This window comes from Glutamicibacter nicotianae (assembly GCF_002797775.1).
Lineage (GTDB): Bacteria > Actinomycetota > Actinomycetes > Actinomycetales > Micrococcaceae > Glutamicibacter > Glutamicibacter nicotianae.
The window spans coordinates 1,555,767-1,613,437 of the sequence record NZ_PGEY01000001.1 but is presented as its reverse complement, the minus strand read 5'-3'; the positions used below and the strand labels follow the sequence as shown (position 1 = coordinate 1,613,437).

Sequence of the window (57,671 nt, the reverse complement as noted above, 5' to 3'; positions counted from 1 at the left end):
CCAGGCTTCTTCGAGCAAGAAGAAGACCAAGAACAAGAAGGCGAAGCGCAGCTAGATCAGCTCCATATCCGTCACCTGCCACCGTCCGTGCCAAGGCTCAATTTTCAGGGCCACGGCACGGACGCGGTATTTAAATCCCAGGATAACTGTGCATTCCCAAGAGCCCGACAAGCAGCGATCCAGGTGCAAGGAGATGATCTGGCCGTGCGCTGTGCCCGGCAGCGGTTCGAGCGTGTAGCTCGCTGTTTCCAGCAGGGCACGTCGCCGGAGCTTGGCGATGCACGAAGGCTCCATCACGAATGCCAGCTGATTGACGGTACGATAACCGGCCACGATTTCGAACACTGCACGGGCTACGGCGTGGGAAATTTCTATGATCGCCCGGTGCTCGGTACGGTAAACGGCCGAGCGGTGGAAGATATTGTCCAAGGCTCGACGCAGGTGCGCCGGCGCTTGGCATGGGTCGGTTTCCGGAACGGTTTGCGCCGGGATCGGCTCGGTGTAATTGGCAGCGTAGGCGTCTGGATTGTAGTAGCTGGTGTTGGCGCTACGCGGGCTGATGGCTATGGTGCTCATGATGACTCCTCAGTGGGTTCGGGTGATGGTCGTGATGGCGGCTAGCTCGCTGGCGGCAGTTCAAGCACCGTGCCGATGCGCAGCAGGTCAGGGTCGGCGCCGATGGTCTTTTTGTTGTGCTGGTAGATCTTGGGCCAATAAGCGGAAATCTCTTCCACGGTGGCCTGCGCCCCCAGATGCTCAGCGGCAATGCTCCACAGGTTCTGCCCTTCGGCGACCACCACTTCGTTGCGCTGCACCGCGCGTTGGCGAGGATGGTTCGTGCCTGGGGATACGAGCGGGCTCAGCGGAACGCTCATGGCATCGGGGAACCACTGCGGGCTGGGTACCGAGGTCTGCTGGCGGACCGGATAGCTGGCCGGCTCGTGGTTGGCTCTGTCGCTCGCCGGGGACTGTGCCAGCGAAGCTGGCAGGGGCTCGCCCGCATAGGCAACGGCAACCGAGGAGAAAGCAATTGAGGTTCCAAGCACTGAGCCGAGGATCCTCTTGCTCAGTCTGGGTGCGAATCGCTGGAAGAACCGCGTCAATTTCAGTTTCTTGTGGGTGAACGCCCAGCGGATCAGCTGGGCCAAGGCCATCCGCAGCAGGTACAGCGCGAGCAGGGTGAGGAACGAAAAGCTGACGAGAAGCCTGATGTAGTCAGCTGTGGTGCGCTGGTCGCCCACGGATTGGACGTAGCCGGTGATCCACTGGATTCCCACGTAGATAATGACCATTGATGCTGCCGAGAAGAGCAGCAGCATGAATTTTCGTCGCTGGCGAGACACCTAAACCATCTCCTTGAATGAGATTTGATGTCATTTGATGATGTTTGATATTTATAGTTGCACTTAGAGATAGTTTTGTGAATAGGGTTACGCAAAAATGTTTAGTCTCGTACAGTTGGCGCATGCGGTGGGATTCGCTGTTCGATGACTTGGAGGCTCAGCTAGCTGAACAGAGCCGAGCGCAGTTGCGCGACGAAATTGCCGAAAACGTCAGGGCCGAACGGGCGACTGCAGAACTTTTGCCCACACTGATGCGGTTCCATGGACGTGAATTGTGCCTCAGGCTGACCGGGGGAACGGAGCTTCGCGCACAGCTCGGTCCATGCGCCGCAGACTATATCTGCCTTGAAACAGAGCAGGCGCAGTGGGTCGTCCGCAGTGCCGCAGTAGAATCCTTCTCGCTTCCGCAGGGGCGCGTCACTGCTGCGGGACAACGCGCACCTGGCAGCGCGGTGAAGTTTTCCACCGTTCTGCGTGGGATGCTTCGGGATCGAGCTCGATGCCACGTTTTTAGCCGCGCGGGAGGCTCATTGGCTGAAGGAACGCTGACGCAGGTAGCCAGGGATTTCCTGGTAATTCTGGTGCATCCTCGCGATGAATTCGCCAGAGCTAAGCAAGCCTCATCGCAATTGCTGATACCACTCGATGCCATCGGTTGGGTCGAAGCGGTCAACCTCTCGTAATCCACAAGTGCGCTAGAGGTCTTTCCAGCAGGCCCAACTTGTCGTAGGCTCACCATCCATAAGCACCAATGCTGGCGGAAGGTCAATGCCTTGATCACAGAACAGATCGCCCAGGACGCGCGGACAAACACTGCATCACGTGTGCGACGGCCCAGCTGGAAGGACCCGCGCTTAGCACTAGGTGCCGTGCTCGTGGTCGCGTCGGTTGCAGGAACCGTGTACTTGGTCGGTGAATTGCATCAGACCTCGACGGTGTATGTGGCCAGCACGAATATCACCCTTGGCGAGAAGCTGACAAACGAGAACATGAAAACTCAAGAAGTCCAGCTTGGCGGAACGCTTGAAAACTATCTGCACACAAATGCGGAGCTCGGCGAGGAAGCCCGCGCGAATACCTTTATCAGCGCTGGGCAATTGATACCTGTCACCTCAATTACGCACAGCGACCTTGGATCGCGCAGGCCGGTCAATGTCGAACTCCCGGCAGACCTCTCTTCTTCGATCACGCCAGGCAGCTTCGTCGACGTCTGGATTGCCAAGCGTGAAAGCAGCGGCAACACCTACGGAATCCCGGAAAAGCTTTCGTCCATGGTCGAAGTCGCTGCACGCGTTGAGAGCGGCGGGGGACTGGTGGGAACCCATGGCACCAACCTGGAACTGCTGGTCGAACCTAACCAACTCGAACCGCTGCTCCAGGCGCTGGCCAACGAGTCGAGAATCATCGTCGTCTACAACCCGGCAGGAACCGCGCAATGAGCATCTCGGTCGTGGTGCTCGGCGACCAGGAGAAAATCGTCCGGCAAATAGAAGGCTACCGTGGCGAACTGATGGTCACCCGGGCTTGCGCCGATATCGCTGAAGCCATCGCTGCCTGCGATACCGGAATGGCTGACGCGCTGATCATCGCGGACGCCCAGCTGGTGCCACCCATGGAACAACTCGATGCGCTCTTGCTGCAGCAGACAGCAGTGGTCCTGCTCTTTGACCGGCCTGAAAACTGGCAGCCTTTGCCAGACGTTCTGCATTTGCCGGCCGCTTCAGCCATGGCCGAGCTCGAAGGACGCATCAGAACCGCCGTTCAGTCCCTGACTCATGCCGGAGCCGACGCCGCGCTCGGCGGATTCGAGCCGGAGGACGATGGCAACGGGCGAAGCGGCCGAATCGTCAGCTTCTGGAGCGCCCCAGGGTCTCCCGGGCGCAGCACCGTAGCACTGAACTACGCAGTGGAAGTTGCAGCAGCAGGAAAAACCGTGGTGCTTCTTGACGCCGACACCTATGCCGCCAGCATCGCCATTCAATTCGGGCTCATGGACGAGTCGGCTTCAATCGCGCAGTTGTGCCGCGCCATCGACGCCGGTACTTCGGATGTGGCCCGGCTCGACGCCGCATGTTCCCTGGTCCAGGTCGGGGAGGCGACCATGCGCGTGGCTACCGGAATTCCACGTGCCAGCCGGTGGCCCGAAGTCCGTGCCTCGGCGCTGCGTCGAGCTGCGATGCTGCTCAAGGTCCACTACGACTATGTCGTACTGGATTTGGCTCCGTATATTGAACTCGACGAGCAGCTCAGTTTCGATACTCAAGCACCACAGCGCAACGCTGTCACGGTGGAGATGCTGCAGTGCTCCGATGAGCTGTTCATGATCGTGCGCGCCGACAGCCTGGGAATTCCGCGTGCGCTTCGGGCCATCGACGAACTTGACGAAGGGCTGCCCGGACTGAAGCCGAGAATAGTCTTCAATCGGGTGGGTTCCAGCAGCACCGGACGCAACCCGAAACGCAGGTTGATCGAAGCGTGGGACAGGTTCGGTCCGACCCACGACGTCGCCGGGTACCTGCCCGAGGACCATGCCGTGTGCAACGCGTCTGTGCTCGGTGGAAGTCCGTTGCTTGAAATCGCCCCAAAGTGTTTATTGCGTACGGAAATACGGGCTTTGGCGGGCATAAAATCCACGGATTCAGCCAAGAAACGGAATAGTCGTCGAATTCGCGCCGAAGCTTGAACCGCAGCGTTGAAAACCGAGTAATGTGGGTAAAACTAGATACCCGCAAAGGCGCGGGTTAATCGAACTTTGTTCTTGGAGGCGTTCTTTTGAACTCGTCGGAATCCAGCATGTCAGAATCATTCATGGATGAGACACTCACCTCGAAACTGGTGAGCGAGTACTACGGCCAAATTGCGACCGAAGACGTGGCGGCCTATCGGCCAGACGAACTCGAAGCTCGCGTGGCAGCACATCTGGAAATCGGGTATCAGCGTGATGCGGAAAATGCTAACGTCGCCATTACCCGCAACAACGGAATTTCAGTGGTCCACATCGTCACCGATGACATGCCGTTCCTTGTTGACTCCGTAACGGCCGCACTGGTGCAGCTGAAGTCACCGATTCAGCTAGTCGTGCATCCGACATTCGTTGTATCACGAAAAACTGAGACCGGTGAAATTACCAAGATCAGCCACGCGGGCCTGCAGCACGTTGCCAGCGGCGACACCGCTGCGCTCTCGGATTTGAGTACGCTGATTTCGGCCGGTGCGGAAACCCGCATCGAGTCATGGATTTCAGTCGAGCTGGCTCGCGAACTCACCGATGCGCAGGCCAAGGAATTCGTTGAACGGCTTTACAGCGTTCTGGCTGATGTACGTGTCGCCGTGAAGGACTGGCCAGCCATGCTGGATCGTGCCAAGGAGATTGCGCAGAGCCTTCCACAGACCCCCAAGGCCGAGGAAATTGCCGAGGTGCACCAGGCCGCGGAACTGCTGAACTGGCTGGCCGACGGAAAATTCACCTTCCTTGGCTACCGCGACTATTCGCTGGAAACCATCAACGGCGAAGACGTGCTGGTAGCCCGCCCGGGCAGCGGCCTGGGCCTGATGCGCGACCTGGCGGACCAAGGCCCGCAGCACCTGACCAAGCGCGGCCGGATCACCGCCCGTGACAAGCGCGCGCTGATCGTCACCAAAGCCAATTCCCGTTCCACTGTGCACCGTGGCGTGTACCTCGACTATGTCGGCGTCAAGAGCTTCGATGCCAACGGCGAGGTCAACGGCGAACGCCGCTTCATCGGACTTTTCTCCTCCAGCGTTTACACCTCCAGCGTGAAGACCGTTCCGCTGGTGCGCGAAAAGGTGGAAGCCGTCCTGAAGCGCACCGGCTTCGCTCCCGATTCGCACTCGGGCAAGGACATCACGACCATCCTTGAAAGCTACCCTCGTGACGAGATGTTCCAAATCTCCGTCGATGAGCTGACCAAGATTGCCCTCGGAATCCTGCGCCTGCAGGAACGCCGGCGCACCTCGGTCTTCCTGCGCAAGGACGATTACGGCCGCTTCGTCACGGCCATGGTCTTCCTGCCGCGCGACCGATTCTCCACGGCAGTGCGCCTGCGAGTGGAGCAGGAGCTGCAGCGCAGCTTCAACGCAGAATCCGTTGAATACGAAGCGCAGCTGGGTGCCGGCGCATTGGTTCGCCTGTTCTACCGCCTGCGCTTGCAGCGCCACGGCCTGGCACCGGTGGTCGACCGCAAGGCACTGGAAGATCGAATCGCCAAGGCGGTGCGATCCTGGTCCGATGCTATTGTCGACACCGCACGTGCGCGCCTGGAACTGGGCGATGCGAACACACTGTCCAACGCCTGGGCCGAAGCTTTCCCGGCGTCCTACAAAGTGCAGTTCGAAATCGAAGATGCGCTGAAGGACATCGATCTGCTCGCCGAGCTGAGCGAGCAGGACGCCGATGGTCCGGTGGTCTCGTTCTACGATGACGAGAAGCAGGACGAGGATTCTGCTGTTTCCAAGCGCATGAAGATCTACGTGACCAAGCCGCTGCTGCTTTCGCGCATACTGCCAGTTCTGCAGCATCTTGGCCTCGACGTCGTCGATGAACGGCCATATGAGCTGAATCCCGAAGGAATCGGCGAACGCTACATCTACGACATGGGCTTGAAGATCGATGAGGAGATCAACTTCGAGGCCGTGGAAGCCAAGTTGGCTGACGCCTATTGCGCAGTGGTGAGCAACCTCGCCGAATCGGACAGCCTCAACGCCTTGGTCCTGCACGAAGGGCTTACGTGGGAGGAAGTCGCGATGCTTCGTGCCTACGCCCACTACCTGCTGCAGCTTGGTGTTCCGAATTCCACCGGGTTCATTGCCAACGCCCTGGTCGGCAACCCGTCGGTGACCCACGCCATCGTGGAACTGTTCCAAGCGACCTTCGACCCGAAGCTGAGCTCCGAGGAATCCGAAGCTGCTCGGGAGGAAACGCACGCCAAGATCACCGAAGCACTGGAATCAGTGCCGACGCTGGATGCAGACACGCTGCTGCGCCGTTTCGTGAAGGTGATCGAAGCGACCAAGCGCACCAACTACTTCACCACTCACCAGGCGTTGGCATTCAAGCTCGCGCCGGAAGAGATCGACTTCGCGCCGTTCCCGCGTCCCAAGCACGAACTGTGGGTCTACTCGCCGCGTGTGGAAGGTACCCACTTCCGCTTCGGTGCGGTGGCCCGTGGCGGCCTGCGCTGGTCGGATCGCCGAGAAGACTTCCGCACTGAAGTGCTGGGCCTTGTCAAGGCGCAGATGGTCAAGAACTCCGTCATCGTGCCAACGGGCGCCAAGGGCGGTTTCTACGCCAAGCAGCTTCCTAGTCCAGCCTTCGACCGAGGCGCTTGGATGGAAGAGGGCAAGGGCGCGTACAAGGTCTTCATCCGCACCCTGCTGGACCTGACCGACAATCTGGTGGCCGATGAAAACGGGGAGCACATCGAGGCGCCGGCCAACGTGGTCCGCCGCGATGGCGATGATTCCTACTTGGTGGTTGCTGCCGACAAGGGCACTGCGAGCTTCTCCGATATCGCGAACTCGATCTCGGCCGACAAGGGACATTGGCTGGGCGATGCCTTCGCATCGGGCGGCTCGGTGGGCTATGACCACAAGGGCATGGGCATCACCGCACGCGGTGCCTGGGAGTCGGTCAAGCGCCACTTCTTCGAGCTGGGCATCGACACGCAGAAGGACGAGTTCACCGCCGTTGGCGTGGGCGACATGTCCGGAGACGTGTTTGGCAACGGCTTGCGCCGTACCCCAACCGTGAAGCTGGTGGCCGCCTTTGACCACCGCGACATCTTCCTGGATCCGAACCCGGATCCCCAGGTCGCTTTCGACGAGCGCCAGCGCCTGTACGACCTGCCGCGCTCTAGCTGGGCAGACTACAACAAGGAACTGCTATCGGCCGGCGGCGGCGTGTACTCGCGCAGCCTCAAGTCCGTGCCGGTCAGCCCCGAGGTCCGCGAGGTCTTGGGCCTGGACGCCGGCATCACCCAGCTGAGCCCCAACGAACTGCTCAAGGCCATCCTCTCTGCGCCAGTGGACCTGCTGTACAACGGCGGTATCGGCACCTACGTGAAGTCGGCGGCCGAAACCCATGGCCAGGTCGGCGACCGTGCGAACGACGCCATCCGCGTCAACGGCGCAGATCTGCGCGTGAAGGTAGTTGGCGAAGGCGGCAACTTGGGCATGACCCAGCTGGGCCGTATCGAGGCAGCACGCAAGGGCGTCCTGCTGAATACCGATGCGATCGACAACTCTGCGGGTGTCGACACCTCCGACCGCGAAGTTAACATCAAGATTTTCGTGGACCGCCAGATCAAGGCCGGAAACCTCTCCGAGGCCGAGCGCACCGAGTTCCTGCTGTCGATGACCGATAACATCGGTGACCTGGTGCTGAAGACCAACTTCGAGCAGAACGTGTTGCTGTTGAATGAAAAGCACGCGGCATTGACCTGGACTCCTGCCTATGAGCGCTTGATGCAGTGGTTGGAAGCCCATGCTGACTTGAACCGCGGCTTGGAGTTCCTGCCGAACGCGGAAGAGCTGGAAGAACGCCGTGCCGCTGGCGACGCGATGACCACTCCAGAGCTGTCGGTGCTTGCCGCCTACGCGAAGATCCAGCTGGCGAACGCGCTGGCCGAATCCGATCTGGCCGATGATCCGTACTTCAACCAGACGCTGCGTCGCTACTTCCCAACAAAGCTGGTGGAGCGTTTCGGGGATCAGCTCGAAAGCCACCCATTGCGCCGCGAGATCATTGCGACGGTGATTGCCAACGATATCGTGAACATGGGCGGCATCACTTACGTCTTCAGGGCCATGGAAGAAACCAGTGCCAGCGAAGTCCAGATTGCCAAGGTCTTCTGCGCCCTGCGTGAGATCTATGGCTTCGACCGCCAGTTCGATGCCATCAATGCACAGCCGGCCGGAACCGATCTGGAACATTGGGGACGCCAGCACCACGACATGCGTCGACTGCTGGATCGCGCCACGCGCTGGTTCATCAACCGCGTCGACCAGCAGCTGCTGGTCACCGAAGCGGTCAATCGCTACGAAGCGACCGTGACCGAACTGCGCGAGGCACTGCCAACCCTGGTCCGCGGCAACGACCTGCAGCGTTTCCAGGAATGGCGGGAAGAAGCCATGGCCCAGGGCATCCCGGAGCGTCGTGCCAGCATGTGGGCGACCCAGTTCGAATCCTACGCGCTGCTGGATGTGGCAGAGTACGTCCACCGCACCGGAACCGCTCCGGTCAAGGTCGCAGAAACCTACTACGTGCTCTACGACCTGTTCCGCGTGGACAGCCTGCTGAACCGCATCACCAACCTTCCTCGTTCGGATCGTTGGCAGGCGTTGGCCCGTGCAGCAATGCGCGATGATCTGTACACCACGATCATCGACCTGACCGCCAACATCCTGGATGCCCACGGCGATATTGCGGACCCGGCAGAGCGTGTTGCTGCGTGGGAAGAAGCAAACGCGGCTAACCTTGATCGTGCGAAGACTATGTTCGCGGAAGTGAACAGCCTGGAACGAGACGACATGGCCTCGCTTTCCGTGGCGCTTCGCCTCTTGCGTTCCATCGTCCGAAGGTAAACACCGCTAATGGCCCTCATCACCGAAGAACTACGTCAACGTGCCGCACTTGCACCGGGTGATGAGGATTGGCTCCATCTTCTGGTGGGGGACTGGCAGCTGGTCTCGGATCTCGCATTCGCAGACCTTGTGCTCTGGTTCCCCACCGGGGACGGCTCCTACACGGCCCTGGCACACGTGCGTCCTTCTACCTCGCATACCGCGTTCCATAGCGACTTCGTGGGCGAACGCATCCGCAAGGACCTGCGCATCATGGTTGACCACGCCTGGGAAACCAAAGAAGTGCAACGCTCTGCGGAACAGGCCGGCAAAGACATCATCATGGGCTTGACTACTGTGCAGGCGATTCCGCTGGTGCGCCAGAACCGCCCGGTTGCGGTGATCACCTCCCACTTCGACCCCAACCAGTCCCGCACGCCCAGCAACCTGGAATTGGTCTACCGGCAAAGCGCGGATGACCTGTTGCAGATGGGCACCCAAGGACTGTGGCCTGACTTCGCCAGCCCCACGGGATCGCGCCGAGGAGCGCCACGCGTCGGCGATGGCTTCATCCGTCTCGGTGTTGATGGCGCCGTCGAATTCGCCAGCCCCAACGCTGTTTCAGCTTTCCGCCGTCTAGGCGCAGCCGACGTACTGCAAGGCCAGCCGCTGGCTGACCTGACGATGGCGCTGGTCAGCGACCGACGCGTCGTCGATGAAACTCTTCCACTGGTTCTCCAGGGCAAGATGCCATGGCGTACCGAGGTGGAACACCGCGGAGTCACGCTTTCGCTGCGTGCCATCCCGCTTCGCAACGAATCAAAGCGCTGGGGTGCTCTAGTGCTCTGCCGCGATGTGTCTGAACTGCGCCGCCGCGAAAAGGAACTGGTTACAAAAGACGCGACAATCCGTGAAATCCACCATCGTGTGAAGAACAACTTGCAGACTGTCGCGGCGCTGTTGCGCATGCAATCTCGCCGGATGAGCTCGGAGGACGGCAAGCAGGGGCTGGAGCAGGCCATGCGCCGGGTCTCCACTATCGCTTCGGTCCATGACTTCCTGTCCAAGGGCCTGAACGAAACCGTGAAATTCGATGATCTGATGGATCGCCAGTTCCGATTGATCGTGGAAATTGCTTCTCCGGAACAAAGGGTCTCTACCCGCCGTGAAGGCGATTTTGGCATGCTTGACGCTGATTTGGCAACACCGTTATCGCTGGTGATCAACGAGTTGGTGACCAACGCGGTGGAACATGGATTGGCGCATCGTGATGGCGAGGTTGCCCTGGTCGCAGAACGATACAAGGGTGCCGATAGCAAAGATTGGCTGCGTGTTGTCATTGAGGATGACGGCCATGGCTTGCCGGAGGAACCGCGCCGCGAGGGTCTAGGGCTGCAAATTGTGCGAACCCTGGTGACTAGCGAGCTATCGGGTGAAATCCGTTGGCTGCCGGGCGAGAAAGGCGGCACCAAAGTGGTGATCGACATGCCGCTGGATCTTGACCGGCGTATAGCCTAAAGACCGGATCTAGCCGCAATACGAAGAGGCGAACCAAGCACTCTACGTGTTTGGTCCGCCTCTTCTGTGTCTTTTTAGCGGTAGTTCTTCATGTGAGCCTTGATGCTGGCTACATAATGCTTGGTGTCTTCGTACATGCCGTTGTTGCGAACGCCAGCCAACCCCTGGTAGTAGGATGCGATTGCATCGTCCAGGTTGTCGGTGTTGTCCAAGTTGTAGGCAATAACTGCGACGCCAGCAACGACGTTGTCGCGAGGGTTCAGGACATTCAGGTCCTGGCCAATGACCGATGCGATCCAGTCACCAGTGCTTGGCAGCACCTGCATGGCGCCAACGGCGTTTGCAGGGGATACCGCGCGCATGTTGAAGCCAGACTCCTGGTATGCGTGTGCCAATGCCAGTGCAGGGTCAACGCCCATGCTCTGTGCAGTGGAACGGATCAGGGCCTGCATCTCGCCGCGACTCGGCACATCGATCGAGTCAAGGTAATCCTTGTTCGAGTTCGCGTTGCTGACAACGTGGTCTGGATAGGTGCGACCAGCAAAGGTATTGCCGATCTTCTGCTTCTTGACCTCGCCAGACGGCGCAACCGACGAGCCCGATACCTTCAGCTTGGCGCCGATCTTCAGAGGCGAGTTCGCGCTGAACTCCGGGTTCAGATCAAGCAGCGCAGCCAGCTTCATACCGTGGCTGGTCGCGATGCCACTGAGGGTATCGCCGGACTTGACCGTGTAGGTCGAGCTCTTTGCTTTAGGCGCAGCGTTGCTCTTCGGTGTGGAGCTTGACGATGAACCGCCGGATACCTTGATCTTGGCGCCTGGGAAGATCGGCTTGCTGGCTGAAATGTCATTGATCTTCAGCAGATCGGACAGACTCATGCCGTGCTTAGCGGCGATGCCGCTGAGGGTATCGCCGGACTTGACGGTGTAGCTCGAAGAAGCAGACGAGGAGGACTTCTTCTGGGACGACTTCGGAGACGAGCCGGAGGAGGACGAACCCTTGACCTTGATCTTGTCGCCGGGGAAGATCACCTTGCTTGCCGAGATGTCGTTCTTGCTCAGGAGCGACGACAAGCTCATGTTGTGCTTGATGGCGATGCTTCCGAGGGTGTCACCGCTCTTCACGGTGTAAGTCGAAGAACCAGAGGACGAAGACTTTTTCGCATGGGTTGCACCGCTGGAGCTCGAAGCCGAACCCTTGACCTTCAGCTTGTCGCCGGGGAAGATCACCTTGCTTGCCGAGATGTCGTTCTTGTCTAGCAGGTCCGACAAGCTCATATTGTGCTGGCTAGCAATGGCGCTGAGCGTATCGCCATTTTTAACCGTGTAGGTGGACGCAGATGACGAAGAGCTTGAAGACTTGCCCTTGGAGCTGCTCTTTGAAGCGTGACCGGAGACCTTGAGCGTCTTGCCGGCAATGATCGAATCGTTCTTGAGGTTATTGAGCTTCTTCAGCTCGGATACCGTGGTGTCGTATTCCCGAGCGATACTCCACAGGGATGCGCCTGCTGGAATCTTGATCTCGGAAACATCTCGTTTCGCTGGCAAGCCCAACGTAGATACGCGAGAAGCGATCAGGTGGGCTTTTATCTGGTCCTCAGCAACCTTGATGGTCTCTGGAGTTACCGCCTTGGCAAAGCTTCCTGAGGTGTTAGGAATAATCGTCGGTGCTGCCTGCGCTGCTGGAGCCAAGGCGAGACTACCGATGACCGCAGCGGGAATGGCCGCGCCTGCTACAACGCCTAACGCATGCTTGGAAGCATGTTTGGATTCGTGGGCCATGAAGTCAATCCTCATTTATACGGTGAAAATAACGGGCTTTGCTCCGCAGGTAACAAAGGGAAATCGTTCCTCATGTTGTCTGTGATGCAATTGTTATCAAAGTGATACAAGAAAATTTACACTACTACTGTGACTGATGGGAACTGCTGAGGTGGGTTTCATCCAAATTTCTGCGCGGATCAGGAATTTGTGGGAACCTTGAGAGGTGAAGGAAACCGTAGAACTCGTCGGCCAGTGGCTGACCCTGCCCGATGTGGCTGAAGAATTAGAAGTAGACATTCGCCGTGTGCACCGCCTGCTTGATGAGCGTGCCATTGTTTCGTTGAGAATTGGCGAACGCAATGTCCGTTCGATCCCTGCAGATTTTCTCCAAGACGGCATCGTGGTTGAAAGCCTGAAAGGCACCCTCTCGGTACTGTCGGATTCCGGCTTCTCGGATGAAGAAGCCATTGTATGGCTGTTCACCGAGGATGAGTCGCTGCCTGGCACGCCAATGAATGCTTTGCGTACGGGGCGAAAAACCGAGATCCGCCGCAGGGCGCAGGCTCTGGGCTGGTAGGTCCGAAAGAAGTTGCCCCAGCATAAACAAAAGGTCTCAACCATCATCCTGACGGATCCATGGTTGAGACCTTTTGTTTAGTTTTAGTAACGTTTCGCTATTTACTTCTCTTTGTCACGGCGTCGCTAAGCTGTTGCATTCCCGCCAGGGCCAAGGGGGAGACCTGCAATGCTTCGAGCGCGAGATCTGATTGGGTAGTCAATTCGCTAATGCTCTGCTCCGTTGCCGCCAAAGCACCGCTATCACGCAGAATATTGCTGAGCCGTGCAACTTCCTCTTGAGAGAGATCCGCTGCGCCGAGACGCCCCTGAATGAAGTCCTGTTCGTCAGGAGTTGAAAGCAGCAGTGCATGGGCAATCAACTCAGTCCGCTTGCCTTCCAGCAGATCGCCGCCTGTCGGTTTGCCGGTGATTTCTGGATCGCCAAACACGCCCAGGACATCGTCACGCAGCTGAAACGCCTCGCCCAGTGGAAGCGCGAATTCAGAGTAGTGATTCAAAAGCACTTCACTGGCCCCTGCCAACGCGCCGCCAAGTAAGAACGGGTTTTCGGTGGAGTATTTCGCTGACTTGAAGCGCACGATGGTGCGAGCGCGCTTGACCGCTTCCTTCGGATCGTAGGCAGGACCTGCAGACTCTTCGAGAACATCGAGATATTGACCGGCCATCACTTGGGTGCGCATTTGATTGAAGATGGTTCGCGCCCGAGGGGTGAGGGACGTAATGCCCGAGAAAACTTCCTCGCTTAGTGACAGGCATAGGTCACCGGCAAGGATTGCGCTGGCCGTGCCGTAGCTCGAAGCGCTCCCTGACAGTCCAAGCTGCAGGTGCTGGGCCTCGAATCGCTTATGGACGCTCGGCTGGCCGCGTCGGGTATCCGAGTTGTCAATGATGTCATCGTGGATAAGCGCTGCACCCTGGAAGAGCTCCAAGGCGGCACCGAGGCGAACAATGTCGCTATCTTCAGGTTGTCCGCCGGCGCCAAGGTAGCCCCAGAAAGCGAACAGCGCACGGAGACGCTTGCCGCCACGGGTCAGCGAGGTGATTGCATTGACGATTTCGATGGCGCTGCTGGTGATTTGACCAACTTCATCGCTTTTCGCAGCCAGAAACTCCTCCAGTAGTTGAGCAACATCAGAGGTGTAGCTGCGGCTCAAGCCCTGGGCTTCACTGCTGAGGGCCGGCACGGAATCAGGCATCGACATGCAAAATCATTTCTACGGGTAAGCAACTGGTGGTTAGCAACAACTCTACCGGTGATTCTCGTCTGGCAAAGAAGGCACTGCTGGATTCAGCTCGTGGGCTAAACTCGAATATACATTCGAGCGCGCTGATGGCGCGGCCATAAGAAGGGGAGAGGGTTGGAATGACGGAGCGAGCGATCCTGCATGTCGATATGGATGCCTTTTTCGTTTCCGTGGAACTGCGCGACCGCCCTGACCTGGTGGGCAAGCCAGTCATTGTGGGGCACCCTCCAGGACGCAGTGTCGTGCTCTCTGCCTCTTATGACTGCCGAGCCCGAGGGATCCATTCGGCGATGCCGATGAGCCAGGCCATCCCGCTGATGCCGGAAGCTACTGTGATCGAGCCAAGCCATCACAAGTACTCGGAAGCCTCAGCGCAGATCATGGCCTACTTCCACACGTTGACTCCTCTCGTTGAGCAGGTCAGTGTTGACGAAGCATTCCTGGACGTTACGGGAAGCATGCGCATGCTTGGCGGTCCGGTGCAAATTGCCCAGAAAATCCGCGAATACATACGCGCGGAAATGGGCCTGACAGCAAGCGTGGGCATCGCAAGGAACAAATTCGTTGCGAAACTGGCCTCGACCTACGCCAAGCCAGACGGATTGGCTGTAATTGCCCCCGAGAGAACCGAGGAATTCCTGCACGAATTGCCGGTGTCAAAAATGTGGGGCGTGGGAAAACGTACCGCCGACCAGCTCCATGCCTTGGGAATTGAGACCGTTGGGCAGCTTGCTACCGAGCCGGAAGCGCGATTGATCAGCCGGCTGGGGGAGCATGGCCGGGCCCTGCGCCTGCTCTCTCGGGGGATAGACAACCGTCCGGTGGAAGTTAGCAGGGATGAAAAAAGCATCTCCTCTGAACACACGTTCGCGGTTGACATCACCGAGCCGCAGGTGCTTGAGGGTGAGCTATTGCGGCTTAGCCATAAGGTCGGTCAGCGACTGCGGCAGCACGGCAAATCAGCCAACGGTGTTGGGATCAAGATCAAGTTCAAGGACTTCTCTGGAATTACGCGTTCGAAGGCTCTTGCTGCCGCTACAGATTCATCTACGAAAATTAGCGAGTCCGCTCTGGCACTGTTGCGGAAATTGACCCCGTTGGCCCAACCAGTCCGGTTGATCGGAGTGAGAGCTGAAAGATTGCAAGATTACGAGTTGGGTCTGCAATTCAGCTTGGACCCGCGTGAAGAGAAAGCGCGAGAAGCAGAACGGATCGCTGACCAGATCGGACAGAAATTTCCGCAGTCCATTGTGACCCCGGCTCGTTTTCTGCGACCCAAGGAATAAACGCATTCTGTGTAGAACGTATGGATATCTGGACAGTGGTGAAGATCAACTAGCAGGGCGAGTGCAAAAGAGTCTATCCTTGAAATAAGTTCAATCGAATCCGGGGAACTTTTCCCATTGGCGCGACGTTGAACTTGGAGACGGTGGACGACCGTCAGGTTTGCCTTTGGAAGGAGAAGACGATGCCGCTATCGGAGCACGAGCAGCGTTTGTTGGAGCAGTTGGAAAAGCAGCTGCATGAAGACCGTCGCTTCGCTTCCAGCATGAAGGGCCCATCGGGCACGGGGCGGCTGTCGACCCGCAATATTGTTTTGGGCATCTTGCTGGTAATCGCCGGCCTTGCGGGGCTCATTCTTGGAATATCCCAGCACATCATCATCGTTGGCGTCCTCGGGTTCGCCGTGATGTTCGCAGGTGTACTGCTCGCCTTGACAAAAACGGCTACCGGAAAAATCGGTCCTTCCAAGGGAGCGGGCGCAAAATCGGCCAGCAAGAATAACTCGCAGTTCCTTTCCGGCCTGGAGGAAAAATGGAACCAGCGGAAACGTGATCAGTCCGATAGCTGATCAGCAATAGATATTGAGGTGTGACCCTAAGGGTTGCACCTCTTTTTCGTTTAAGCTGTGCTCCTTGCGCCGCGGCAGCCCCTGTGCGCCAGATGCCGCGATGCGAGAGATTTGGCTTAGTGCCGCGAATGGTTGCCCTGGATACTCGGCATGCCAGCGTCGGGGGGAACGCACCAAATTCTAGTGATCTTGGATTCTCCGCAGATTCCAAGGTTCGGTTCCACCTGGTTGGCCGAGCCGGCCTCCACTTACCTCCCCGGGGTCCTCCACTTTCCACCACAGCGCCTGAAATTAGCTATATTCCGGGGATTTCGCGCGTCAAATTTCTGAATGATGCTCGACCGGGCCGACTGCTGATCCAATTCCCTCCACCTGAGCATAGGCTGAGCACCCGCTAGATTCAGCTGTTTTTTAAGTCCATACCCTCGCGAAACCACTGAAATTGCATTGACAGTGGAGGGTTGTGGAGTAAAGTGGAGGCAAGTAGAGAAGAATGGGGCTTCCGGCCACTTCACGCGGAAGGTGGTGTGCATGTTCTTAGGAACCTACACACCGCGTCTCGATGAAAAAGGCCGGTTGATTCTTCCAGCTAAATATCGGGATGAGCTGTCCTACGGGCTGGTTCTCACCCGTGGCCAAGAGCGTTGCATTTACGTTTTCAGCCAGCGGGAGTTTGAGAAGCAGCACGAGCAACTGGCGCAGGCTTCCTTGACTTCTCGGCGAGCACGCGACTACGCACGTGTGTTTCTCTCAGGGGCCTCGGATGAAGTTCCGGATAAGCAGGGACGCGTAACGATTCCGCAAGTGCTGCGCACTTACGGAGGCCTGGATCGGGAGGTCACAGTTATCGGTGCGGGTAACCGTATTGAAATCTGGGATTCAACTGCATGGCAGCAGTACTTGGACGAACAAGAAGACGTGTTCTCCGATACCGACGAAGACTAGGCCCTCGGGCGCTAGGCCGACAAGACACACCGTTTGTTGGGATGAGATCTCCAGCCACCATGGGGTAGAAAATCGTCTGGCTTCACTTCCCCGGAGCCAGAAGATTGGATCGCCACTTGGTTGGAGGGGGATCTGATCTCAACAGCAGATCGAAAGCGAAAGGGGGCGCAGTGCCAAATCAGGATTCCCAACGACCAGCATCCGAACGCCACGTTCCAGTACTTCTGGACCGATGCGTTAATTTGCTAGCTCCAGGTATTGAGCGAGCCAATGCTGAAGGCCGTCGGGCAATTGTGGTTGACTGCACCCTCGGCATGGGCGGGCATTCCGAAGCCATTTTGCGACGGTTCGATAATTTGCACCTGATCGGTCTAGACCGTGACGAGCAGGCGCACGAACTTGCGGGTGCTCGACTCGCTCCGTTCCAAGACCGGATCGACCTCGTGCACGCCGTGTACGACGAAATTGCGGATGTCGTGGAAGACCTTGGATTCCCTGGCGTTGACGGCGTCTTGTTTGACCTCGGCGTATCTTCGCTACAGCTCGACGAACGCGAACGCGGTTTCGCCTATTCCTATGATGCTCCGCTGGATATGCGCATGGACACTTCGGTCGGTCCAACTGCCGAGGACCTCGTCAACGACTTGGAACGCGACGAACTGCTTCGAATTATCCGGCAGTGGGGTGAAGAGAAGTTTGCCGGCCGCATCTCAACGGCAATCGTCGAGGCGCGTGCCAAGAACCGCATCACCAGCACCGCTGAACTCGTTGACGTGATCCGCAGCGTCGTGCCGGCAGCGGCCGCCCGAAACCATGGCCACCCTGCCAAGCGAACGTTCCAAGCCCTGCGTATTGCGGTGAATGAGGAACTTGACGTTCTGGAACGCGCCATCCCGGCTGCAATGGGGGCCTTGAACGTCGGCGGACGCGTTGTCGTCATGAGTTATCACTCTTTGGAAGACAAGATCACCAAACGGCACTTCGTCCAAGGATCAACCTCGTCGGCTCCTCCGGGGTTCCCGGTGGAACTGGATGAACATAAAGCTGAATACAAGGTGCTCACCAAGGGCACCGAGAAGCCAAGCGATCACGAAATAGCAGAAAATTCACGTGCAGCCTCAGCCCGCCTGCGTGCTGTGGAACGAGTGTTGAAGAGGAGCTAGCATGAGCCAACGAGCCCAGCGCCGCGTGCAGAAGACCGCAGCCGTGAACAGCCAGCCGGTTGTCGACGGTAACACTGCGCGTGTAATGCGACCCGAGCCCGTCCCAGCTAGCAACCTGCCTAAAAGGGATTCGCGCCAGCGCGTAACGCTTTCGCTGGTTCCCAAAATGAACGAGACCAACAAGCGCTCCATGTTCACCATGTCTGCGGTGCTGATCTTCTTGGCCTTCAGCGTGATCGTCACGCTGGTGCTGCTCAATACTTCGGTAGCTCAGCGCCAGTACGACATTGTGAACTTGCGATCGCAGGAACGAGCACTCTCCCAAGAGAATCAGGCGCTGCTGAAGGAAGCACAGTCTTTGGCAGCACCGCAGGCGCTGGCCGCAAAGGCAAAGGACCTCGGCTTGGTTTCACCAGGCGCTCCAGGGTTGATCAGCCTCTCCGAGGGCAAGGTTACCCAGGACGCTGAGAAGGCCGTCAAGGCCAAGAACAGCAAGCAGGAATATGGAACTATTCCGCTGCCAGGCGACAGCATCCGCAAGGGCGAAAGCAAAACCGATGCCAACGCATCAAACACGCCGAAGACCACTGTGGGTAAAGCCTCAGCAGATTCACAGAAGGAATCAGGAGCGACTGATGGTTCCAAGGAACCTGAGGTGAAGGCCGAGAAAACCGAACGTGAAATCGACAAGGACGGCCGCCCAGTGTTCCAGGACACTGAGCTAAATGGGGGCACGATCCCTGCACCAAGCATCAAATCCCCAGCAGAGTAGCCAGCTCTTTCTAAGCTAGATACAGGTGGCCGCCGCTGCTGGAAAACCGCGCTGAGGGAAAGTTAGGTTCTTTTGTGAGCTCGACCGCAATCGACACTGCAAAAAAGCGAATGCGCTTAGTGCTGATCCTCTCCGTGGTTTTGCTGCTGGTGATCCTCGGGCGGCTTGTCTGGGTTCAGGGCATCAACTCGGCAACCATTGCCAACGCCGCGCAAGAGAATCGCGAACGCGTAGAAACCATTGCGCCCAATCGCGGATCCATTGAAGACCGTAATGGCACCACGCTCGCTGTCTCCGTGGACCGCTACGATCTGGTCATCGACCAGCGCAAGCAGGGCGAGACCATTCGCCGCGCAAAGCGGGACGGCACCAACGGTCAAGAACGCATTACATGGGACCAGGCCATTGATGAACTAGCCGAAACCCTGGACCAAGACCGCGAGGAACTGGCCAACAAGGTGCGTCCGCAGGGGGACGCCGAGCCGAAAGGCTACGTCGTACTGGCCAAGAGCGTGACCCCGGAAGTGCGCAACGAAGTCCTTGAAATTGGCATCCCGCGCCTTGCCTCTTTGCTGCGCAGCGAACGCCAATACCCGCAAGGCGTGATCGCCGGACCATTGCTGGGGTTCGTGCGCAACTCCGAAGACCAGACATCGGTGGTTGGTGCCGAAGGCCTGGAATTGAGCCAGGAAGAACACCTCGCCGGTAAGGCAGGCAGCCGCAAATACGAGATCAGCGCCGATGGCGTGCGCATTCCTGTCACCGAGGTCGAAGAAACCCCGGCCGTCGATGGGCAGGATGTCATCCTCACCATCGACTCGGACATCAACTACGTCGCCCAGCGCGCAGCGGAAAAGAAGCAGGCCGAATTCAATGCCGAATGGGTTTCCGTGGTGGTCATGGAAGTCGACACCGGCAAGATTCTGGCCATCGGCGACTCCGCGGAACTGGATCCGAACGATCCAGGCGCCACCAAGCCCGAATTCCGCCGGTCCACCTCCATCACCCGTGCCTTTGAACCGGGTTCCACCGGCAAGGCCCCGATCTTCGCTGCCGCTATCGACCAGGGCGGCGTGGATCCGCTAACCGAGATGCGCGTGCCGCACAAGAAGACGTTCACCAAGGAAACCATCAACGACTCCTTGGAACACCCGACGTACGACATGACCGTTTCGGGCATCTTTGCCCGCTCCTACAACACCGGTACCGTGATGGTCGGCAACACGATGAGCAAGCAGACCCGCTACGACTACATGCGTGCTTTCGGATTGGGTTCGCCCATCCGCGTAGGGCTCAACGGCGCCAGCGCTGGTCAGCTCGCCCATCACGAGAACTGGGACCGGCGCCAGCAGTACACCACCATGTTCGGCCAGGGCTATTCGCAGACCGTGCTGCACACCGCCTCGATTTTCCAGACCTTGGCCAACGAAGGCGTTCGGCTTTCACCGAGCCTGATTGAGGGCTACCGGAACGAAGATGGTTCGATCACCAAGATTCCGGCGCCTGAAAAGAAGCGCGTGGTCAAGAAGAGCACAGCTGAGGAAATGCTCAAGCTCATGGAATCGGTGGTGGACCACGGCACCGGCTACAAAGAGCGCATTCCCGGGTACCGAGTGGGCGGCAAGACCGGTACCGGCCAGGCGGCAAGCGCCAAGGGCTATGACGGATATACTTATTCCTTTGCGGGTGTTGCCCCGTTAGAGGATCCGCAGTTCGTGGTCGTGGCAACAATGTACCGTCCAAAGGGCAACTGGAAAGACTTCTCGGTAGCGGACACGTTTACCGATGTCATGAGCCATACTCTCAATACATTCAATGTGCCGCCGAGCACGACTAAATCAGAGGCGTACGACGTCTTTGTAGGTGAGGATCAGAAGAAATCTTGGTAGTCCAGAACCCCGACACTCCGCGTGAGCTAGAACGGTACCTACGCCCGGACAGCACCGCCGGCATTGGCTTCGACCAGCTCTGCGGAACAGCAGGTGCGGTGCGAATTGGAGCATTGCTCAACGCCGCTCCGCAAATTCTCGGTGTCAGCCTCAACCCGCAGATCGTCCAGCCAGGAGACGTCTTCCTCGGCATCTCCGGCGCCAAGCGCCACGGAGCCGAATTCGTCGACACCGCAATCGGCAACGGCGCAGTGGCGATGATCACCGATACCGCCGGGCTCGAATTCCTCGGCGATGATCTCGCAATCCCGGTGGCTGTCGTGGCCGACGTCCGCAAATCCGCCGCAGTGATCGCGCAGGCCGTCTACGGAACGGACCAGCACAGTCCGAAGCTGTTCGCCGTGACCGGCACCAACGGCAAGACGACCACCACCTTCATGATCCGCGCAATCCTGGATGCCCTGGGCGAAGAAACCGGCTTGATCGGCACCATCGAGATGTCTGCCCGCGGGCAGATCATCCCCAGCGTGCTGACTACCCCGGAATCCACCCAGCTGCACGGGGTGCTTTCGCGCATGGCCCAGCAGGAAGTGGCTTCGGTGGCCATGGAGGTCTCCAGCCACTCGTTGAGCTACGGACGGGTCGATGCCCTGCGCTTCGCCGTGTCCGGATACACTAACTTGACGCAGGACCACTTGGACCTGCACGGCACGATGGACGAGTACTTCGAAACCAAGGCCGAACTGTTCACCGCCGAACGCTCCGATCGCGCCGTGGTCATGGTCGATGACGAATACGGCCAGCGTCTGGCCGATCGAGCCCTGGTGCCCACCGAAACACTGAGCCTTGATGGCGATCATGCCACGGCGCACTGGCGGGTCACCGAGCTGGAGCACTGCGGCCTGGGCCACAGCTTCACCCTGGTCCACCGCGACGGGCGCCAGCTGCGGACCCGTACGCTGCTGCCAGGCATGTTCAACGTCGCCAACGGTGCCCTAGCGGCCCTGATGGTGCTCGCTGGCGGCGCAGACCTCGACGCCTTGCAGCGTGCCCTGGATTCCAAGGACCCGCTGTCGGTCGCCGTTCCAGGACGCATGCAGGTCGTAGGCGAGTCACCGGTCGCCGTTGTCGACTTTGCCCACAATTCAGATGCCCTGGCCAAGGCCTTGGATTCCATCCGCCCGGGGGAGCAGGGCCGTCGCATCGTTGTCTTCGGCGCCACCGGAGAACGCGATAAGACCAAGCGCCCGGATATGGGAGCGGTAGCGGCCCGTCATGCCGATATCGTGATTGTCACCGACGACGATCCCCATGGCGAAGACCCGGCGCCGATCCGCGACCAGGTTGCCTCTGGCGCACAGCACGTGCTCGAATCCGAGCGTCCGCAGGTGCAGCTGTTCAACATCGCGCCACGCGCCAAAGCCGTAGAGTTCGCTGTGAGTTTGGCCGGTGCCAACGATGCGATTCTGGTGGCCGGGCGCGGACATGAAGTCAGCCAAGACGTCGCGGGAATTGACGTGGACCTGGATGATCGGGTGGAACTGGCGAACGCACTGAATCTTCATGGATTTGTGACCAAATCCTAGAACGTACAAGACCACTATCGCCACCGCTCAAGTGTAAAGTCCTTATTGCCATGATTGAACTGTCTCTGACCGACCTGCTGGACATCACCGGAGGAAAGGCGACTGCCACAGCCGCCTCCGACACGGTGATCACTTCCGTGACCACTGACTCGCGCGAAGTCGTCCCGGGTGCCTTATTTGTTGCCAAGCCCGGAAAATTCTCCGACGGGCACGCCTTTATCGACCGTGCACGCGCCGCCGGCGCCGTGCTGGCCCTAGCCGAACGCTTGACCTATGACGAAGACCGCAGGGAGCACCCGGCGGTCATCGTTGACGATGCGGTGGAAGCGATGGGCAAAATCGCCGCCCGCATCGTTGCGCATCTCAAGGAAAAGAACGACGCCAAGGTCGTGGGAATCACCGGCTCGGCCGGCAAGACCACCACCAAGGACCTGCTCGCAGGCATCTTGTCGCAGGTGGCGCCGACCGTGTCGCCCATTGGCTCCTACAACGGCGAAGTCGGCGTACCGCTGACGGTTTTCAACGCCACCGAAGAGACCAAGTATTTGGTAATCGAGATGGGTGCTACCGGCATCGGCCACCTGACCTACCTCACCGATATGGTGCATCCCCAGGTCGGCGTCGTATTGTGCGTCGGCACCGCGCACGCCGGCGAATTCGGCGGGGTGGAGAACATCGAGAAGGCCAAGGGCGAGCTGGTAGAGGCGCTGGACGTCGACGGCATCGCCATCCTGAATGCCGAAGACCCTCGCGTGGCCCGCATGGACTCGCGTTCCGGGGGAGCAGTGCGCTTCTTCGGCACCGGAAGCAGCAAGCCGGTGAACGCTGGAGTCTGGGCCACCGACGTTGCCGTGAACAAGCACGGGCAGCCAGAACTCACCCTTGAGTTCCCCGGCGGCTTCAGCAAGCGGATCACCTCGGGCCTCTTGGGCCGCCATCATGTCACCAACATCCTCGCCGCGGCCAACGCAGCACTGGCGCTGGATGTTGCCCCGGAGCTGATCTGCGCCGGCCTCGAAGGCCGAGCCGCTGGCAGCCGCTGGCGGATGGAACGCATCGAGCGCCCTGACGGCGTGAGCATCATCAACGACGCCTACAACGCGAACCCCGAATCAATGCGTGCCGCGCTGGTGACCCTGGCCGAATTGGGCCTGGGCGCCGACGGAGCACCAGGCCGGCGCACCTGGGCGGTGCTGGGCGAAATGCTGGAACTGGGAGATGACAGCATCCACCAGCACGACCTGCTGGGCCGCATGGCAGTTCGCATGAACATCAAGAAACTTGTAGTGGTAGGCCGCGGGGCCAAGCCCGCCTACAACTCCGCTGTGCTCGAAGGCAGCTGGGGCGACGAGGCCTACTACGTGGAAGACGTGGATGAAGCCCGCGCATTGCTGCAGGAACAGCTGCAGCCGGGTGATATCGCGTTGTTCAAATCGTCCAATGGGGCAGGCCTGCGTTTCCTCGGCGACGAGATCGCGGCATTCGCGAAGGAAGGCGATAACGCATGATCGCATTGATCCTGGGGGCAGGCATTGCCCTCGTGCTGACCATGGTGGCCATGCCGCTGTACATCCGCCTGCTCACCAAGAAGCAGTACGGCCAGGTCGTCCGCGATGACGGGCCGAACTCGCACGCCATCAAGTCCGGCACCCCCACCATGGGCGGGGTGGTCTTCGTGCTGGCCGTGTTCGTGGCGTACTTCGCCACCCATGGCATCCTTTCGCTGATGGGGCGCACCTCGTCGGGAATCACCGCCAGCGGCCTGCTGGTGCTGATGCTCTTCGGCGGCATGGGCCTGGTCGGCTTCCTCGATGACTTCATCAAGATCTTCAAGAAGCGGTCATTGGGCCTGCGCGCTTGGCAGAAGATCGTCCTGCAGGCTTTCTTCGGCATCAGCTTCGCCGTGCTGGCCTTGCAGTTCCCGAACGAGCAGGGCCTGACCCCCGGCTCCACCGCGATTTCCTTCCTGCGCGACACCAACATCGACCTGGCATTTGCCGGGCCGCTGCTGGGCATGGTGCTGTTCGTGCTCTGGGCAAACTTCATTGTTACCGGCGCCACCAATGGCGTGAACCTCACCGACGGCCTGGACGGGCTGGCTACCGGTGCCTCGATCATGGTCTTCGGTGCGTACACCCTGATGGGCATCTGGCAGCAGAACCAGGCCTGCAGCAACATCGACTCGCTGGATGTCTGCTACTCGGTGCGCGACCCGCAGGATCTCGCGCTGCTGGGAGCCACGCTCTCCGGTGCGCTGATCGCCTTCCTCTGGTTCAATGCCAAGCCGGCAAAGATCTTCATGGGCGACACCGGCTCGCTGGCCATTGGCGGCGCCGTGGCGGCCTTCGCGATCCTCTCGCGCACCCAGCTGCTGCTGGTGGTCATCGCCGGCCTGTTCGTGATCATCTCCCTGTCGGTCATCATCCAGGTGGGCTACTTCAAGATTTCGGGCGGCAAGCGCGTGTTCAAGATGGCACCGCTGCAGCACCACTTCGAGCTCTCGGGCTGGTCCGAGGAAAACGTCGTTATCCGATTCTGGATCCTTGCCGGCCTGTTCGTGGCCGCGGGCCTGGGTCTCTTCTACTCTGAATGGGTTGTCGCACTGTGAGCGCAAACGCTGGCAAATCACTGGACTCGCTGAACAGCTGGGATGCTGATTGGAAAGGCCTGCGTGTTGTCGTCGCAGGATTGGGGCTCTCCGGATTCTCGTCAGCCGATACCCTCATCGAACTCGGCGCCATTGTCACCGTGATCGATGGCCGTGACGACCAAATGAACCAGCAGCGCGCCGAGACCCTGAAGATCGTCGGCGCCCACGAGGTGCTGCTCGGCACCGCCAACGTCCAGTCCCTGCCGCTGGTCGATGGCCAGCAGGCCCAGCTGGTGATGGTTTCCCCGGGCTGGAACCCCCGCAACCCGGTCATCGCGGAAGCAGAGTCCAAAGGCATCGAGATCTGGAGCGATATCGAGTTGGCATGGCGCGTGCAGAACCGTGCCGGCCACACAGCGCCGCGGTGGCTGGCCATCACCGGCACCAACGGCAAGACCACCACCGTGGGCATGACCGAAGCGATCCTGCGTGCCGAGGGGCTGAAAGCCGTCGCCGTCGGCAATGTCGGCACCCCGATCCTCGATGCGGTGCGCGAACCGGTGGACTACGACGTGTTCGCCGTCGAGCTCTCCAGCTTCCAGCTGCATTACACGCACAGCATCTCGCCGGTCGCCTCGGTGGTCCTGAATCTGGCCGAAGACCACGTGGACTGGCATGGCGGTTTCGAGAACTACAAGGCCGCCAAGGCGAAGATCTACGAACGCACCCAGGTGGCGGCGATCTTCAACGCGGCTGACGAGGTCACCATCACCATGGTGGAAAATGCTGACGTCATCGAAGGCTGCCGTGCCATCGGCTTCACGACAGATACCCCCGCGGTGTCGATGGTGGGCGTTGTCGAGGGCCTGCTGGTGGACCGCGCCTTCATCGAAGAGCGCAAGACCAGTGCGGTGGAACTCATCGCGCTGAAGGACATCGGCGAGATTGTTCCGCGCCATACCGCCGCCAACGCCGCCGCCGCCGCGGCGCTGACCCGCGCCTACGGCGTGAGCCCGGAAGCAGTAGCTGAGGGCTTGAAGAACTTCGACTCCGGAGACCACCGGATCCAGGCCGTGGCCCGCAAGGACGACATCCTGTGGATCAATGACTCCAAGGCCACTAACCCGCACGCGGCCGACGCTTCGCTGGCGGCCTTCACCCGTGTTGTGTGGATCGCCGGCGGAGTGTCCAAGGGCGTGGAATACGGGGAGCTGATCGCCAAGCATGCCCAGCGCCTGGCCAAGGTGCTGCTCATCGGCACCGACACCGCGGGCCTGCGCGAAGCGCTGGCCACTCACGCACCAAAGGTCGAAGTCATCGACATCACCGGCGAGACACAGGGCAACGACGGATCAGCCCCTAGCGGTGCGCAGGTCATGACCCGTGCGGTGTCCAAGGCCGCCGAAGTTGCCGAGGCAGGGGACACGGTGCTCATGGCACCGGCCGCGGCCTCGATGGACCAATTCAGTTCCTACGCCCAGCGTGGCAACGCATTTATCGCTGCCGTCAGTGATCTGATGGATAAAGCTGGCGAAGAGAAGTAGTCGAGAGCTGACCGAACAAACGAAACCAAGGCAGGAGGCACCGATGGCGATGAAATCGAGCAAGAAGCCAGCGGGATCCAAAGCCAAGATTCCTTGGTACGCGCGAATCGGCAAAATACTCAGCACCGTGGAGAACTCCAGCGGGCGCATGGCCTCCACCGACTACTGGCTGGTGCTCGTGGGTTCCATCGCGCTGGCAGTCTTCGGCGTGATCATGGTCCAGTCATCGGCATCGGTGGAAGCGATCGCCAAAGGCCGGGACGGCTTCACCGTGGCACTGGCCCAGGGCGGCTTCGCCGCGCTGGGCATTGTCTGCATGCTGATCATGCAGCGCATCAAGCCGGAAGTGCTGAAACGGCTGGCGTGGCCCTCCGTGATCGCGGCGTTCATCCTGCTATTCCTCGTCGCATTCACGCCACTTGGCCACACGGTACTCGGCAACCGGAACTGGATCCGCATCGGCGGCTTCGGCTTGCAGCCCAGCGAGTTCGCCAAACTCGCCTTGGCAGTATTCGCTGCATTCATGCTGGAAAAGAAGCAGCACATGCTTCACGACATCAAGCACCTGATCGTCCCCGTCGTGGCTCCGGTTGGCGTCCTCATCGTTGGCCTCGTAGTGGTCGGCAAGGATGTGGGTACCGCCCTGGTCCTGTTGATGATCATTGCCGCGGCGATGTTCCTTGGCGGCATCAGGATGAAGTGGCTCGCGGCGTTCTCCGCGGTTGGCGTCGCGGGCTTGTCCATAGCGATCCTGGCTTCGTCCAACCGCCGGCAGCGCATCCTCGCCTGGCTAGATACCGATTGCGGTCCGAGCAATGACCTTTGCTACCAGGCCAGCATGGGCCTGCATGCCTTCGCCTCTGGCGGTTGGTTCGGCGTGGGTGCCGGCCAGTCCCGCATGAAGTGGTCCTATGTCCCCGAAGCGCAGAACGACTTCATCTTCTCCATCCTGGGCGAGGAATTCGGCTTGATCGGCGTGCTCTTCGTCCTGGTCATGTTCATCCTGCTGGCCTTGGCGATGTATCGCATCGCTGCGCGCGCCAACGACCTGTACACCAAGGTGCTCATGGGCTGCTTGATGTCATGGGTAATCGGCCAGACCTTCGTCAACCTGGGTACCGTCACCGGAGTGCTTCCGGTGATCGGTGTTCCGCTGCCGTTCATTTCCTCCGGCGGCTCGGCAATGCTCGCGATCATGCTTGCCATGGGGTTTGTCCTCTCTTCAGCCAGAGCGCAGAAACGTGAATTCGAAGCGAAGCTGGAAGAGAAGCCGGCCAAGAGCAAGAAAACCAAATAGCGGGCCGCAACCGGCCGTTATCAGAAGCAGAGACCCATCGCCGGATATGCGGTGGACATTGATCCTGCCCCAGGCAGGTCGAAGGAGTACAGCAACAAATGAGCGAAGCACTTCGCCTAGTGGTCGCCGGCGGCGGAACAGCCGGGCATATCTCGCCCATGCTGGCCATCGCTGATGCCGTGAAGACCGAGCAGCCTGACGCACAGGTCACTGCCCTGGGATCTCCCGGAGGCCTGGAAACGAAGCTGGTGCCTGAAGCCGGCTACCCGTTGGAATTCGTTCCGAAGGCACCGATGCCGCGAAGCATCAACGCCGATCTGCTCAAGTTCCCATTTCGTTTCATCACGGCAGTCAATAACGCCAAGAAGGTTCTGCGCGCCACCAAGGCCGAAGCGGTTCTGGGCGTAGGAGGATACGTCTGCACTCCGGCCTACCTGGCCGCGAAGCAGCTGAAGCTGCCGATCTTCGTGCACGAGGCGAACTCCGTTGCGGGCATGGCCAACAAGCTGGGCGCAAAGAACGCTGCATTTGTCGGAACCACCTTCGCCAACACAGGACTGCCCGGCGAGGTGCAGGTAGGCATGCCGATGCGCTCCAACGTGGCGACCATGGTCAAGGCGGAATTGCGCGAAGCAGCCCGCGAGCACTTCGGTGTCACCGGCGAGAAGCCAGTGCTGCTGGTTACCGGTGGATCTTCCGGAGCGCAGAGCATCAACACAGCCATTGCGCAGTCCCTTGACGAGCTCGACGCAGCTGGCATCCACACCATCCACATCACCGGACGCGACAAGCAGGTTCGCGATGCCACCGGCGAGCAGCTCGTCCATGAAGGATACACCCAGATCGAATACGTGGATCGCATGGACTACGCGTACGCAGTCGCGGATTTGATGATCTGCCGCTCCGGTGCAGGCACCGTCTGCGAATTGGCCGTCGCCGGTACCGCCTCGGTTTTGGTCCCGCTGCCTATCGGCAATGGCGAGCAGAAGCTCAACGCCCGTGAACTGGTAGCCGCCGGGGGAGCGGTCCTGGTTTCTGACGCCGAATTCACAAAGTCCTATATCACCGAAAATGTCATCAATCTGCTGGCCGATCAGCATAAACTTGAAAAGATGTCTCACGCCGCCGCCTCACTGGGGCAGCGCGACGCCGCGCAGATCATGGCGCGACGGATTATTGAAGAAGTTTCAACCCGCCGCCGTGCGGGTCAGGAAGGCTAGAACCATGGCACTGCGAGCCGACGAACTGAACTCCGATCTGGGCAAGGTGCACCTGATGGGTGTAGGCGGGGTTGGCGTATCAGCGGTTGCACGGCTGATGCTCGACTACGGACTGACCGTCTCCGGAACCGATGCCAAGGATCTGCCGGTGCTCGACGGGCTGCGCGAGCGAGGAGCACGCATCCATGTAGGCTACGATGCCGCGAACCTGGGTGACGCTGACACCGTGGTGATTTCCTCGATCATCAAAGCAGGCAATCCGGAATACGATGAAGCCGTGCGTCGCGGACTGCGCATCCTGCACCGCTCCGAAGGCCTGGAAGCAACGATGCGCGGCCACGAGAAGATCGTGGCCATCGCCGGCACCCACGGCAAGACCACCACCACTTCGCTGACCGCGCACATGCTCAAGACCATCGGCGCACGTCCAAGCTTCGCGGTAGGCGCGAACATTCCAAGCCTGGGCACCAACGCCGAACTCGGTGCCGGATCCTACTTTGTGGCGGAAGCCGACGAATCCGACGCCTCCTTCCTCAACTACCGGCCGGACGTCATCATCGTGACCAACGTAGAGGCCGATCACCTGGACCACTACGGCACTGCTGAAGCGGTGCACCAGGCCTTCGTCGACTTCGCTCGGCTGCTGCCAGCCGACGGCCTGCTGATCTGCTGCGCCGACGATGAAGGAGCCAATGCCTTGGCGCACAAGATGCGCGCAGAGCGCCCGGATATCCGGGTCCAGTCCTATGGCTTCAGTGAACATGCCGACCGCAGGCTGTCCGACGCCCGCGCCACCGACGATGGCCGGTTCACCGCGACCGTCGAATGGGGCAGCGGACAGAGCCGGATCATGGACCTGGCAGTGCCCGGCCAGCACAATTTGCTCAACGCGGCCGCTGCGCTGTCAGTCGGCATCGACGCAGGCGTGGACGTCGACGAAGCGCTGCAGGCGCTCTCCAGCTTTTCCGGTGCAGCCCGTCGGTTCGAATTCAAGGGAGAGGCTGCTGGTGTCCGGGTCTACGACGACTATGCGCACCACCCAACCGAAGTGCAGGCTGCTTTGACTGCAGGTCGCACCGTGGCAGGCAACGGCCGGCTGCACGTTGTTTTCCAGCCGCACCTGTTCAGCCGCACCCAGGAGTTCTACCGCCAATTTGCGCAGGCCTTGTCCTTGGCTGATTCGGTAGCCGTGCTGGATATCTATCCGGCACGTGAAGAGCCGATCGAAGGGGTAACCAGCGAATTGATTGCCTCGCGCATCGAAGTCCCGTCGCAGGTTCTGGTGCCGGCAGCCGCGGTTGCGCATGCGGTTGAGCAGGCCGAGCCGGGCGATGTCATCATGACCATTGGCGCTGGAGATGTTACCGCGCTGGGCCCAGACATCGTGAAGTCCCTGAGCTGACAACTTCCGTCCAGAGTCCCGGGCCGCAGTGATCGGCCCCATTCCGTCTACCAAGGTGATCCATGGGTGAAGCAGCAAAAGTCGTAGAACTTCCGGAGAACCCGGAGAAGAAGCGGCGCAAGATCCTGATTATTGTCGCGGCCTGCATTGTCGTGCTCAGCCTCGCTGCAGTTCTGATCTTGAGCTTCTCGCCGGTGATCGCTGCCAAGAAGATTGAAGTCGCTGGCACCAAGCTGGTGGATTCCAAGAAGTTGGGGGAGTCCCTGGAACCGCTGAAGGGCACCCCGCTGCCGCGGATCTCCGAAGCCAAGGTCCAGGAGCTCATCGGAGACCAGCCCGCCATCGATGAGATCGTAGTCAAGGCGCAGATGCCCAATACCTTGGTGGTGGAGGTGATCGAAGCCGTCCCGGTGGCGATCTTGCTGGAGGGCAAGAAGGAATACCTGGTTTCCGAGACAGGCAAGAAGCTTCGCACCGTCGGCAAGAAGGACAAGGACAAGCTTCCCAAGATTAAGGCCAGTGACGTCACTGCCGATGCTGAGCAGTTTGAGCTGCTGACCGGTATCTTGAGCACGGTTGACAAGAAAGTGCTCGAAGAAGTGTCAACCGCATCGCTGTCCAAGGCCGGCTTTGCCGAATTGGCATTACCGAAGAACCGCACGTTGATTTGGGGAGACGCGAAGAAGGCGGCCCTGAAAAATGAAGTTGCACTGATTTTCTTGAAAGAGCTCGAGAAAAAGCATGCGGCCAAGACGACGATCGACGTCACCAACCCGGAAAATCCCGTGGTGTATTAAGTCGCGGCGCTCTGGGCGCGGGAAGACCAATAAGCCAAGAAATTCTGGAAAGATAGTCTTGAATAAGCGACACGCCTAGGCGGTCGTTGCAGAAAGACCACTCGACTCATAGCGTTTCTAATAACGACAGCTTGACAGATTCTTAACCTTAAGGCTAAAGGTTAAGGTTTTTGGCTGGAGTCGTGAAATATGTAGCACATCTAACAAGGGAAGCGGGACGTGGCAGCTCCACAGAATTACCTCGCGGTCATTAAAGTCGTCGGAATCGGCGGTGGCGGTGTAAACGCAGTCAATCGAATGATCGAAGTCGGTCTCAAGGGCGTGGAATTCATCGCCATTAACACCGATGCCCAGGCTCTGCTTATGAGTGATGCCGACGTCAAACTGGACGTAGGACGCGAACTGACTCGTGGCCTGGGCGCTGGCGCCAACCCGGATGTGGGACGCCAGGCAGCAGAAGATCACGTAGAAGAAATCGAAGATGTCTTGCGCGGCGCCGACATGGTCTTCGTGACCGCCGGCGAAGGCGGCGGCACCGGTACCGGTGGCGCGCCGGTCGTGGCACGCATCGCCCGCTCGCTTGGTGCGCTGACCATCGGTGTGGTCACCCGTCCATTCACCTTCGAAGGCCGTCGTCGTGCGAACTCCGCCGAGTCGGGAATCGAAGCTCTGCGTGACGAAGTCGATACCCTCATTGTTATCCCTAACGATCGACTGCTCTCCATTTCGGACCGCAACGTATCGGTGCTGGACGCATTCCGCCAGGCAGACCAGGTTCTGCTCTCCGGTGTTCAGGGCATCACCGACTTGATCACCACCTCGGGTCTGATCAACCTCGACTTCGCCGACGTGAAGTCCGTCATGCAGGGCGCAGGCTCGGCATTGATGGGCATCGGGTCGGCGCGGGGCGAAGATCGCGCAGTGAAGGCCGCCGAATTGGCTATCGCTTCGCCATTGCTCGAAGCTTCCATCGATGGCGCCCATGGCGTTCTGCTCTCCATCCAGGGCGGCTCGGATCTCGGCCTGTTCGAAATCAACGAAGCTGCACGTCTGGTGCAGGAAGTTGCCCACCCGGAAGCCAACATCATCTTCGGTGCCGTCATCGACGACGCCCTGGGCGATGAAGCACGCGTCACCGTGATTGCTGCCGGCTTCGACGAGCCAGATGTCACCAGCAAGCCAATGGCCCCGGCCGCAGCAAAGCCAGCTGTGTCCTTGCGCCCGGCCGAACAGGTGCCAGCAAGCATTCCTGAAACCCCGGCAACGGCTCCAACCGAAGCTGCGAATCCAGCCCAGCCTGCCCAGGAGAAGCCAGCTGCCGCAGAGCAGTCCAGCTCCTTCCAGGACCTTCCAGATGTTGTCGACTCGGACCTGAACGGCTCGAACGACGACCTGGATGTCCCGGACTTCCTGAAGTAAAAACAGCAAGAAGCTGAGCAGTGCTACATTTCGCGTCGAACCTCGATCCGAGTATCCAACTGGCATTCACTTCGCAGGCCGAGGGCAACCTCGCCCTGCACGTGAACGACGATCCCCGCCTCGTGGCGGAGAACCGGGCCAGGCTGGAAGACTTGATCGGGGTTCGACGCTTCTCGCTGAACTTCATGAACCAGGTGCACTCCGCCGATGTCCATGAAGTGCAGCCGGTGCAACGCAAGTCCTGGCTGGAACCAGCAGCGCCAACTTGCGACGGCTTGCTGGACGCCACGGGTGCCCAACCCCTGGCGGTAATGGTGGCCGATTGCCTTCCGGTTCTGTTCGTTGGCCGGAACTCGCAAAGCGGGCAGACCCTGAGTGCGGCGACCCACGCTGGGCGGCGCGGTCTGCTCGACGGGATTCTGGAAAATACCGTCGAGGCCCTGAGAGCCCATGGTGCCGATGTGATGGAAGCTGTGATTGGCCCATCGATCTGCGGGCGATGCTATGAAGTTCCCGAAGATATGGCCCAGGAATCCGAGCAGTTGCGACCCGGGATTCGCACCGCGACGCGCTGGGGAACTCCGGGACTGGATCTTCCGGCGTCAGCCGAAGATGAGCTGCACGGACTCGGAGTCGATGTCCGGCAATCCGGAGTCTGCACTTTGGAAGATGAGAACTACTATTCCTACCGACGCTCAAGCCGTTCCGGACGCCTTGCCGGTCTCATCTGGACCGCTGCGTAGGCGTGCGCGACACACCGCCAATAATTGAACGAATGAACGATGCCAGCATTATTTTGTGCGGTAGCGTCGAAGTTAGCGGAAGCATGCAATGGGGTTGCATGCATGGGATAAACGAGGAGAAACATCGTGGCTGACGGACTGCGTAAGGCAATGGTCTATCTCGGCTTGGCGGATGCCGTCGAGCAGGACGAGACCCAGACACAAAACGCTGAGCCCAAAACCCAAGTTCGGGTGGTTGAGGACACTGCTCCGAAGCGACCTGCCGAAGCCCCACGCCCACAGCCTGCCGCGAGGCCAGCTGCGCCGCAAACTCAAGCTAGAGAACCAGAGACGGAATACCGTGCTCCGGTCACCCCTATTAAGCGTGCCCCTTCAGTACGGGATGAGGATTCCGAATTGCGTCAGATTACTACCGTCCACCCTCGTTCTTACAACGATGCCAAGATCATCGGTGAGAACTTCCGTGACGGCATCCCGGTGATTATGAATGTCACCGACATGGGTGAAACCGATGCCAAGCGCCTCGTAGACTTCTCGGCGGGTCTTGTTTTCGCCCTGCATGGCTCTATCGAGCGAGTTACGAACAAAGTCTTCCTGCTCTCGCCGGCAACCGTTGAGGTTCTCGGTGAAGACCGCAAGCAGTCCGAAGCGCAAGCAACCTTCTTTAACCAGAGCTAAGACACCAGGAGCAAACGCACAAAATGGTGTTCGGGATCATCTATCTCGCGTTAGCCATCCTCCAAATTCTGCTTTTGATGAGAATTGTGTTGGATGTAACGGAAAGCTTTGCTCGCCACTGGCGACCCAAAGGCATCGCATTGATTGTCGCAAGTGCAATCGTGTCAATTACCGATCCTCCGCTGCGTTGGTTGCGCCGGAAGATCAAACCCCTAGATCTTGGCGGAATCCGCCTTGACCTGTCGTTTCTTGTGTTGTTTATCGTCGTAATCATTCTTAAAGCGGTGGTAGGTAACCTTGGGGTCAGTACAGGGATCTGATTAGGGCATTTCCGTGCTTCACGGGATTGTCCTGAACAGTCAAAAGCTGTAGATTCAGAGAATAAGAGACTCGCGCGAAAGCTCGATTTCGTAATAATTGTCCAAATCGTTATATCCTTTAGGAAATGGTGCTCCGACTTCACCGGTCGCGACACTGACAAAAACGGTAAGTGTTTCGCAAGGCAAGACAATGGTCGTGCGGAAATGATCCCAGTATTGAGGTGACCCAATGGCTCTTACGCCAGAAGACGTAGTCAATAAGCGGTTTCAGCCGACCAAGTTCCGTGAAGGCTACGACCAAGACGAGGTAGATGACTTCCTCGACGAAATCGTTGTGGAACTGCGTCGCCTAACCGGTGAGAACGAGGCTCTGCGCAGCCGCCTTGCCGAACTCGGCGAAGATGCGGGTTCAGTATCGAAGGAACAGGCTGTTCCTGCGCCGGTATCGGCCGCTCCAGCTACTCCTGCTGCCAAGCCAGCTGAAGAGAAGAAGGCAGAAGCCAAGCCTGCAGAGCCCGCAAAGGCAGAAACCCCGGCTGCCAAGCCAGCCGAGGAAAAGAAGTCCGAAGCAAAGCCAGCTGCCGCAGAGAAGGCACCTGCAGCTCCGGCCGCGGCAGCGGCACCAGCTGCAGCTCCGCGCACCGAATCCGCAGAATCTGCCGCCAACGTGCTGTCCATGGCTCAGCGCCTGCACGACGAATACGTCGCCGCCGGTGTCGAGCAGCGCGACAAGATCATCTCCGAAGCGAAGACCGAAGCCAACACCTTGGTCACTACCGCTGAAGAGAAGAGCCGCAAGACCCTCTCGGCACTTGAGCAGCAGAAGTCGGTACTGGAGCGCAAGCTCGAGCAGCTGCGTGGCTTCGAACGCGACTACCGTGCTCGCCTGAAGACCTACATCGAAGGACAGCTGCGCGACCTTGAATCCCAGGGTTCGATTGATGCTGGCGCAGCAGGCAAGACCAACTAGTCGCTGACAGTTCATGGCTTGATCTAGCTATCAAGTAAGATCAACGGTGGTGTACGGATTTACTCCGGTCACCACCGTTGACGTTTAAGAGGAAATCATGGGTACCACTGTGGACGCAGTTCAATCCGGGAGCACGGGCGCTAAGGCCAGGAAATACGTAGGCCTTGGCCTTGTGATCGCTCTGATTGCGCTGGTATTGGACCAATCGGTCAAGATTATCGTTGAGCAGAACATGCGGCTTGGGCAGTCGATCGAAGTGATTCCCGGGTTCTTCAACATCCACTACATCCTGAATCCCGGTGCAGCGTTCTCCATTGGCGAAGACTTCACGATCGTCTTTGCGATCCTGCAATCCGCTGTGGCTATCTATGTCATCTACCTGCTCTTACGCAAGGTGCTAGCCAGAAGCTGGGCCATTGCCCTGGGCTGTCTGCTCGGAGGCGTGCTGGGCAATGTCGTGGACCGGCTCTTCCGTGAACCGGGTTTCGGATTCGGGCATGTGGTGGACATGCTGTCCGTCAACCACTTCGCGATCTTCAATGTCGCAGACTCGTTCATTGTCTGCTCCATGATCGCCGTGGCGTACATGCTCATCCGTGGCCGCAACCTGGATGGCAGCATTGGCGATCCTCCCAAGAAGGACCAGGCGGATAAGGGCGAAGCAGAACCAAGCGCATGATCTCGAAGGAAACCGCCATACACGAACTGCTGGTCGAACCAGCCGATGCCGGCACGCGCCTTGATGCCTATATCTCCCGATCCCTGCAGATCCCGCGAACCTTGTCCGCTAGCCTCTGCAAGGATTCGCAGATCCAGGTCAACGGGCGCACCATTACCAAATCCTTGAAAATCAAGGCGGGCGACCGGCTGGTTGTCACCATCCCGCCGCAGGCAGACCCATTAGAAATTAAGGTTGAGAAAGTGGAAGAGCTGAAGATTGTCGCGGACGACGATGACTATGTGGTCATCGACAAGCCCGTGGGCGTCGCAGCCCATCCATCCCCAGGCTGGGTCGGCCCGACAGTGGTCGGCGCACTCATGGCCGAGGGGTACAACATCACCACTTCCGGTGCCGCCGAACGCCAAGGCATCGTGCACCGCCTGGACGTGGGTACCAGCGGCCTGATGGTGGTAGCGAAGACCGAACGCGCCTATACCGAATTGAAACGCGCCTTCAAGGAACGCACCCCGAAGAAGATCTACCACGCGGTAGTGCAGGGCTTGCCCGACCCGATGGAGGGCACCATCGACGCGCCGATCGGACGCCATCCGGGCCACGACTGGAAGTTCGCCGTCCTGGAAGGCGGACGCGACTCGGTCACCCACTACAAGGTCATCGAAGCCTTTGGCCGGGCCTCTCTGGTCGAGGTGCATCTGGAAACCGGACGCACCCACCAGATCCGTGTCCACTTCTCGGCCTTCGGCCATCCCTGCGCCGGAGACCAGACCTACGGCGCGGATCCCAAGCTGGGGGCCGCCCTGGGCCTGACCCGCCAGTGGCTTCATGCCAAGCGGCTGGGCTTTTCCCATCCGGTGACCGGCCAGTGGATGGAATACGAAAGCGAATATCCTACGGATCTGGCAGGGGCCGTCGAGCTGCTTCGCGACGGCGGATACTAGCCTCCTAGGTGCTGCTGGCCACTGGCCGTCAGCACCCTGTGTCGCGCTAGCCACAGCACCGCGCCGAGGTGAGCCCAAGACCAGGAATGATCGCTAGACTGGTTGGGTGAGTGCTACACGTGACGGATTTGTCCATCTACATACCCACACCGAATACTCCATGCTGGATGGTGCGGCGCGGCTTGGCGAACTCTTCGCTGAAGCCAACCGGCAGGGCATGGAAGCCATGGCGATTACCGACCATGGATATCTGTTCGGTGCCTTCGATTTCTGGCGCCAGGCCACCGGCGCCGGCGTCAAGCCGATCATCGGTGTCGAAGCCTATGTCACCCCCGGCACCGCACGCGATGACAAGACCCGCGTGAAATGGCGCACCGACGAATCCCAAAAGGGCGATGACGTCTCCGGTGGCGGCCTCTACAACCACATGACCTTGCTCTCGTACAACAACAAGGGCATGGACAACCTCTTCAAGGGTTCCTCCCGCGCCTCGCTGGACTCCGTGTTCGGCAAATACCCCCGTTGGGACCGCGAGCTGCTCAACGACCACCACGAAGGCATCATTGCCACCACCGGCTGCCCTTCGGGTGAAGTGCAGACCAAGCTCCGCCTGGGCCAGTACGACGCTGCCAAGGCCGCCGCGGCAGAACTGCAGGATCTGTTCGGCAAGGAAAACTACTACTGCGAGATCATGGACCACGGTCTGGAGATCGAACGCCGCATCACCAAGGACTTGCTGCGCCTGGCCAAGGAACTGGACATTCCGCTGGTGGCCACCAACGACCTGCACTACACCCACGAATCCGATGCCAAGGCCCACGAAGCGCTGCTGGCCATCAACTCCGGATCCACGCTCGACGAGCCCACCTACGACCAGGGCGGCAACCGCTTCGCCTTCTCCGGCACCGGCTACTACCTGAAGTCGGCGCGCGAGATGCGCGAGCTGTTCAAGGAATTGCCGCAAGCCTGCGACAACACCCTGGAGATCGCAGACCGTGTTGAAGTCTCCTTCGACACCAACGCCAACTACATGCCGAAGTTCCCCTGCCCGCCGGGGGAGGACGAGACCAGCTGGCTGATCAAGGAAGTCGACAAGGGGCTGCACTACCGCTATCCGAACGGCATCCCGGAAGAGTCGCGCAAGCAGGCGGACTACGAGCTGGACGTCATCATCAAGATGGGCTTCCCCGGATACTTCCTGGTGGTGGCCGACTTCATCAACTGGTCCAAGGACCACGGCATCCGCGTAGGCCCGGGACGCGGTTCCGGTGCAGGCTCCATGGTCGCCTACGCCATGCGCATCACCGACCTCGACCCGCTGAGGCACGGCCTGATCTTCGAGCGCTTCCTGAACCCGGAACGTGTTTCCATGCCCGACTTCGACGTCGACTTCGATGATCGCCGCCGTTCCGAGGTCATCAAGTACGTGACCGAAAAGTACGGCGATGAGCGCGTATCGATGATCGTGACCTACGGCTCGATCAAGACCAAGCAGGCGCTGAAGGACTCCTCGCGCGTGCTCGGCTATCCGTTCAGCATGGGCGAATCCCTGACCAAGGCGCTGCCGCCGGCGGTGATGGCCAAGGACATCCCGCTCAACGACATCGACAATCCGGAATCCAAGCGCTACTCCGAAGCCGGGGATTTCCGCAACCTGGTCGCCAATGACCCTGAAGCGGCGCGCGTCTTCGAAACCGCCAAGGGCCTGGAAGGGCTGAAGCGCCAGTGGGGCGTGCACGCAGCCGGCGTGATCATGAGCTCGGACCCGATCATCAACGTCATCCCGATCATGCGCCGTATCCAGGATGGCCAGGTCATTACCCAGTTCGACTACCCGACCTGCGAAGGCCTGGGGCTGATCAAGATGGACTTCCTGGGGTTGCGCAACCTCACCATCATTTCCGATGCCCTGGAGAACATCGAGTACAACACCGGCAAGAAAATCGACCTCGAAACCCTGACCATCGAGGATCCCGAGGCCTATAAGCTGCTGGCCCGTGGAGACACCCTGGGCGTGTTCCAGCTCGATGGCGGTCCGATGCGCTCGCTGCTGAAGATGATGCGCCCGGATAACTTCGAAGATATTTCCGCAGTGATTGCGCTGTACCGCCCGGGCCCGATGGGCGCCAACTCGCACACCAACTATGCGCTGCGCAAGACCGGGTTGCAGGAAGTCACCCCAATCCACCCGGAGCTCGCCGAGCCACTGGAAGAAATCCTCGGTGGCACCTACGGCCTGATCGTGTACCAGGAGCAGGTTATGGCTATTGCGCAGAAGCTGGCCGGCTACTCGCTGGGCCAGGCGGACATCCTGCGCCGCGCCATGGGCAAGAAGAAGAAAGCCGAGCTGGACAAGCAGTTCGCCGGCTTCAAGCAGGGCATGAACGACAACGGCTACTCCGATGAGGCCGTGCAGACCCTGTGGGACATCCTGCTGCCCTTCTCCGATTACGCGTTCAACAAAGCCCACTCGGCGGCCTACGGCGTCGTCTCCTACTGGACCGCCTACCTCAAGGCGCACTACCCGGCCGAATACATGGCCGCGCTGCTGACCTCGGTGGGCGATGACAAGGACAAGCTGGCGCTGTACCTGAACGAGTGCCGCCACATCGGCATCACCGTGCTGCCGCCGGATGTCAACGAATCGGCATTGAACTTCACCCCAGTGGGCAAGGACATCCGTTTCGGCATGGGCGCGATCCGCAACGTCGGCACCAACGCGGTGGCTGGCATGGTTGAAGCCCGCACGGAGAAGGGCCACTACAACGACTTCAACGATTTCCTGGGCAAGGTCCCGGCCGTGGTCTGCAACAAGCGGACCATTGAATCGCTGATCAAGGCCGGCGCCTTCGACTCCATGAAGCATCCGCGCCGGGCACTGGTTGCCATCCACGAAGAAGCCGTGGATTCGGTGATCCAGGTCAAGCGCAACGAGGCCGCCAACCAGTTCGACCTGTTCAGCGCCCTGGGCGCCGAGGAATCCTCCGAGTCCATGCATGTGGCGATCCCCGATATCCCCGACTGGGACAAGAAGGAAAAGCTGGCCTACGAGCGCGACATGCTCGGCCTGTACGTCTCCGACCACCCGCTGCAGGGCCTGGGCTCCGCCCTGGAACAGTACGCCGACATGCCGGTCACGCACGTGCTCTCGGACGACGGCCCGCAGGATGGCCACATCATTTCGATCGCCGGCATGATTTCCGGCCTGCAGCGCCGCATCGCCAAGAAGAGCGGCAACCCCTATGCCCGCTGCGAGATCGAGGACCTCTCCGGCTCGATGGAAGTCATGTTCTTCGGCCAGGCCTACCAGCCGATCGCCGAGGTCCTGGCCGATGACCTGATCGTGGTGGTCAAGGGACGCGTGCAGCGCCGCGATGACGGCTCGATCACCCTGAACGCCCAGGAAATGATGATCCCGGAAATTTCAGAGGATGCCAACGGGGGACCGGTAGTCATCGGCATCCCGACCCACAAGGCCACCGAAACCCTGGTGCAGAAGCTCGGCGATGTGCTGCGCACGCACGGCGGCAACACCGAGGTGCGGGTCAAGCTCACCGGCAGCCGCGGCACCTCGCTGATGCGCCTGGGCATGAACTTCCGGGTCAACCCGAACCCCGCGCTGTTCGGCGATTTGAAGGTCCTGCTCGGCCCGCACTGCCTGGACGTGTAGGAACCCGAATAGCCGACCCGATGACCGGGGAAGGTAACTAATAAAACCTTCCCCGGCCATCGGCGTTAAACTAGGACGGTGAGCACTATTCCAGAAACTGAATTCTCGGCACTCGCCACCCTCGATTGGCGCAACGAATCCCTGAGCTACGCGCAGCTGAAGGCCAAGCTGCCCCGCCCGGCGGTGAACTCCCAGACCGCTGCCGACACCGTGCAGCAGATCATCGACGATGTCCGCGCCCATGGCATGGAGACGCTCAAGGACCTGGCCAAGCGCTTTGACCATGTCGAGCTGGAACACACTCGCGTGCCGCAGCACGAACTGGACCGTGCCCTGGAAGAACTGGACCCGAAGGTCCGCCTGGCATTGGAAGAATCCATTGACCGAGCCCGCGTCTTCGCCAAGGCCCAGCGCCCAGACGACGCCGAAGTCCGCTACGCCAACGGTGCAACCGTCACCCAGCGGTGGGTTCCGGTGCGCCGCGTCGGCTTGTACGTCCCAGGCGGCCTGGCCGTCTATCCTTCCTCGGTCATCATGAATGCGGTGCCTGCCCAGGCTGCCGGGGTCAGCTCGCTGGCCCTGGCCAGCCCGCCGCAGAAGGAATTTGGCGGCCTGCCGCACCCAACTATCCTGGCTGCGGCCAAGCTGCTGGGCATCAATGAGGTGCACGCCATGGGCGGCGCCCAGGCAGTGGCAGCGTTCGCCTACGGGGTGGAGGTGCCTGACGACGAACGCGGCGGCATCGAACCGGTGGACGTGATCTCCGGTCCGGGCAACGTGTTCGTGGCCACCGCCAAGCGCTTGGTGAAGGGCGTGGTGGGAATCGACGCTGAAGCAGGTCCCACGGAAATTGCCATCCTCGCCGATCAGGGAGCCGAGCCGGGCTTTGTCGCTGCCGACATGATCTCGCAGGCAGAACACGATGCCAACGCCGCGGCCGTGCTGATCACCGATTCGCCAGAGCTGGCTGCCGGCGTGCGCAAGGAACTTGACAAGCAGGTTGCCGCCACGAGGCACGCGGCCCGCGTGACCGAAGCGCTCTCCGGTACCCAGTCTGCCATCATCCTGGTCAAGGACCTGGAGCAGGGCATCGAGGTGTGCAATGCGTACGCTGCCGAGCACCTGGAAATCATGGTGGCCGAGGCAGAAGCCACCGCCGCCCGCATCACCGCGGCCGGTGCCGTTTTCGTCGGAGCCTATGCTCCGGTGTCACTGGGCGACTACTGTGCAGGTTCCAACCACGTGCTGCCAACCAGCGGCACGGCGCTGCACGCCTCCGGCTTGAACGTGAATACCTTCTTGAAAGCCATCCAGGTGATCAACTACGACAAGGCGGCACTGGGCGAAGTGGCCGCTCACGTGATTAATCTGGCCAATGCCGAGGACCTGCCGGCCCATGGCGACGCTGTCGCGGTGCGAAACGCGCAGTAGGCGCTAAACTGTTAGGTGACATGAGTTGATTCTTGCCACCTCAGGGTGCGTGCGAATGCTTCTTGGGCTACAGATGGAGGTGCCGTGAACTGCCCGTATTGCCGCAATGCGGATTCTCGAGTGGTCGATAGTCGAGTTGCCGACGACGGCGTCTCCATCCGGCGCCGCCGCCAGTGCACTGCCTGCTCGCGCCGATTCACCACTACCGAAACTGCGAGCCTGAATGTGCTCAAGCAGTCCGGTGCCGTAGAACCGTTCTCGCGCAACAAGGTGATCAACGGTGTCCGCAAGGCCTGCCAGGGCCGTCCGGTCACCGATCACGATCTGGCGATCCTGGCCCAGGAAGTCGAAGAGGCGGTCAGGACCTCGGGCGCCGCTGAAATCCCGGCGCACCAAGTGGGGCTGGCCATCTTGGAGCCGCTGTCGCGCCTTGACGAAGTCGCCTATCTTCGCTTTGCCAGCGTTTACCACAACTTCCAGTCGCTGACTGATTTCGAGACGGCAATTGCCCGGCTGCGCGATCGCCGCAGCAAGGCTCCGCAGGGAACCCAGCGTCCGCTGTCAGCCGACTAGCAATCCTTGCACACAGCACAACGCCAGTGCTCGGAACCTTTAAAAGTTTTCGGGCACTGGCGTTTGCCGTAGGCATTAAAGTGATTATGGCAGGGTGAGGATTTCCGCGCCGTCGTCGGTGACGAGCAGTGTGTGCTCGAACTGCGCGGTGCGCTTCTTGTCCTTGGTGGTCACAGTCCAGTCGTCCTCCCACATATCCCATTCGATGGTGCCCAAGGTGAGCATCGGCTCGATGGTGAAGACCATGCCTGGCTCAATCAGGGTGTTGTAGGCAGGAGCCGCATCATAGTGCGGAATGATCAAGCCGGAGTGGAAGGCTTCGCCCACGCCGTGGCCGGTGAAGTCCCGGACCACGCCGTAGCCGAACCGCTTGGCGTAGGTTTCAATGCTTCGGCCGATGACGTTGATCTCGCGTCCTGGCATCACGGCCTTGATGGCGCGCTTCAGCGAATTCTCGGTGCGCTCAACCAGCAGACGGGATTCTTCATCCACGTCGCCGACCAGGAAGGTGGCGTTGTTGTCTCCGTGAACTCCGCCAATATAAGCGGTGATATCGATATTGATGATGTCCCCATCTTGCAGCACGGTTGTGTCCGGGATGCCGTGGCAGATGACTTCGTTCAGTGAAGAGCACAGCGACTTGGGGAATCCGCGGTAGCCCAAGGTTGAGGGGTAGGCGTTGTGATCCATGAGGAATTCATGGCCAAGGCGATCCAGCTGATCCGTGGTTACCCCTGGCTGGCAGGCCTTGCCTACTTCCTGCAGCGCCTGGGCGGCAATCTTGGAAGCTACCCGGATGCGCTCGATGACTTCTGGGCTTTTGATTTCCGGGGCCGTGTTGGCGGCAGGTTCCTTCTTGCCAACGTATTCGGGACGTTCGATGTGTTTCGGTACCGGAAGTTCCGGGGATACCGTGCCGGCGGTGAGATTTCCAAGTGGTGCAGTTGAAGCAATAGCCATGCTTTTATTCTAGCTACAGGTATCTTCGGCTTCACCAAGAGATAGCCGAAAGAACTGGTGGTGTTGCACCTATTTTCCACCCGGTGGGATACCGTGGAAGCAACAGCAGGTTTCGAAATTAGAGGAGTTTTCCATGAGCTCAGTTGGCACCCCGGGCGAAGGCCAGTACTGGTATAACGTCTCAACCAAGACCGTGGAGAAGGGGCCGCAGTCGGATTGGTCGCAATTGCTCGGCCCATATGACACGGTTGCTGAAGCCGAAGCCGCGATGGCGAAGGTCCAGGCCCGCAATGAAGCCTGGGACGAGGCGGAGGAAGACGACCAGTAGCCGTTGAAGGCACCGGTCCCAGCGGTGCTGTGAACGGCAGAATGGTGCGCTTCCGGGTTGGGCAACCTGGAAGCGCACCATTGTGCTAAGCGGCGTGAGCCAGTCTCATTCCTTGAATTCGTACTCTGTCGACGGGAACGTGCCAGCCACTACGTCCTGGTGGTATTCGCGCACCGCGGTGCCGATAACCTCACGCAGATCTGCGTACTTCTTGACGAACCGTGGGGTGCGGCCCCCGCCAAGGCCAAGCATGTCCTGCCAGACCAGGACCTGTCCGGTGGTGGAGTTGCCGGCGCCGATGCCAATGGTCGGGACCTTCAGCGCTGCATCGATTTCGGCGGCGGCCGGGCTTGGCACCATTTCCATCAGGATGCAGAAAGCGCCGGCATCTTGCAATGCCACAGCGTCGTGCTTCATCTGCGCGACGGCATCGCCGCGGCCCTGCACGCGGTACCCGCCCAAAGCATGCTCGGACTGCGGGGTGAACCCGATGTGCCCGATGACGGGTACACCGGCAAGGACCATGGCGCGAACGTGCTCGGCGTAGTGCGCGGTGCCTTCCATCTTGACCGCGTGGGCATGGCCTTCCTTCATCAGGCGCACCGCGGTGGCCACGGCCTGTGCCGGGGACTGCTCGTAGCTGCCAAACGGCAGGTCGGCGACGACCAGCGCGCGCTTGGCGCCATTGGCAACAGCTTTGGTGAAGACGATCATTTCGTCGAGGCTGATCGGCAGCGTGGACTCGTAGCCGAGGACGGTATTGGCGGCTGAGTCGCCAACCAGCAGGATCTCGATCCCCGCCGAATCGAAAATTTCGGCCATCATGACGTCATAAGCAGTTAACATCGCGAATTTTTCGCCATTGTCCTTGGCCTTCTGCAAATGATGAAGTCGGATACGGGACGGGCCTTTTTCAGGATTCCCTAGGTATGGTTGTGGCATGAAACGACTTTATCGCACTTGGACAGGGCGATGCAGATCGTTGGGACCGTCCTGAACCGATATAGTGTTGCCACAGGTCAATTTTCTTGCCGGTTGTGATCAGCGCCGGATATCAGAATCCCGAAGGTGGTGGAAAATGGATCGTCAGCAGGAATTCGTACTGCGCACCATTGAAGAACGCGACGTTCGATTTGTGCGAATGTGGTTTACCGACGTGGTTGGTTCACTCAAGTCCGTGGCCCTGGCTCCTGCTGAAGTTGAAGATGCTTTCGAAGAAGGTCTGGGCTTTGACGGTTCCTCCATTGACGGACTGTCCCGGATCTCGGAATCTGACATGCTGCTTCAGCCCGATCCTGCCACCTTCCAGATTCTTCCTTGGCGTGGCGAGGTTGAACCGACCTCCCGCATGTTCTGCGACATCCTGACTCCGGAAGGCCAGCCATCCAATGCCGATCCGCGCCAGGTGCTCAAGCGCCAGCTGGCCGAAGCATCGAACATGGGCTTCACTTGCTACACCCATCCGGAGATCGAATTCTATTTGCTGAAGAACGATCAGCTGGATGCCAATGGCCGTCCGCAGCCGATCGACAACGGCGGCTACTTCGACCATGTGCCAGATGGCGTGGGACAGGACTTCCGCCGCGCGTCGGTGACCACGCTGGAAGCCTTGGGCATTTCGGTGGAGTTCTCCCACCATGAAACCGGCCCTGGCCAGAACGAAATCGACTTGCGCTACGCCGATGCGCTGCAGACCGCCGACAACATCATGACCTTCCGTACCGTCATCAAGGAGATGGCGATGCAGAAGGGCATCCACGCGACCTTCATGCCCAAGCCGTTTGCCGACCATCCGGGCAGCGGCATGCACACCCACTTCTCATTGTTCGAAGGCGATGCGAACGCGTTCTTCGAAGCCGGCCGTGAATACCAGCTCTCCGATGTGGCGCGCTCCTTCATCGCAGGCATCCTGCACCACGCGCCAGAAATGACCGCCATCACCAACCAGTACGTGAATTCGTACAAGCGCTTGTGGGGCGGGGGAGAAGCGCCGAGCCACCGTTCGTGGGGACACAACAACCGTTCGGCACTGGTCCGCGTGCCGCTGTACAAGCCGGGCAAAGGCCAGTCGGCCCGCGTGGAATACCGCGGCATCGACTCGGCAGCGAACCCGTACCTCGCCTATGCTGTATTGCTCGGTGCCGGCCTGAAGGGCATCCGGGAAGGCTACGAGCTGGAAGAGCCGACCGAGGACGATGTCTGGAGCCTGTCCACGGCGGAACGCCGTGCTTCGGGCCACGTTCCGCTGCCCGGCAGCCTGCACGACGCATTGCGCGCCATGGAAGAGTCGGAACTCATGGCCGAGATCCTCGGCGAACAGGTATTCAACTCTTTCTTGTCGAACAAGCGCACCGAATGGGAAGAGTACCGCCAGGTCATCACCCCATACGAACTGAACAAGTATTTGGGAATCCTCTAGAGACTTCGCCGCGTGAAGCTGCGCGGCGAAATGCGGGAGAACACGAGAAACCATGCCGGAAGTACCCTCGCGAGCATTGATCAACGCTGGCTTCAGCGACGTCGAACGGGCCAAGAATTTCCTTCAATCCAAGGAATTGTCCAAGATTGATCCCCACCTGATCGTGAGCAAGATGGCGCACGCGCCTGATCCGGATCAGGCGCTGCTGCTGGCGCTGAGGTTGGTTGACCGGCATCCGGAAGCCATCGACATCTTCATGGAGCCGGGCAGCTGCCAAGGGCTGGTCAGGCTCCTGGGCAGCTCGTCGGCGTTGGGCGAGTTCCTCATACGCTGCCCAGAGGCCTTGGACATCGTCCGCCAAGCTCCTCCGGGCGAATTCGCGTCCGTTTCCTCCGAACAACTGGTCGAGGACTTGCTGGCTTCCATCGAGGCCAAGGAATCAGAGGGCGGGCACTGGGTTTCTTCCTATACCGGCACTGAAGCACGCCAGCGTTTGCGCACAGCCTATCGAAAGGCCTTGCTATCGCTGGCACACCGGGACTTGGGATCGACCCAGCCGCAGCGCATCCTGCCCAAGGTTGCCGCCGAACTGGCCGATATGGCTGGGGCCGCGCTCGAAGGGGCCCTGGCCATTGCCCGGGCTGAAGCCGCCGAACAATATGATGCGGACGACGTCGACCGGGTGAAGATCACCGTCATCGGCATGGGCAAATGCGGTGCACGTGAACTGAACTACATCTCTGACGTGGATGTCATCTATGTCCATGATTCAGCCTTGGGCATGGACGAAGACCTCGCCGCCGCGATCGCCACGGTGATCTGCGGCAACGCCGCGCGTGCGGTGATGGTGCCTGGACCCGAGCCGATGCTGTGGGAGGTGGACGCGAATCTCCGCCCCGAGGGCAAGGACGGGGCGTTGACCCGTACGCTCTCTTCCCATGAAGCGTACTACCGGCGTTGGGCCCACTCATGGGAATTCCAAGCCTTGCTCAAGGCCCGCGCCATTGCCGGAGACAAGGAACTGGGACGCTCCTACGAGCGCATGGTCTCGCCCATGGTGTGGTCCAGTTCTGAACGCGAGGGTTTTGTCGAATCGGTCCAAGCGATGCGCCGCCGCGTCAGCGACAACATCGACAAGCAAGACGTCGCGTGGCAGATCAAGCTCGGCCCCGGCGGACTGCGCGACGTCGAATTCACAGTCCAGCTGCTCCAGCTTGTCCATGGACGTGTGGAACCCGCCATTCAGGTGGCAACAACCACCCTGGCCATCCAGGCCATGAGCGACACCGGCTACATTGGCCGTGACGATGCCACGAATTTCGACGACTCCTACCGTTTCCTGCGTTTGCTGGAGCACCGAATCCAGCTCAGCCAATTGCGCCGAACCCATTTGATGCCCCGGGCCGAAAATGCCCAGCGCGTACTGGCGCGATCAATTCGCGGTGCTGGAGACCTGCAGCCGAGCAGCCCGGAGAAGCTGATGCGCCGGTGGAATGAAACCAAGCGCATGGTGCGTTCGCTGCACGAGCGTATTTTCTACCGGCCGCTGCTGGTGAGCAGTTCCAACCTCTCGGCCGATGACGTCAGGCTTACCGCAGAATCCGCGCAGGCCCGACTGCGCGCCCTGGGTTATCTCGACCCCAAGGCAGCGATGCGGCATATCGAAGCCTTGACCGGTGGGGTATCGCGCAGCGCCTCCCTGCAGCGGCAATTGCTGCCGGTGCTCTTGGACTGGTTTGCCCGCGGGGTGGACCCGGACGCAGGTTTGCTGGGCTTCCGCAGGCTCTCCGAAGCGCTGGGCAAGTCCCATTGGTTCCTCGGCATGCTGCGTGATACGAATGCAGCCGCCGAGCGATTGAGCCATCTGCTGTCGAACACGCGCTTCCTGACTGATCTGCTGGCCAATGAGCCTGCCGCAGCCGCCTGGCTGGGCTCTGATGCCTCCTTGGCGCCGCAGACCTTCGAGAACTTGCTGCAGCAGAACACTTCCATCATCCATCGCACGAAACAGCCCGAGGCGGCCATCCGGATGATCCGCATGGTGCGCCGCCGCGAGTTCTTGCGTGTTGCGCTGGCCGACGGAGCGGGCCTGCTGACGGTTGATGAAGTCGGCGAAGCACTGTCGAACATTGACGCCGCCATGGTGGACGGGGTGCTGAAGGTCCTTTTGGCGGACGACCAGGCCAAGCACGGGGAGCATGCGGTAATTGCGGTGATTGCCATGGGCCGCCAAGGCGGTCGGGAAATCGGCTACGGCTCCGATGCGGACGTCCTGTTTGTCCAGCGTCCGGTCCCTGGCGCCACGGATCAAGCTGCTCAGGAGCAAGCGCTTCGGGTGGTCACCGACCTGGTGTCGTGGACATCGAAGCCTTTGAAACCGGCGATTCCAGCGGAAGTGAAATTGAAGGTCGACTCGGATCTTCGCCCCGAAGGCCGCCAGGGCATGCTGGTCCGGTCGATTGACGCCTACGCCAGCTACTACCAGCGCTGGGTGGAAATCTGGGAGCGCCAGGCATTGCAGCGGGCCCGCCCGTTTGCCGGGGACGACCAGTTGGCCGCAGACTTCATGGAACTGATCAAGCCGGTGCGCTATGGCAAGGGGCTCGAAGACACGGAGATTCGTGAAATCCGCAAGATCAAGGCCCGCGTCGAGTCAGAACGGCTCCCGCGCGGTGCCGACCCGAACCGCCACCTGAAGCTCGGACGCGGCTCGCTGTCGGATATCGAATGGCTGGTGCAGTTCTACCAACTGCAATACGCGTGGAAACACGTATCCCTGCGCACCACATCCACGCTCAAGGCGTTGGAAGAGTTGGCCAAACTGGAGCTCATCTCCGAGCAAGACAGCGAGCTGCTGGCGACTGCCTGGCGGCTGGCTACCCAGATCCGCAGTGCCGAGATCATCACCTCCGGACGTTCCAGCGATGTGCTGCCCAGCTCGGCGCGCGATATGGAAGCCGTGGCTCGCTGGTGCGGCTATGAGCCGCACTTCGGCGTGGAGCTCGAGGAGGACTACCTGCGCGCAACACGGCACGCTCGCGGCATCTTTGAACTGCTGTTCTACGGCTTCGAAGACTAGCCATGATCGTCCTGGCACGGATCAGCGATCAGCAGTGTAATCCGGAGGCTGACCGCTATCGCATATGGCAATGACGAACTTGCCCGGGCTCTGGTGATGCTTTCTGGGATCAGGGCACGGAATCGCTGCTGCGCTGGGAAGTGAGACCCGCAGCGGATTCCGCGTCAGCCCTCAGGAGAAGGTGCGCAGCGGCGCCAAGCCGCAAATCATCGTCCCTGCGGGACTGGTGAAGCTCCACGAGCCCATTGAGGTTCTGGAGGCCGTTGAGTACAACAATTTGGTGGGGTTCGCCTATCAAACACTGCCCGGGCAGCTGGTCTGCGGGGGAGGGAGCATCTACTTTGCGCCGGCTGGGGCATAGGTGTGGCTGGAGGTCCGTTCGCCCACGGCGGCCTCGGACAGCTAGGGCTGGCGTTCGGTCTTCGGCTGCTGGGCGCGCAAAAGCCCACCCGATGGCGCTGCCTGCGGGCGCTGCGCCAACGACAACTCTGGACATCGCCGCGCGCAGCGTGCGGTGGCCACAGCACGAATTTCCCGAAGTCCTCGCACCATTGCCTGATAAGGGGATATGCTGGGCACTCAGATCCAGATTTCGGTTCGGCGTTTGCGCTGTGCCTGCTGGCGCCGATGGTGCGAGGGGAGCAGGCCATGGATCCACAGCTAATGCAGGCAGCGGTTGACCAGTCGCTGCTGGCGTTGGGCAGCAACGACAGCGGCCCATTCGGGGCTGTTGTGGTGCTGGATGGGAAGGTCATTGCCGCCGGCTACAACACCGTGGTGCATGATTCCGATCCGACAGCCCACGCGGAAGTCAATGTGATCCGCAAGGCCGGGCAGAAGCTGGGGACTTTCGATTTGTCCCAGTGCGAGCTGTACACCAGTTGCGAGCCGTGCCCGATGTGCCTCGGCGCCATCTACTGGGCGCGATTCAAGCACGTCTACTATGCCAACGACCGGCAGGACGCGGCCAGCATCGGTTTCGACGACAACTTCATCTACACCGAGCTGGAACTGCCCATGAGCGAACGCCGCATCCCGTTCACCAAGGTCGACATGCCTTCAGCCTTGGCCGCTTTCGATGCGTGGACCGCCAAGGGAGATAAGCAGGAGTACTAGCCGCCGCATCAGCGCTGGACTGGGGCCAGCCGATGCTTCACGTCAGGCCATGGGACATGGATGCGTTCTGCAGGCTGCAATGCCCTGGCCTGCAACGCATTGGCCAGCACAATGCCCTGGGGCGAGACTTCCAGTATGCTCACCAGGTCCGTGGCCTCACGGGAGCCGGAATCCAGCACCCAGGTGTTCATCAACTCGCTGAAGCCGCGCTCCACAAGCAGCTGTTCGCCCTCAAGGTACTCGCAGTCTTCGCCCACGGCATGGCCCAGGACATTGCGCGGGGTCACCAGGTGGTAGTCGGGATCCGCCGGGTCGAAATATCCCACGATTTCACCATCGTCGCGCTGCACGCCGACCCACGTAGATATGTCCATGACATCAGCCTACCCTGAGACGAAACGACGCCGGGTCCCGCCAACAGGGGGACCCGGCGTCGAGCCGTTACCGTACAGGACGGTGATTAGCAGCCGTAGTAGAGCTCGTTCTATGACACCATATATGGCACTAGTTTAGTTATGTTGAATCCCGCTTGGTTCCGGGGTTTTCATGGTTGGTGGATGATGGCCGAAAACGAGGGTGAACGAACTTTCTGCGGACTGTCTGCGGACTGAATTTGATTCCACGACGCTAGGTGTGTTCCGCATATGCCATAAGAACCTACATGGTGATGGCAAGAATTATCTGAACAACAGCAAATACGCCTATGCCCAAAAGCATGAAGTTTCGGAATCTGAACAGCTTGTCATACCAAGGTGTCGTCGATTCAACGCAGCTTGAACACATGTAACTAGTGTGATGAAGGTGCAAGATCGGTTCTAAATGCACTCCTGGCGGTCCCTGGCCACATCGATCGCATACGTATTTTTCTCGGGTCATGGTCGCTATGATAACTTGCCTCACCCCTAAGCGCACCGTCTTGGACTGCCGTGCTGGACATTGGAAAATACGCTGGCTCGCTAAGCTTAAAAGGAGACGACACTAAGTGTCGGACCCCTGATGTATGGTGCCAACTATGAACGAAAACATCACACCCGAAGACCGTGGGCGCTCAATATCCACACTGATCAGAAACCAAGCGTGGAAGGTAGTCAATGAATACGAAACGCTGCACTTCAACGCTCCGAATAAACTATTCAACGCGCTAGCATTCGCTCTCAATGACGAAGAACCTATAGTTTCGAGCGGGCGCATAATTGACCCCGAAAACAACCTCGTTGAACTGGTCGTCTTCACTAAGTCCAAGGTCATTTACCTGCGTGACAAAGCAACTGAAAAAACTCCGCAAGTTCGCGTCATTCCTCGAAACACCCTCACTGAACTAACGGTCCTTGAGACACCCCAAGTAGTACCTGCCGTTAATCGGGAATGGTCACGCGGCGCTAAATACTCTCTCAAGTACGGCAATGGTGTTGAGTTTGACCTGCCTATGGAATATGCCGTAGAGGAAGCTCAAACTGCAATCGATCAGCTATATCCAGATCTTTGCGCGGATATTGAATCCTAGTGCGTCAGTTACAAAAAAATTGCGGCGGCACCTAATAAAGGATGCCGCCGCTTGAGAGAACTAGTAGCTACGCTGAAACTTCATCGAACTTATTAGGGAAGTTACGCATCATCACCGCGTAGGCCTCAACAAAACAGCGCAGATCCGACGGCAACGTAAACTCTCCTCGATGCTCCGAACCTACCCAATAGGTCATTGAGGCAGAACCCCCAGCACTAGCAACGTCGAGAACATCATCCCCAGCCAAATCTGTGCCAGGGTCCACCACCAGCTTTTCACGAAGATCCAACGGCAGTTGCTCCCACCATGCCACTGGATCTCCCGACAGCTTCACCCAACCATCGCCCGGAGTCCAACAAGCAACGACTTTTCCAGAACCGAATGACAGGCGATTGAGCTCGTCCGAATAGAGCAAAGCGACCGTTTGGCGCCCACCTATAAGATCACGTCGTATGACCTCATCAACGTTCTTTCCGGCGGCCGAATTGCGACCCCATGCACCGGCCATAACCTCTTCGATATGTAATGTCATCCCTAATGCATACCATGATCAAGCAACGTCAGCCACGTGGATACGAAAGAAAGCCCCGAACCTCAATAAAGAGATTCGGGGCTATGCATGCAAGTTCCCGCTTGCGACCTCTCGAATATCTATCACCAATTTTAACAGGAAGGCTAGCAAAGGGCTATCCCGAGCGCCTGCCACGCTCTCTGGCGCGCTGCTCTCGGCGGACCTTCAATTGATCAAGCCCAGTAACGCCAGTCGGCACAAACTTAGACTCTTCATCAGCAATAGCCGCAACAACGTCCAAATAACGCGCTGCAAGAGTGGCCTTATCACGAGCGTTCACACAAAGATCAATCGAAACGGCAAGCTGCCGCCGCAACTCCAACAAACCATCCATCCTGGAAGAAGCTGAAGCCACCTCAAGAGACTGATTTTTCAACTGAGTCAAAATAGGCCTCCTATCAATAGTTTTCAAGGCCCTAAACGGGCTATATCCGCATGTTCTAGAGCCCTCTCGGGGTGCAGAACCCCTCGGGGGGATCGCTATGCCGGAAGGGCGAAGCTGGTCCCTGTGGGGACCGGGTGCCCCGTGGGGCCGGCGTTCCGTTGTTGGTTCGCCGGCCCTTTTGGGGTTGTGCCGCGCCGTTGGTTGGAAGGAGGCATTCTCTTTCATGTCTCGTCCTCGGGCTTTTGTGCGGGTGCGCTGGTTAGCTCTCAGTAACGTTGCTGAGTTGGGTTGCTGACCATGGATTCAGCTCCTTGCTGTGTTGCTGGATCGCTGTGACTTTGACGCGTGGTTGTTGCTGGTGCGGGTTAGTTGATGGTGGTGACTGAGCCGCTTAGGTAGTTGACGCGGGGTCGGCGGTCTTTGTTGTGTTCTTGTTCGGCTTGTGCGTAGCGCCGTCTCGCCTCGTCTGGTGTCGCTAGACTGAGCTCTACGCCTTCGAGTACCTGGTTCCAGATGGTGTATTCGAGCTGTTCTTCTCGGTATCGGAGAAGGACACTGTAGGGCGGGTTGCCTCGCAGGTAGGCTCGGGTGCGGTCTGGGCAGGTTTGTTTGTTGTGCAGCTGGTGGAGGGTAGCCCATAGGGTTAGTAGTGCTTGCAGGCCGGTGATTGCGCGGTTTGCTTGCAGTGCGCCTTGGGCTGTGCGTGGGGTTGCGCTGTTAAGGTCTACGCGGCTGGGGTCGTCGATGTTGCCGGTGATGGTGTGGGCTTCTTCGAGGTCTGCGGCGAGTTCGTTGAAGCGGGTGCGGATTTGGTCGAGTAGGTTGGGCACTTGGTCGTTGATGTGTTCTAGGGTTGCTTGTTCCCGGATTTGGTGCAGTGCGTGCTGGTAGCCGGGGTTTCGGCTGGCTTCGTATTCGGCTAGTACGGTTTGCACTGCGGGGTCGCTGTAGGGGTTGCTTTTCTTCGAGGACAGGATTGCCTGGGTTACGTCGAGTGCTGTGGTGTTTGGTGGGGTGAAGGTGGGCAGGTTTTCGGCTTCGGTGTAGTTGATGCCGGCCTGCTTGAGGTTGCTTTTCATGGCGTTGAATTGGGAGATGCTGGTCATCATTTTGGGTTAGTCCTGTTCTGTCGGGGTGAATAGTTTTTTGGCGAAGTCGCGTAGGGTGGTTTCTTCGTTTTGGGGTGCTGCCAGTGTGATTTCTGGTCGGCCTGTTGCTGGTGCTCGCATTGTGTTGAGCACGGTTTGCAGTGGGCTGTTGTCTTCGGGGTCTGGGGCGAAGATTGAGGTTAGGTTCTTTTTGTCTTCGTCGCTGATGGGGTCGCTCATTTGGTGTCCTGTTCTTGTCGCCAGTTGGTCCATTGTTTGAATGTGGCGGTGGTTCTGCCGTTGTCGATGATTTTGAGGTTTTGACCGGCTGGTTTCGCTTCGAGGTTTTTGCCGTCGAAGGTGTGGTTGCCGGTGGGTGTTTCTACGGTGATTCGCATTTGGTGTGGCCTTTCAGTCTGATGGGGTTTGTCCCCCCGGTTCGCGAGTGTCGCCATGTATAGGGTTTGACGCTTCCGATGTATGGCCGGCGGTCTTTCCTCATTTACTGCTCGTCTTCGCAGTAGTGTTCAAGCATTCGGCGTTCTGCGGATTCGGCCCGGTGTTTCCAGTAGTTCGCGTTGTGTTCCCAGTGTTGGGCGCGTTCCCACAGCACGGCGGCTTGCGCGTGTTCTGTGTAGGTTTGGATCTGTCGGTCTGAGTAGGTGTAGCCGCTCATTTTTGTTCTTCGCCTTTACCGTCGAGGGCGCGCAGGAGTGTCGCGTTTCGGGCGTTGTCTGCGTAGGCCTCTGGCGTGGTGGTTTTGATCCACGTTCGGCCTCGGGCGCGTCCGCTGGTTCCTTCTTCTACTTCGTAGCCTGGTTCGTTTGGTTTGTGGTTTTCGGCTACGCGAGTGACTTCCGCTCTTACTTCGGGGCTTTTCATAAGGTTGTAGACGTTTTCGATGTTGAGCTTTACTTTGGGGCGACGTGCCATTGGTTTTGCTCCTATGCGATTCGGTGTAGTCGGCCAGCGCTGTCGATGCCTACGGGGGTTAGCTCCGAGGCTGGTTTGCTGGGCAGACTGTTTATATTGACGTTGCTGGTGTTGAGCTTGATCGTTGGTGCTTGCAGTTCAACTGCTGTGGTGTTGTTGAGCAGTGCGCCGAAGCTGCCGGCTGATAGTGATCCGCCGGTGAAGTTGATCTGTCCGCCGTTGGCTGGTTCGATTTCGAGGTTTCCGGCTTTGATTTTGCCGCCGGCTTCAACGTTGATGTCATTGCGGACCGTGAGCGTTCCATCAGATGCGATGCCCAGGGTGCCGAACGCTGCACTGCCGTCGGGATTGAGTGTGAACAGTCCAGCGGTGAGTTTGCCGTCTGCGCCGATTGCGAGTGCTCCGAACTGTGCGGAGCCGTCCGGGTTTATGGTGGTGCCACCGGCCTTGAAGATGCCACCTGCAATGATTTCGAAATCGCCGGCCACGGTTGTTGGGCCGGTGAGGTTGTTGTCTCCGCTGAGATTGTTGGTTCCGGACGCGTTGAACGTTCCAGTGACATCCAAGACGCCGGAAACCGTGGCTGTGCCAATAACTTCTAGGCCGCCGTTGAGAATACGGATCCAGCCACCGTCGTAAACTTCAATGCCGCCGCGACCAATGGACGAATGGTTTAGCGGCGAGCTGTTCATGAATCGATCGACTTTTCGCATCCAGGCACTGAGATTGCCGTCGTTCATATTACGTTGAATGCTCATGGTTTAGTCTTCCTGTTCTAGGTGGTCTGCAAGTTGGTGCAGGTTGGTGTGAATAGCTGGTGAGCTGATGCCTTGGGCGATGTGGTCGGCACTGCGGCGCAGTAGCTTGATGACCTGCTCACGGTTATAGGGGTCGATGGCTTTTCGTGGCGGAATTTCTGAGGCCGGCGTGAGCACGTACCTCTTGCCGTTTTTGAGTTCTCCGTAGATGGGAGCCATTAGGTTTCGTCCTGTTCGATTTGGTCCGCTATGTCGTGAAGCTTGTCGGCTATTGCGCGAGCTTCGGCGGGTGTCATGTGGGCTAGTACCTTGTGCCGGTGCATGAGTGCGATGCCGGGGATGGTTTCGCCGTTTGGGGTTAGCCAGTTGTATTTTTTGGCGCTGGCTGATGGTCGCCATGCTGGTGAGTAGGCCAAGACTGTTCCTGTTGCTTTCAAAGTGTGTGGATTGTGTGGAAAGTGGAATTGGGTTTTGAACCTGCTTTCCACTTTCCACACTTTCCACACGGTTTCTACGGGTGGTGAACTGCGATCGGCGACGGTATTGGCGCATACATTCCGCGAGACTGCCGATGAATACGACCGTCCTCGGCTGCGCGAGCCAAATAGGTTCCGACAAGTTTCTTGTCCAGGCCTAACGGAATGGCAATATCCTCAGCGTTTCGCGCTTCGGGATACTTGTTCACCTGCTCGATGATTCGCTTCATGTCGTCACCAACACCGGATGAGGCTGCACGGGCTACAGCTGCGTTCGCCGCCTCTTGAAGCGTTGTGCCGTCCATGCTCCATACGCCGTCCGTCAACGTGAGTGCATACTCGCCTTCAGCTGCATCTCGGCTGGTGACGTGCAACGTCGAGCTATCTGTGTTGCGTTCGCGCCTGATAGCAAGAATTGAGTCCGCTGCACCGGCTAAACCCTGAGTGCCTGAGACGCTATCGAGAAAGTCCGATTTTTCGCCTTTGTTGGTGTGGTGCACTACGAGAAGCGAAGAACCTGGAACGTCGTCCACTAAGCCCTTGAGTGCGGACATTTGCGAGTAGTCGTTTCCGTAAGCGTCGTTGCCCCCATACGTGCCCCTAACCTTGCCGAGGGTGTCCAGGATGATTAGTGGCTTGTTGTGACCGTGACGCTCAAGGAACGCGGTGATCGTATCGACAACACTGGCTCCTAGTCTCGTTAGGAACATGAGATCCTGAATGCCTTCGGTAACGCCGATGACGTTGAGCCTGGACTGCAAGCGTCGTGGCCCATCTTCCAGTGCGAGGTATAGGACTGGCCGTTGTTTCACCTGAATCGCACCGAACGCTTTACCGCCTGATGCGGCGGCTTGAGCTATGCCAAGCACCATCCACGATTTGCCGACTTTTGGGGGTGCAACGAGGATAGTCAGACCTTCCGGGATTACTCCTGGAACAACATATTCGACCGGCTGGAACTGCTGGGCTGTGAGCCAAGCTGAACTGAAAACTTCGTCCAACGGGTCTGCTGCGGTGGGGCTGATGGTCAAGTTTTCCCTTTCTGGTGGGTGCGCAGAAGGCCCCCAGCGTGGTGCCGGGAGCCTTCAAGTGAGTTCGAATGAATTAGGTGGTGGAATCAGCTTGCGATGAGCCTCATCCTTGCGTCGTGCAGGTCTATGCCCTGCGCTGCGGACCTGGCCGCTTGCCTGGTGAATGCTTCTCGGGCTTGCTGGTCGGCTTCGTCGCATTCTCTGATGCCGTCTTGCATGCCGTGTTTGTATCCCTGCTTGTAGCCGTGGAGCATCCCTTGGTGGAAGGCTTCAGGGTTCAGGGCTTTCCAGTATTCAGTCATCTGGTTCACCTGCTGGGACTAGTTTGCAGAGGATTAGCTCTGCGGATTGTCCGCGTGCGTGGGCGAGGTCTACTGCTCGTTGAGCACTGGGAAGGTTGAAGTAGGTGCGCCGCTTGTAATGCAGGCTGTCTGACTTCTCGACTTCCACGACTACTACGTGCACGCCTTCGATGAGCGCCTTCGGGTCAATATGCAACGGGTGCTCCTACCGC

General features: G+C 59.4%; 57 protein-coding genes (1 of these 57 only partly in view). 37 read left to right on the top strand and 20 right to left on the bottom strand.

Translation table 11 applies throughout. The features are described 5' to 3' along the window. Positions 1-55 carry the end of a preprotein translocase subunit SecA gene (gene secA, locus ATK23_RS07405; RefSeq protein WP_066144234.1) on the top strand. The gene continues 2,600 nt to the left of window position 1, outside the view, so 55 of the gene's 2,655 nt are visible here — the last part of the coding sequence; its start codon lies off the left edge, out of view; its stop codon occupies positions 53-55. Here secA and ATK23_RS07400 read toward each other — a convergent pair. Next, positions 52-576: an Rv3235 family protein gene (locus tag ATK23_RS07400; RefSeq protein ID WP_066144236.1), complete on the bottom strand. Its 525-nt coding sequence runs from the start codon at positions 574-576 to the stop codon at positions 52-54. The two genes, secA and ATK23_RS07400, sit on opposite strands and share 4 nt — an antisense overlap. A gap of 41 nt (positions 577-617) precedes the next feature. Continuing rightward, a complete protein-coding gene (locus ATK23_RS07395) occupies positions 618-1,343 on the bottom strand; it encodes a LysM peptidoglycan-binding domain-containing protein (protein WP_157066429.1) in 726 nt (241 codons plus the stop codon). A gap of 122 nt (positions 1,344-1,465) precedes the next feature. On the opposite strand from ATK23_RS07395, the gene ATK23_RS07390 reads away from it, so the two are divergent. From ATK23_RS07390 to ATK23_RS07370, 5 genes are all read left to right on the top strand, one after another. After that, the gene (locus tag ATK23_RS07390; RefSeq protein ID WP_066144242.1) at positions 1,466-2,026 is read left to right on the top strand and encodes a hypothetical protein; all 561 of its coding nucleotides are present in this window, start codon (positions 1,466-1,468) and stop codon (positions 2,024-2,026) included. A 90-nt stretch (positions 2,027-2,116) separates the two neighbouring features. Then, positions 2,117-2,782: a CpaB family protein gene (locus ATK23_RS07385; protein ID WP_157801640.1), complete on the top strand. Its 666-nt coding sequence runs from the start codon at positions 2,117-2,119 to the stop codon at positions 2,780-2,782. After that, positions 2,779-4,026 (top strand): CpaE/TadZ family protein, encoded by a 1,248-nt coding sequence (locus ATK23_RS07380; protein WP_066144246.1) that lies wholly within the window; start codon positions 2,779-2,781, stop codon positions 4,024-4,026. Before ATK23_RS07385 ends, ATK23_RS07380 begins: the two co-directional genes overlap by 4 nt. Positions 4,027-4,151: 125 nt before the next feature. Then, entirely contained in the window at positions 4,152-8,945 is a 4,794-nt protein-coding gene (locus ATK23_RS07375; protein WP_083515722.1) for an NAD-glutamate dehydrogenase, read from the top strand. Between the two features lie 9 nt (positions 8,946-8,954). After that, positions 8,955-10,442: a sensor histidine kinase gene (locus tag ATK23_RS07370; protein WP_066144249.1), complete on the top strand. Its 1,488-nt coding sequence runs from the start codon at positions 8,955-8,957 to the stop codon at positions 10,440-10,442. A gap of 74 nt (positions 10,443-10,516) precedes the next feature. On the opposite strand, the gene ATK23_RS07365 is transcribed toward ATK23_RS07370, so the two are convergent. Further along, on the bottom strand, positions 10,517-12,223 hold the full coding sequence (locus ATK23_RS07365) for a LysM peptidoglycan-binding domain-containing protein (RefSeq protein WP_066144251.1): 1,707 nt from the start codon (positions 12,221-12,223) through the stop codon (positions 10,517-10,519). A 205-nt stretch (positions 12,224-12,428) separates the two neighbouring features. On the opposite strand from ATK23_RS07365, the gene ATK23_RS07360 reads away from it, so the two are divergent. Then, positions 12,429-12,782, top strand: a complete 354-nt coding sequence (locus ATK23_RS07360; protein WP_038990532.1) for an Rv2175c family DNA-binding protein — start codon at positions 12,429-12,431, stop codon at positions 12,780-12,782. A 97-nt stretch (positions 12,783-12,879) separates the two neighbouring features. Here the strand turns inward: ATK23_RS07360 and ATK23_RS07355 are convergent, their stop codons facing one another. Further along, positions 12,880-13,986, bottom strand: coding sequence for a polyprenyl synthetase family protein (locus ATK23_RS07355; RefSeq protein WP_083515715.1), 1,107 nt, complete (start codon positions 13,984-13,986; stop codon positions 12,880-12,882). Positions 13,987-14,147: 161 nt separating this feature from the next. On the opposite strand from ATK23_RS07355, the gene dinB reads away from it, so the two are divergent. The 24 genes from dinB to nrdR all read left to right on the top strand — a co-directional run bounded on the left by dinB (position 14,148) and on the right by nrdR (position 42,509). Beyond that, complete coding sequence (dinB, locus tag ATK23_RS07350; protein ID WP_066144254.1) at positions 14,148-15,314, top strand: DNA polymerase IV; 1,167 nt, start codon at positions 14,148-14,150, stop codon at positions 15,312-15,314. A 182-nt stretch (positions 15,315-15,496) separates the two neighbouring features. Then, on the top strand, positions 15,497-15,880 hold the full coding sequence (locus ATK23_RS07345; RefSeq protein ID WP_066144505.1) for an SCO2097 family morphological protein: 384 nt from the start codon (positions 15,497-15,499) through the stop codon (positions 15,878-15,880). Positions 15,881-16,411: 531 nt separating this feature from the next. Continuing rightward, on the top strand, positions 16,412-16,825 hold the full coding sequence (gene mraZ, locus ATK23_RS07340; protein WP_038990697.1) for a division/cell wall cluster transcriptional repressor MraZ: 414 nt from the start codon (positions 16,412-16,414) through the stop codon (positions 16,823-16,825). A gap of 170 nt (positions 16,826-16,995) precedes the next feature. Then, the gene (gene rsmH / locus ATK23_RS07335) at positions 16,996-17,988 is read left to right on the top strand and encodes a 16S rRNA (cytosine(1402)-N(4))-methyltransferase RsmH (RefSeq protein WP_038990528.1); all 993 of its coding nucleotides are present in this window, start codon (positions 16,996-16,998) and stop codon (positions 17,986-17,988) included. Between the two features lies 1 nt (position 17,989). Next, a complete protein-coding gene (locus ATK23_RS07330; protein WP_066144256.1) occupies positions 17,990-18,760 on the top strand; it encodes a cell division protein FtsL in 771 nt (256 codons plus the stop codon). A gap of 110 nt (positions 18,761-18,870) precedes the next feature. Then, positions 18,871-20,649, top strand: a complete 1,779-nt coding sequence (locus ATK23_RS07325) for a peptidoglycan D,D-transpeptidase FtsI family protein (protein ID WP_066144508.1) — start codon at positions 18,871-18,873, stop codon at positions 20,647-20,649. Then, on the top strand, positions 20,643-22,235 hold the full coding sequence (locus tag ATK23_RS07320) for a UDP-N-acetylmuramoyl-L-alanyl-D-glutamate--2,6-diaminopimelate ligase (protein WP_066144259.1): 1,593 nt from the start codon (positions 20,643-20,645) through the stop codon (positions 22,233-22,235). The genes ATK23_RS07325 and ATK23_RS07320 overlap by 7 nt, the downstream gene beginning before the upstream one ends. Positions 22,236-22,285: 50 nt before the next feature. After that, positions 22,286-23,743 carry a UDP-N-acetylmuramoyl-tripeptide--D-alanyl-D-alanine ligase gene (locus tag ATK23_RS07315; protein ID WP_066144260.1) on the top strand — a complete coding sequence of 486 codons (1,458 nt, stop codon included), beginning with the start codon at positions 22,286-22,288 and terminating at the stop codon, positions 23,741-23,743. Beyond that, positions 23,740-24,843: a phospho-N-acetylmuramoyl-pentapeptide-transferase gene (mraY, locus tag ATK23_RS07310; protein WP_038990524.1), complete on the top strand. Its 1,104-nt coding sequence runs from the start codon at positions 23,740-23,742 to the stop codon at positions 24,841-24,843. Before ATK23_RS07315 ends, mraY begins: the two co-directional genes overlap by 4 nt. Next, positions 24,825-26,369, top strand: coding sequence for a UDP-N-acetylmuramoyl-L-alanine--D-glutamate ligase (gene murD / locus ATK23_RS07305; RefSeq protein ID WP_066144263.1), 1,545 nt, complete (start codon positions 24,825-24,827; stop codon positions 26,367-26,369). Before mraY ends, murD begins: the two co-directional genes overlap by 19 nt. A gap of 43 nt (positions 26,370-26,412) precedes the next feature. Further along, entirely contained in the window at positions 26,413-27,666 is a 1,254-nt protein-coding gene (gene ftsW, locus ATK23_RS07300; RefSeq protein WP_066144266.1) for a putative lipid II flippase FtsW, read from the top strand. A gap of 98 nt (positions 27,667-27,764) precedes the next feature. Next, complete coding sequence (gene murG, locus ATK23_RS07295; protein ID WP_066144269.1) at positions 27,765-28,886, top strand: undecaprenyldiphospho-muramoylpentapeptide beta-N-acetylglucosaminyltransferase; 1,122 nt, start codon at positions 27,765-27,767, stop codon at positions 28,884-28,886. Between the two features lie 4 nt (positions 28,887-28,890). Next, positions 28,891-30,288 (top strand): UDP-N-acetylmuramate--L-alanine ligase, encoded by a 1,398-nt coding sequence (murC, locus tag ATK23_RS07290; RefSeq protein ID WP_066144272.1) that lies wholly within the window; start codon positions 28,891-28,893, stop codon positions 30,286-30,288. A 62-nt stretch (positions 30,289-30,350) separates the two neighbouring features. After that, complete coding sequence (locus ATK23_RS07285; protein WP_066144275.1) at positions 30,351-31,085, top strand: cell division protein FtsQ/DivIB; 735 nt, start codon at positions 30,351-30,353, stop codon at positions 31,083-31,085. A 219-nt stretch (positions 31,086-31,304) separates the two neighbouring features. After that, positions 31,305-32,504 (top strand): cell division protein FtsZ, encoded by a 1,200-nt coding sequence (ftsZ, locus tag ATK23_RS07280; protein WP_066144278.1) that lies wholly within the window; start codon positions 31,305-31,307, stop codon positions 32,502-32,504. 20 nt (positions 32,505-32,524) lie between these two features. Continuing rightward, entirely contained in the window at positions 32,525-33,247 is a 723-nt protein-coding gene (locus tag ATK23_RS07275; protein ID WP_066144281.1) for a purine nucleoside phosphorylase YfiH/LACC1 family protein, read from the top strand. Positions 33,248-33,373: 126 nt separating this feature from the next. After that, a complete protein-coding gene (locus tag ATK23_RS07270) occupies positions 33,374-33,925 on the top strand; it encodes a cell division protein SepF (RefSeq protein WP_038990516.1) in 552 nt (183 codons plus the stop codon). Positions 33,926-33,948: 23 nt separating this feature from the next. Beyond that, positions 33,949-34,245 carry a YggT family protein gene (locus ATK23_RS07265; RefSeq protein ID WP_038990515.1) on the top strand — a complete coding sequence of 99 codons (297 nt, stop codon included), beginning with the start codon at positions 33,949-33,951 and terminating at the stop codon, positions 34,243-34,245. 229 nt (positions 34,246-34,474) lie between these two features. Next, a complete protein-coding gene (locus tag ATK23_RS07260) occupies positions 34,475-35,215 on the top strand; it encodes a DivIVA domain-containing protein (protein ID WP_038990514.1) in 741 nt (246 codons plus the stop codon). Between the two features lie 172 nt (positions 35,216-35,387). Continuing rightward, positions 35,388-35,894 carry a signal peptidase II gene (gene lspA / locus ATK23_RS07255; protein ID WP_245858325.1) on the top strand — a complete coding sequence of 169 codons (507 nt, stop codon included), beginning with the start codon at positions 35,388-35,390 and terminating at the stop codon, positions 35,892-35,894. Continuing rightward, on the top strand, positions 35,891-36,835 hold the full coding sequence (locus ATK23_RS07250; RefSeq protein WP_066144284.1) for an RluA family pseudouridine synthase: 945 nt from the start codon (positions 35,891-35,893) through the stop codon (positions 36,833-36,835). The genes lspA and ATK23_RS07250 overlap by 4 nt, the downstream gene beginning before the upstream one ends. Positions 36,836-36,941: 106 nt before the next feature. After that, on the top strand, positions 36,942-40,505 hold the full coding sequence (gene dnaE, locus ATK23_RS07245) for a DNA polymerase III subunit alpha (RefSeq protein WP_066144288.1): 3,564 nt from the start codon (positions 36,942-36,944) through the stop codon (positions 40,503-40,505). A gap of 78 nt (positions 40,506-40,583) precedes the next feature. Next, the gene (gene hisD, locus ATK23_RS07240) at positions 40,584-41,936 is read left to right on the top strand and encodes a histidinol dehydrogenase (RefSeq protein ID WP_066144291.1); all 1,353 of its coding nucleotides are present in this window, start codon (positions 40,584-40,586) and stop codon (positions 41,934-41,936) included. Positions 41,937-42,020: 84 nt separating this feature from the next. Next, entirely contained in the window at positions 42,021-42,509 is a 489-nt protein-coding gene (gene nrdR, locus ATK23_RS07235) for a transcriptional regulator NrdR (protein WP_066144295.1), read from the top strand. Between the two features lie 84 nt (positions 42,510-42,593). On the opposite strand, the gene map is transcribed toward nrdR, so the two are convergent. Continuing rightward, positions 42,594-43,469, bottom strand: coding sequence for a type I methionyl aminopeptidase (gene map, locus ATK23_RS07230; protein ID WP_066144298.1), 876 nt, complete (start codon positions 43,467-43,469; stop codon positions 42,594-42,596). A gap of 133 nt (positions 43,470-43,602) precedes the next feature. Between map and ATK23_RS07225 the strand changes: the two genes are divergently transcribed. Further along, positions 43,603-43,797, top strand: coding sequence for a hypothetical protein (locus ATK23_RS07225; protein ID WP_038993845.1), 195 nt, complete (start codon positions 43,603-43,605; stop codon positions 43,795-43,797). Between the two features lie 105 nt (positions 43,798-43,902). Here the strand turns inward: ATK23_RS07225 and panB are convergent, their stop codons facing one another. Next, the gene (gene panB, locus ATK23_RS07220) at positions 43,903-44,739 is read right to left on the bottom strand and encodes a 3-methyl-2-oxobutanoate hydroxymethyltransferase (RefSeq protein WP_066144301.1); all 837 of its coding nucleotides are present in this window, start codon (positions 44,737-44,739) and stop codon (positions 43,903-43,905) included. A gap of 136 nt (positions 44,740-44,875) precedes the next feature. On the opposite strand from panB, the gene glnA reads away from it, so the two are divergent. The 4 genes from glnA (at position 44,876) to ATK23_RS07200 (ending at position 50,411) form a co-directional block, all read left to right on the top strand. Then, positions 44,876-46,216 carry a type I glutamate--ammonia ligase gene (gene glnA / locus ATK23_RS07215; RefSeq protein WP_066144305.1) on the top strand — a complete coding sequence of 447 codons (1,341 nt, stop codon included), beginning with the start codon at positions 44,876-44,878 and terminating at the stop codon, positions 46,214-46,216. Between the two features lie 52 nt (positions 46,217-46,268). Then, the gene (locus tag ATK23_RS07210; protein ID WP_066144308.1) at positions 46,269-49,295 is read left to right on the top strand and encodes a bifunctional [glutamine synthetase] adenylyltransferase/[glutamine synthetase]-adenylyl-L-tyrosine phosphorylase; all 3,027 of its coding nucleotides are present in this window, start codon (positions 46,269-46,271) and stop codon (positions 49,293-49,295) included. Positions 49,296-49,398: 103 nt separating this feature from the next. After that, positions 49,399-49,656: a DUF1990 family protein gene (locus tag ATK23_RS16780; RefSeq protein WP_083515718.1), complete on the top strand. Its 258-nt coding sequence runs from the start codon at positions 49,399-49,401 to the stop codon at positions 49,654-49,656. A gap of 287 nt (positions 49,657-49,943) precedes the next feature. Further along, positions 49,944-50,411 carry a nucleoside deaminase gene (locus ATK23_RS07200; RefSeq protein WP_157066431.1) on the top strand — a complete coding sequence of 156 codons (468 nt, stop codon included), beginning with the start codon at positions 49,944-49,946 and terminating at the stop codon, positions 50,409-50,411. 8 nt (positions 50,412-50,419) lie between these two features. On the opposite strand, the gene ATK23_RS07195 is transcribed toward ATK23_RS07200, so the two are convergent. Next, positions 50,420-50,785, bottom strand: a complete 366-nt coding sequence (locus tag ATK23_RS07195; protein WP_157066432.1) for a hypothetical protein — start codon at positions 50,783-50,785, stop codon at positions 50,420-50,422. A gap of 638 nt (positions 50,786-51,423) precedes the next feature. On the opposite strand from ATK23_RS07195, the gene ATK23_RS07190 reads away from it, so the two are divergent. Continuing rightward, a complete protein-coding gene (locus ATK23_RS07190; protein ID WP_157066433.1) occupies positions 51,424-51,915 on the top strand; it encodes a hypothetical protein in 492 nt (163 codons plus the stop codon). Between the two features lie 67 nt (positions 51,916-51,982). Here ATK23_RS07190 and ATK23_RS07185 read toward each other — a convergent pair whose 3' ends face one another. From ATK23_RS07185 to ATK23_RS16290, 13 genes are all read right to left on the bottom strand, one after another. Then, entirely contained in the window at positions 51,983-52,447 is a 465-nt protein-coding gene (locus tag ATK23_RS07185) for a hypothetical protein (protein ID WP_066144323.1), read from the bottom strand. 154 nt (positions 52,448-52,601) lie between these two features. Then, positions 52,602-52,871 (bottom strand): hypothetical protein, encoded by a 270-nt coding sequence (locus ATK23_RS16315; RefSeq protein WP_157066434.1) that lies wholly within the window; start codon positions 52,869-52,871, stop codon positions 52,602-52,604. 365 nt (positions 52,872-53,236) lie between these two features. Next, on the bottom strand, positions 53,237-53,980 hold the full coding sequence (locus tag ATK23_RS07180; RefSeq protein WP_066144326.1) for a hypothetical protein: 744 nt from the start codon (positions 53,978-53,980) through the stop codon (positions 53,237-53,239). A 6-nt stretch (positions 53,981-53,986) separates the two neighbouring features. Beyond that, a complete protein-coding gene (locus ATK23_RS16310) occupies positions 53,987-54,199 on the bottom strand; it encodes a hypothetical protein (protein WP_066144329.1) in 213 nt (70 codons plus the stop codon). After that, the gene (locus tag ATK23_RS16305; protein WP_157066435.1) at positions 54,196-54,357 is read right to left on the bottom strand and encodes a hypothetical protein; all 162 of its coding nucleotides are present in this window, start codon (positions 54,355-54,357) and stop codon (positions 54,196-54,198) included. Before ATK23_RS16305 ends, ATK23_RS16310 begins: the two co-directional genes overlap by 4 nt. Before the next feature lie 104 nt (positions 54,358-54,461). Then, positions 54,462-54,635: a hypothetical protein gene (locus ATK23_RS16300; RefSeq protein ID WP_157066436.1), complete on the bottom strand. Its 174-nt coding sequence runs from the start codon at positions 54,633-54,635 to the stop codon at positions 54,462-54,464. Further along, positions 54,632-54,892 (bottom strand): hypothetical protein, encoded by a 261-nt coding sequence (locus ATK23_RS16295; protein WP_157066437.1) that lies wholly within the window; start codon positions 54,890-54,892, stop codon positions 54,632-54,634. Before ATK23_RS16295 ends, ATK23_RS16300 begins: the two co-directional genes overlap by 4 nt. Positions 54,893-54,903: 11 nt before the next feature. Then, complete coding sequence (locus ATK23_RS07175; protein ID WP_157066438.1) at positions 54,904-55,650, bottom strand: hypothetical protein; 747 nt, start codon at positions 55,648-55,650, stop codon at positions 54,904-54,906. 3 nt (positions 55,651-55,653) lie between these two features. Beyond that, complete coding sequence (locus ATK23_RS07170; RefSeq protein WP_066144335.1) at positions 55,654-55,869, bottom strand: hypothetical protein; 216 nt, start codon at positions 55,867-55,869, stop codon at positions 55,654-55,656. Beyond that, positions 55,869-56,066 (bottom strand): hypothetical protein, encoded by a 198-nt coding sequence (locus ATK23_RS07165; RefSeq protein ID WP_066144337.1) that lies wholly within the window; start codon positions 56,064-56,066, stop codon positions 55,869-55,871. The genes ATK23_RS07170 and ATK23_RS07165 overlap by 1 nt, the downstream gene beginning before the upstream one ends. Positions 56,067-56,161: 95 nt before the next feature. After that, positions 56,162-57,157, bottom strand: coding sequence for an AAA family ATPase (locus ATK23_RS07160; RefSeq protein ID WP_066144340.1), 996 nt, complete (start codon positions 57,155-57,157; stop codon positions 56,162-56,164). Between the two features lie 86 nt (positions 57,158-57,243). After that, complete coding sequence (locus ATK23_RS07155) at positions 57,244-57,459, bottom strand: hypothetical protein (protein ID WP_157066439.1); 216 nt, start codon at positions 57,457-57,459, stop codon at positions 57,244-57,246. Continuing rightward, positions 57,452-57,655, bottom strand: a complete 204-nt coding sequence (locus ATK23_RS16290) for a hypothetical protein (RefSeq protein ID WP_157066440.1) — start codon at positions 57,653-57,655, stop codon at positions 57,452-57,454. Before ATK23_RS16290 ends, ATK23_RS07155 begins: the two co-directional genes overlap by 8 nt. Between the last annotated feature and the right edge of the window lie 16 nt (positions 57,656-57,671).

Coding starts and splice junctions, on each gene's coding strand:
- ATK23_RS07370 (WP_066144249.1), top strand. CDS start 8,955: ATGGCCCTCATCACCGAAGAACTACGTCAACGTGCCGCACTTGCACCG.
- ATK23_RS07315 (WP_066144260.1), top strand. CDS start 22,286: ATGATTGAACTGTCTCTGACCGACCTGCTGGACATCACCGGAGGAAAG.
- murD (WP_066144263.1), top strand. CDS start 24,825: ATGGGTTGTCGCACTGTGAGCGCAAACGCTGGCAAATCACTGGACTCG.
- ATK23_RS07185 (WP_066144323.1), bottom strand. CDS start 52,447: ATGACATTACATATCGAAGAGGTTATGGCCGGTGCATGGGGTCGCAAT.
- ATK23_RS07330 (WP_066144256.1), top strand. CDS start 17,990: ATGAGCCAACGAGCCCAGCGCCGCGTGCAGAAGACCGCAGCCGTGAAC.
- ATK23_RS07355 (WP_083515715.1), bottom strand. CDS start 13,986: ATGTCGATGCCTGATTCCGTGCCGGCCCTCAGCAGTGAAGCCCAGGGC.
- ftsW (WP_066144266.1), top strand. CDS start 26,413: ATGGCGATGAAATCGAGCAAGAAGCCAGCGGGATCCAAAGCCAAGATT.
- ATK23_RS07345 (WP_066144505.1), top strand. CDS start 15,497: ATGCCGCTATCGGAGCACGAGCAGCGTTTGTTGGAGCAGTTGGAAAAG.
- ATK23_RS07285 (WP_066144275.1), top strand. CDS start 30,351: ATGGGTGAAGCAGCAAAAGTCGTAGAACTTCCGGAGAACCCGGAGAAG.
- ATK23_RS07265 (WP_038990515.1), top strand. CDS start 33,949: ATGGTGTTCGGGATCATCTATCTCGCGTTAGCCATCCTCCAAATTCTG.
- ATK23_RS07155 (WP_157066439.1), bottom strand. CDS start 57,459: ATGACTGAATACTGGAAAGCCCTGAACCCTGAAGCCTTCCACCAAGGG.
- mraZ (WP_038990697.1), top strand. CDS start 16,412: ATGTTCTTAGGAACCTACACACCGCGTCTCGATGAAAAAGGCCGGTTG.
- ATK23_RS16295 (WP_157066437.1), bottom strand. CDS start 54,892: ATGGCACGTCGCCCCAAAGTAAAGCTCAACATCGAAAACGTCTACAAC.
- ATK23_RS07375 (WP_083515722.1), top strand. CDS start 4,152: ATGGATGAGACACTCACCTCGAAACTGGTGAGCGAGTACTACGGCCAA.
- dinB (WP_066144254.1), top strand. CDS start 14,148: ATGACGGAGCGAGCGATCCTGCATGTCGATATGGATGCCTTTTTCGTT.
- ATK23_RS07180 (WP_066144326.1), bottom strand. CDS start 53,980: ATGATGACCAGCATCTCCCAATTCAACGCCATGAAAAGCAACCTCAAG.
- ATK23_RS07380 (WP_066144246.1), top strand. CDS start 2,779: ATGAGCATCTCGGTCGTGGTGCTCGGCGACCAGGAGAAAATCGTCCGG.
- mraY (WP_038990524.1), top strand. CDS start 23,740: ATGATCGCATTGATCCTGGGGGCAGGCATTGCCCTCGTGCTGACCATG.
- ATK23_RS07195 (WP_157066432.1), bottom strand. CDS start 50,785: ATGGACATATCTACGTGGGTCGGCGTGCAGCGCGACGATGGTGAAATC.
- ATK23_RS07170 (WP_066144335.1), bottom strand. CDS start 55,869: ATGGCTCCCATCTACGGAGAACTCAAAAACGGCAAGAGGTACGTGCTC.
- ATK23_RS07250 (WP_066144284.1), top strand. CDS start 35,891: ATGATCTCGAAGGAAACCGCCATACACGAACTGCTGGTCGAACCAGCC.
- ATK23_RS07365 (WP_066144251.1), bottom strand. CDS start 12,223: ATGGCCCACGAATCCAAACATGCTTCCAAGCATGCGTTAGGCGTTGTA.
- ATK23_RS16305 (WP_157066435.1), bottom strand. CDS start 54,357: ATGCGAATCACCGTAGAAACACCCACCGGCAACCACACCTTCGACGGC.
- ATK23_RS07225 (WP_038993845.1), top strand. CDS start 43,603: ATGAGCTCAGTTGGCACCCCGGGCGAAGGCCAGTACTGGTATAACGTC.
- ATK23_RS07190 (WP_157066433.1), top strand. CDS start 51,424: ATGAACGAAAACATCACACCCGAAGACCGTGGGCGCTCAATATCCACA.
- ATK23_RS07390 (WP_066144242.1), top strand. CDS start 1,466: ATGCGGTGGGATTCGCTGTTCGATGACTTGGAGGCTCAGCTAGCTGAA.
- ATK23_RS07325 (WP_066144508.1), top strand. CDS start 18,871: ATGCGCTTAGTGCTGATCCTCTCCGTGGTTTTGCTGCTGGTGATCCTC.
- ATK23_RS07200 (WP_157066431.1), top strand. CDS start 49,944: ATGGATCCACAGCTAATGCAGGCAGCGGTTGACCAGTCGCTGCTGGCG.
- ATK23_RS07260 (WP_038990514.1), top strand. CDS start 34,475: ATGGCTCTTACGCCAGAAGACGTAGTCAATAAGCGGTTTCAGCCGACC.
- panB (WP_066144301.1), bottom strand. CDS start 44,739: ATGCCACAACCATACCTAGGGAATCCTGAAAAAGGCCCGTCCCGTATC.
- ATK23_RS07210 (WP_066144308.1), top strand. CDS start 46,269: ATGCCGGAAGTACCCTCGCGAGCATTGATCAACGCTGGCTTCAGCGAC.
- ATK23_RS16310 (WP_066144329.1), bottom strand. CDS start 54,199: ATGAGCGACCCCATCAGCGACGAAGACAAAAAGAACCTAACCTCAATC.
- ATK23_RS16300 (WP_157066436.1), bottom strand. CDS start 54,635: ATGAGCGGCTACACCTACTCAGACCGACAGATCCAAACCTACACAGAA.
- glnA (WP_066144305.1), top strand. CDS start 44,876: ATGGATCGTCAGCAGGAATTCGTACTGCGCACCATTGAAGAACGCGAC.
- ATK23_RS07400 (WP_066144236.1), bottom strand. CDS start 576: ATGAGCACCATAGCCATCAGCCCGCGTAGCGCCAACACCAGCTACTAC.
- map (WP_066144298.1), bottom strand. CDS start 43,469: ATGGCTATTGCTTCAACTGCACCACTTGGAAATCTCACCGCCGGCACG.
- ATK23_RS07175 (WP_157066438.1), bottom strand. CDS start 55,650: ATGAGCATTCAACGTAATATGAACGACGGCAATCTCAGTGCCTGGATG.
- murC (WP_066144272.1), top strand. CDS start 28,891: ATGGCACTGCGAGCCGACGAACTGAACTCCGATCTGGGCAAGGTGCAC.
- murG (WP_066144269.1), top strand. CDS start 27,765: ATGAGCGAAGCACTTCGCCTAGTGGTCGCCGGCGGCGGAACAGCCGGG.